Genomic DNA, 54901 nt, shown 5'->3' on the forward strand with positions numbered 1-54901 from the left:
CGTGCTCAGCACCGACACCCACGTGGCCTTCCGGGCGTACTCCCGGCACGATCTGGAGTCGGCATTCTCGATCGGCTACTCGGCCCCCGAGTAGGCCGGGCAGCGCGCGGCCGAGCGGATAGCGCCCGCCGGCCTGGATCAGTGATCCGGGTCCGAACGCAGCCGCCGGCTCAGCTCGACCCAGTTCCGCAACAGTGCCGCGGCGGACCCGTCATCGACCGAGGCCGCGGCGATCGGCAGGCCGTGTGCCACGGCTGCGCGTGCCGAATCCAGCACCCCGTCGAAGGCGGCAATCGCCGCGGCCGCGTTGAGCAGCACCGCATCACGCACCGGCCCCGGCTCACCGGCCAGCAGGCGCCGGACCACGTCGGCGTTGAACGGTGCCGAGCCGCCCTTCAACGCCTGCGGATCGGCCGTGTCGATGCCCACCGACGCCGGCTCCAGGACATCGGGGCAGACCATGCCCTCGGACACCAGCCACACCTGCGAGGTCGTGGTCGTGGTCAGCTCGTCGAGCCCGTCGTCGCCGCGGAACACCATGCCCCGGTCGCCCCGGTCGGCCAGCACCTGCGCCATCACCGGCGCCATCTGCCGGTCATAGACCCCGATCGCGACCGCTGCCGGACGGGCCGGGTTGGTCAGCGGGCCGAGATAGTTGAACGCGGTCGGCACGCCGAGTTCCCGCCGCGGTCCGCTGGCGTGCCGCATGCCGGCGTGAAAGACCGGCGCGAAGCAGAAACCGATGCCGACCTCGGTGAGGGTCCTCAGCACCCCGGCGGCCGGCAGATCGATGGCCACGCCGAGTTCTTCCAGCACATCGGCGGTACCGCACGCCGAGGACGCTGCCCGGTTGCCGTGTTTCACCACCGCCCGGCCCGACCCGGCTGTCACCAGCGCCGCCATCGTCGAGATGTTCACCGTCTGGGCCCGGTCTCCCCCGGTGCCCACGACGTCCACCGCGGGCTGGCTCAGCCGCACCGGAGCAGCCCGGGCGAGCATGGTGCGCACCAGGCCGGCCAGTTCCTCGGGGGTCTCACCCTTGGCCCGCAACAGCACCGCGAAGGCCGCCAGCTGCGCGGGCGTCGCCTCCCCGGCCATGATCTCGGCCATCGCCCAGCTGGTCGCCTCGCCCGGCAGCGGGTCACCGCGCATCAGGGTGGCGAGCAGGTCGGGCCAGCTGTGCTGGCCGGCCGGACCCTGGCGTGGCGCGGTCACGAGACGGGTGCGGGGCTCGGCAGTGCCACCACGACGGCTGCCGGCTCAGCGCACAACGGGGATGGCCGAGTTGCGGGCCCGCAGGATCTGGGCGACGGTACTGGCCGCCAGCACCGGGTCGATCGGGCGCACGATGGTGGCATCGGCCTGCGACCAGGCCGCCAGCCAGCGGTCCTGCGAGCGGGCCAGCAGCACGATGATCGGCGGGCAGTCCTCGAGCTCGTTCTTGAACTGGCGGCACAGGCCGATGCCGCCGCTGGGCTGGGCGTCGCCGTCCAGGATCACCAGATCGATGTCGCCGGAGTCCAACTGGTTCCTCAGCTGGCTGTAGTTCGCGCACTCGACCCAGTCGATCCGGCCCAGGTCCGGAGCTGCCCGCCGTCCCACCGCGGTGCGGACCTTCGCCCGCAGGTCGGCGAGCTGGCTGTAGACCACAACGGTGAGGGAGCGGGGCGAGGTCATCAGCTGTGAACTTCCTTCTTTCCGGAGCTGGCCGTGCCGGCACTAGCCGTACCGGTCGGCCGGGCGTCGTCGAGCGCCATCGTATCCACCGGTAGCGGGCCCATCGCCTCGCGCCCGGTCGCCTCGCGCCGCATCGCCATGGCCTCGGCGGCCTCCAAGCGGTCCAGCCGGCGGTCCTCACGGGCCGCCTCGCGCTCGGAGGCCTTGATCCACTGCGCGGTCACCACGCCGAGCATGATCAACCCGACCAGCTCGCCGGAGGTCCACAGCAGGCCTCCGCCGACCCGCTGGTCGGCCATCGGATCCAGCCAGCCGAGCTTGAGCGCCTGGTAGTGCTCGGCTGCGATCAACGTCGTCTGGGTGTAGATCGACAGCCCCAGGATCGCGTGGAACGGCAGCGTCGAGACCAGGATCAGGAACCGGAACGGATGGGACTGCCGCCCCGGGATCGGGTCGATGCCGACCATCGGCCAGAAGAACAGCGAGCCCACCAGGAGGAAGTGCAGGTGCAGCAGCTCGTGCAGCACCTGGTGGTCCAGGGTCGCTGGGTACCAGGCCGTGAAGTACAGCGCGAAGGGGCTGGCGACATAGATCGCCCAGCCGATCAGCGGAAAGGTCAGCAGCCTCGCGAACCGGCTGTGCAGCACCGCCAGGAGTACCGAGCGCACCTGGCGTGGCGTGGTGCGCAGGGCCAGCGTGACCGGCGCGCCCAGCGCCAGGAAGATCGGCGCCACCATCGCCAACAGCATGTGCTGGATCATGTGCAGCGAGAACATCGTCTCGTCGTAGGCGCCCAGGCCACTCATTCCGGCGAAGGCGATGACGCCGATCCCGCCGGCCAGGAAGGCCACCGTCCGGCCCGCCGGCCAGTGGTCCCCGCGCGCCCGCAGCCGCCAGACGCCCCACAGGTAGAGACCGGTCACGATCAGCAGCGGCCCGACGAACCACCAGTCCAGTTCGACCTCGGTGAACAGCCTTACCGGGGTGAATCGGGGCAGGCTCGACGGGGGCGTCCCGGCCTCGGAATCGCCGCCATGGGCGAGCACCTGAGCGAGGTCGTACGCGGCACGCAGCACCCTTTCAGCGTAGTTACCGAGAACACGTGTCGCAGCACATACCCCGTGCCTGACACTCTCTCGCGGATAAGGCAATAATGCAGAGGTGACCTCGACTGCACAGGCTGCACCGGCCGGGCGCTTCCCTTCGTCCCAGGTTCATTCGCTGACCCGGCCGAACCTGGTCAGTGTCGGGACCATCGTGTGGCTCTCCAGCGAGCTGATGTTCTTCGCGGGGCTGTTCGCGATGTACTTCACGGTGCGGGCCAACAACCTCGACAACTGGCCGGGCGCGCCGGCCCTGGACGGCAACCCGGCGTACGCGGTGCATCTCGCGGTGCCCTACGCCACCGTCTTCACGGTGATCCTGGTCCTGTCCTCGGTGACCTGCCAGTGGGGCGTCTTCGCCGCCGAGCGCGGCGATGTCTACGGCCTGCGCCGGTGGTTCTTCCTGACCTTCGTGATGGGGCTGGTGTTCGTCCTCGGGCAGGCGAACGAGTACCGCAACCAGGTGATGGAGTACCGCCACCTGGTCGACGGGGTGCACGAGGCCGGCATGACCCTGTCGTCCTCGGGCTACGGCTCGGTCTTCTACCTCACCACCGGCTTCCACGGCCTGCACGTCACCGGCGGCCTGATCGCGTTCCTGTTCTTCCTTGCCCGCACCGCCCTGGGCCGGTTCACCCCGGCGCAGGCGACCGCGGCAATCGTGGTGTCCTACTACTGGCACTTCGTCGACGTCGTCTGGATCGGGTTGTTCGCCACGATCTACCTGATCCATTGAGTTATCCGTTGAGAGTTACCCCCTTGGGAGTTCCGGTGAGCAGCGCAACCGGGTCCGATCGGCACCTCGGCCGACCAGCGAAAGGACGTCCATGACCGACGAGGAACACCTCGACGCGGACGGCGACCTCGGTTTCACGCCGGCTGTCGTGGACGACACCGGCCGGCCTGCCCCGTCACGGACCGCAACGCCCCGGCGCCGCGCCCTGCGCCGCCGGATCACCAGCCTGGCGGTGCTGGTCGGCGCGCTGACCGTGGTCGGCGGCGGCTACGCCATGCTCGCCCCGGCCTCCGGCGCCGATGACACCGCGGCCACCAGCCAGGACGTCGAAGCGGGCCGCCAGCTCTACAACAACAGCTGCATCACCTGCCATGGCGCCAACCTCGAAGGAGTGACCGGCCGCGGTCCGACGATCGTGGGGACCGGCTCGGCCGACGTCTACTTCCAGGTGAGCACCGGCCGGATGCCGGCACCGGTGCAGGGCGCCTGGGAGCTGCGCAAGGTGCCCAAGTTCAACGAGCAGGAGATCCTGCAGCTCGGCGCGTTCGTGCAGTCCAAGGGCGGCGGGCCGGAGGTGCCGGCCGCCGACGCCGACCTGCGGGCCGACGCTGACAAGCTCGGTGACGGGGGCGAGCTGTTCCGGCTGAACTGCGCCTCCTGCCACGGGGCCACCGGGCACGGCGCGCCGCTGTCGGCGGGCAAGATCGCGCCGGACCTGTACCGGGCCACCGACCGCCAGCTCTACACGGCCATGCAGGTCGGGCCGGAGAACATGCCGGTCTTCGGCAACAACCAGATCACTCCCGAGCAGAAGCGCGCCATCATCGGTTACGTGCAGGCCATGAAGGAGTCCAACGACCCGGGTGGCGCCGGCCTCGGCCGGATCGGTCCGGTCGCCGAAGGCCTGGTGATCTGGACCGCCGGCCTCGGCGTCCTGATGGTGTCGATCCTGTGGATCGGAGCCCGCTTGTGAGTACCACGCACGGGGCCGCCCCCGGTGAGCAGCTCACGGCCGAGGAAGCCGCGCAGCTGAGCCCGGAAGAGGCGATGATGGCCGGCGCCGAGGCCGACGGCGTCTACATCGTCCACCGGCGCGATCGCTTCCCCATTGCCGGCACCAAGGCCGAGAAGCGCGCCGAGCGCACCATCGCGATCATCTTTCTGATCGGTTTCCTGGCAGCCGTCGCCTTCATCGTGGTCTTCTGCGGCGCGGTGCCCTTCGAGTGGCGGTTGCCGGGCACCGGCAACCAGAACTACCGGTACTTCACGCCGCTGATCGGCGGCCTGCTCGGGCTGTCGCTGGCCTGCATCGGCATCGGCGTGGTGCTCTGGGCCAAGTGGCTGCTGCCCGAGGAGGAGGCCGTACAGGACCGGCACGACGGCGCCTCGGACATGACCGCCCAGATCCTGGGCGCCGGCACCCTGGTGTCGGGTTTCGAAGATCTCGGCATCGCGCGCCGCTCGATGCTCAAGAGCACCCTGGGACTGGCCGGTGGCGCGCTCGCCGCGGTCCCGCTGGTCGCGCTGATCGGCGCCATGATCAAGAAGCCGAACCGCGGGCCTCGCCAGAGCCTGTTCCACACCCCGTTCGAGGCCGGCGTGCCGCTGGTCTACTACGACGGCCGCCGGGTCAGCCCCGACGATCTGCTGCCCGGTGGTCTGGCGACGGTGTTCCCCGGCGTCGAAGGTGGCACCAAGGACGCGGACTCCCCCACGCTGCTGATCCGGCTGCGCCCGGGCCAGGCGGTCAAGGCGCGCAAGGGCCAGGCCGACTTCGGCTGGGGCGACTACGTGGCCTTCTCCAAGATCTGCACGCACGCCGGCTGCCCGGCATCGCTGTACGAGCAGAAGACCGGACGCCTGCTCTGCCCGTGCCACCAGTCGCAGTTCGACGTGCTGCAGGACGCCAAGCCGGTGTTCGGCCCGGCAACCCGCAGCCTCCCCAAGCTGCCGCTGAACGTCGAGATGGTCGACGGACGGCAGTACTTCATAGCCCGGGACGACTATCCTGAGGCGATCGGCCCATCGTTCTGGGAGCGGCCATGACGACCACCAACCCCGCGGACCACACCATGTCCGGCACCGGCCCGACGGGCCCCACCGGCCCCACTGTCAAGGGCCCGAAGCGCTTCGACAAGCCGAGGACGCCGCAGGGCAAGGCAGCCCGCTGGGGCGAGGACCGGCTGGGCATAGCCGGCGGCATGCGCAAGCAGCTCAACAAGGTCTTCCCGGACCACTGGTCGTTCATGATGGGCGAGATCGCGCTGTACTCGTTCATCATCCTGATCCTGTCCGGCACCTTCCTGACCTTCTTCTTCGACGCCTCGATGGCAGAGGTGCGCTACGACGGCGCCTACGTGCCGCTGGACGGCGTGCAGATGTCGCGGGCCTACGCCTCGACCCTCGACATCTCCTTCGAGGTCCGCGGCGGCCTGGTGATGCGCCAGATCCACCACTGGGCGGCGCTGCTGTTCATGGCCGCGATGCTGGTGCACATGTTCCGGGTCTTCTTCACCGGAGCGTTCCGCAAGCCGCGCGAGCTCAACTGGCTGATCGGCCTGGGCCTGATCACGCTCGGCCTGGTCGAGGGCTTCGCCGGTTACTCGCTGCCCGATGACCTGCTCTCGGGCACCGGCCTGCGGATCGCCGCCGCGATCATGCAGTCCATCCCGGTGATCGGCAGCTGGGCGGAGTTCCTGGTCTTCGGTGGCAAGTTCCCGGGCACCGTGATCATCGGCCGGCTCTACATCGTGCACGTCCTGCTGGTTCCGGGCATCCTGGCGGGTCTGATCGGCGCCCACATGGCCCTGCTGGTCAAGCAGAAGCACACCGAGTTCCCCGGCCCGGGCAAGACCGAGCAGACCGTCAGCGGCGAGCGGATGTACCCGACCTACGGCATGAAGGCCGGTGGCTTCTTCTTCATCGTGTTCGCCGTCTGCGCCGCGCTCGGCGGCCTCGCCCAGATCAACCCGGTCTGGCTGTTCGGCCCGTACAACCCCGGGCAGGTGTCCTCGGGTTCCCAGCCGGACTGGTACATCGGCTTCCTCGACGGCTCGACCCGGCTCTTCCCCTCGTGGGAGATCAGGCTGTTCGACCACACGATCCCGCCGCTGTTCTGGCCGACGCTGGTGCTGCCGGGAATCATGTTCAGCCTTGCCGGGGCGTACCCGTTCCTGGAAGCGAAGTTCACCCACGACAAGTCCGCGCACAACCTGCTGCAGCGACCGCGGGACGTGCCGGTCCGCACCGGCCTGGGCGCGATGGCGATCACGTTCTACGGCGTGCTGCTGGTCTCCGGCGGCAACGACCTGATCGCCAAGGCCTTCGACATCTCGCTGAACGCGATGACCTGGGCCGGCCGGATCAGCCTGCTGGTGCTGCCTCCGCTCGTGTACGCCGCGACCTACAAGATCTGCCTGGGCCTGCAACGGCATGACCGTGAGGTGCTCGAGCACGGCATCGAGACCGGCATCATCAAGCTGTTGCCGCACGGGGAGTTCATCGAGATCCATCAGCCATTGGGCGCGGTGGACGCCCACGGCCATGGGCAGCTGGGCTACGCTGGAACGCCGGTGCCCAAGAAGATGAACCAGCTCGGGACGCCGCGCAGGCCCAGCATCCGGGGCTTCTTCTACCCGGTCCGTGAGAAGGCCGACATCCAGGCCGAACTCGACGCGCTGGCCGCGGCCGAGTCCTCCCGCGAGGAGCACCGCGAGCGGGAACTCACCGACTGAGCGACTGACCAGCGACCGGGCGACGGCACGCCGCCCGGTCGCCAGGTAGTCGCTAGGTGGCGGTAGCAGCGGCAGAGAGCATGTTGTCCGAACGCGCGGCGAACCAGGTCAGCAGCTCACGGCTCGGTTGCACGCCCAGCTCCTCACGCAGGATGGTGCGATAGGCGAACAACCGGCGTTGTGCCTCGACCCAGTTGCCCTCGGCAAGGTGGACCTCGATCAGCAACCGGTGCGCGCTCTCACGCAGCGGGTCGGCGTCGATGGCGATCATCGCTGCCTCCACGGCATCGGCATGCCGGCCGCGCCGGCTGAGCTCCCGGCTGAGCGCTTCGAAGGCGTGCAGCACCCGCTGCCGGATCCGCTCCCGCTCCATGATCGCCCAGTCGTCGTACCAACCCGGCAGCAGGTCCAGCGCATCCAGCCGGCCGCGGGCCAGTTGCAGATCGGCCGTCTCGGCCGCGCCGTTGATCAGCCGGTTCGCCCAGCCACACAGCTGATCGACGTCGACCACGACGCCAGGAGCCAGCGACAGCGACCACTTGTCGGCGACCAGCACCTCGATACCGGCGCCACGCAGCCGCCATAACGACGAGCGCAGGTTCCCGGCAGCCCGGCCGTCACCGCCGGTCGGCCAGAGCATCCCGGCAGCATGCCGTCGCTCCACTCGACCGTGCCGCAACGCGACGAAGGCAAGCAACCGTTTGCTGCCTTCTGGAACCTCTTGGCGCATCCCCTGCGTTGAAACGTATGGCCCCCCGACAAGGTGCACCACGCAACGTGCCGTTGAGTCAGCGGGAAGCAGGCCCATGGCATCCTCCCCACTAAAGCAACTGGCCTGCGACGCTAGCCGATCAGCGTCACCGGTATGTCACATCAGGAGGCAGTCGCCGCGGAATCCGGACACGAGCGTCAAGATCGCTCGCTCAGGGGCAGTTGACGTTTGACCTGCAGTGAATCCAGAAACCTAGCCACCTCGGCCAGGGTGGCCTCCCTGTCCACAAATCGGTGGGTCTCATCGGGTTGGGCCGACTGCAGGCTCCGGCTGATGTTGCGGTTCACGGTTACCGTGATGACCGTATGGTCGGCTGACACCTCGACCCGAATGACGCACACCCCGACCCGAGGCAGCCGCACCGCTGTCATGAGCTCGACCCCTGCTAGTTGATCGGCGCGGTGTCGTGCACGACGATGATCGCTTCCTCGGCCGCTTCACCCGATGCGTACTGATGAATCGGGATTGCGCCGAGGCCGACCAGCGGCGAGGCCAGGAACTGCTTGACCCGCTTCGAGGCCAGCGGCAACCGGTCCGCGGACCGCACCACGGCTATTGCGGCGGCGGGCGCATCCTGATGCACCATTCCGGCAACCAGCCCGGACGGATCCTGCCATTCCCCCTTCTGATAGCGCAGCACGCCGACCCGGGACGTCTGGTCCGGCAACCGGCCGGCTTCGGCATCTGCCTGCACCTGCGCCAACGCTGCGCTCACCTCGAACACCGCGACCTCATCGCTGTCCGCCTGATCAGGTCTGTCGTGCACGATGATGATTGCTTCCGCCGGTACCTGCGCCACAGCTGATGCGTGAACGGGCACCGGATCCAGCCCCTCGTCCAGCGAGGCGACGAACAGCGTCGCGCGTAGCGCGCCCAGCGGACGGCGGGCTTCGCTGGATACCACCGCCAGCGCGGCCAGCCGTCGCCGGCCGTCCAGGGTCAGCTTCAGTGCCACGTCGCCGCCCGGGTATTCCCAGGAGCCGCGCGGGTAGGTCAGCTCACCAACCCTGGACTCATCCGAGGGCAGCCGCCCGGCCTGTGCCTGCCTGCGCACCTCGGCGAGCTGTCCGGTCACCTCGTACACCACCACCGGCTCCGACTCGGGAGTCTCCGGATCCTGATCGGTGGACCGCCGGCGGACAAAGGCCACCCAGCCGTAGGCCTGCGTCTTCAGCGCCGCCAGGTCCGCCGGCCGGGCTGGCACCAGAATGTCCACCCGTGGCAGCGGATCCTCGGCCAGCAGTGGGATCCGGTCGGTGCTGCGCGCCTGCTCGAACAAGGCCGGCACCTCGTCTGCCCGGACCGCCCGGGTGCGCAGTTCGAGGTGCGCACCGTCGAAGTAACCCGCGATCGCCGTCTGGATTCCCTTGGGATCGTCGGGCACCTGCAGGTACCCGGCCGGTGGAAGCTCGAGAAACCCCTGCTGCAAGAGCGATCCCGCCATCACGGACATTGAGTGTGCGGCCTCGGTCGACCAGTAGTCGGCGAGGAACTCCTTCACATCGGTCCACCGGGAGATGGGTTTGTCCTTGATGGACTCGGCAAACTTCGTCGTCACCGCATCCCGGGGGTTCACCAGTTCACGCCGGCGCACCCGTGGCGAGCGGTCACTGGCCTGGGCCAGCTGGTCCTGGAACTGAAGCAGCTGGGCCAGGAACACGTTCCACGGCCGGAAGGCCAGGTGCCCCAGCCAGCCGGTGCTCTCCGGCGCCCCGCCGATCTCCCGGCGAGCGGCCCAGACATCCAGCAGGTAGCTGCCCTGGTAGCGCTGCAGCAAGGCCAACGGCACGACCGCGGAGCCGGGGGCGGCCAGCGCGCCGGTCCATTCCTCGGCGGACAGCCCGGTGGCCACCCCGGGCGGGGTCAGCCACGGCTCACCGGTCTCGCGCTCGTGCTCGAAGTAGCCTGAGGCCAGCACGTTGCGCCGCTGCTCCGGCGTCGCCTCGGCCAGCCCGGTAAGGCTGGCCGGCACCAGCGAGACGGTGATGCCCTCCTCGGTCCACGGCTGGATCGCAGAACCGGAACACGGATCCTCACAGAGGCTGCCGTACACCTTCTCGCTGCCTTCGCTCCATTCGGCGGGCGAGATCACCACGATCCAGTAACCGGTCTGCTCGCTGGTCAGCGGCGGCGCATCGGCGAAGTCGAACTGCGCGGTGGCCTGCGAGCGCAGCAGCCGGCCGGTCGGGTCCAGCGCAGCACCTGGCCCGACCTGCAGACCCCGCCCATCCTGGCTGATCCGGGTCTGGAAGCCGTACACGATGCCGGTGCCGCGGGCTTGCCCGGCAGCCCGGGCCAGCGCCGCGGCGTAGGTCTCGATGGCCAGCAGGTGCTCGGCCCGGAGGAACAATCCGTCCACCGGCTGCAACCGCCGCAGATCACCGGCGACGGTCGCCCCATCCGGGCCGGCTACCTGCGCATCCTTGCTGATCATGCCGACTCCCCTTCCTCGGTAAGCCGCGGATTGCGGAACGTCAGCACCGCGTCGTGCCCGTCGCTGGTGCCGACGGGCGGTCCGTCCACCAGCCCGGCAAGGGGCACCAGCGGATCGCTGCCGAACACCGGCGCCGGGCCGGTGCCGCGCACGATCACCCGAACCAGGTCGTTGATGGGACGGTCGGCCAGATCCACCTCGATGCGCGGCTGGTCTCCGCCGGAATACCGGATCGCGTCGATGTCCTCGTCCACCCACCCCCGTTCGGACAGTGAGGTGATCTCGATCGCCCGGCGGATCGAGCCGGGAACGAGGGGCCCGGTGACCGGGATGATCAATCGGCGCAGATCCTCCGACCACTCCAGCGGCGGGCGCACCCTCGGCCCGCCGGCGTCGGGCTGCGGCATCATCGCCAGCAGCGGTGCCAGCGCGCAGACCAGCTCCTGTATCGACGCGGTCGGCAGCAGGGTCGTCCGGACGCACTCGTCCACCCGCATCTCGATGATCGCGAGGCAGTCCTCGGTCTCCTGCACGGTGATGTCGATGCAGGCGAGCACGATCGCGGCGGCGTCCTCGTCGGCCGGGAAGAGCGACGGGTAGCACTCACCCGGCTCCCGCGCCGGCCAGCGGTCGCCGGCGTCCGCGGCGCTGAAGCAGCGGAAGTAGTGCGACAGCAGTTCGGCCCGCTCGCCGACCGGGGCGCTCGCGATCCTCCGGCGGGCATCGAGCACCTCGCCGTCGCCGTCGCGAGGCTGGTCCAGCCCGAGCAGCACCCGGACGCGGTGGTACGGATCGGGCCGCCGGCCGCAGCAACCCGGCCGCAGCCTGAGCGTGGCGCGCTCGACGACCCGGGAATAGTCGTCGTGCTTGCGGGTGACATCGCACGGGCTGGCTAGGGTCGGCACCGCGGCCGTCCGGCAGCAGTCGAAGTCGACCACCAGGCAGCCGTGCAGCACCCGCCGGCCGGACTCGTCCCGCTCTGAGCGTTGATGCCGGCACTCGCAGCGCTCGTCGGTGCAGTCCGGCGCCTGGGCCAGCTCGGTGAGGCTGTCGCGGACGTCCAGGCAGGTGGTCACATCCAGGAGCACCTCGCGGCCGAGGCAATCGATGCCCAGGCCGGGGGCGACCTTGAGATCGCGCACTCCGCTGGTCTGGACGCGGTAGCCCCAGACCACACCGCTGCCGTGCAGCCAGGACGAGTGCAGCATCTGCTTGCCGCGCGGATTTCCCATCAGGACCCGGAAATCGTCCTCGCCGAGCAGCATGCCGTAGGTCGCGCGCAGGTCCAGGAAGGGGTTCGCCGGCAGGTCGGCCGCGCAGCAGGACTCGCAGCCGCAGTCCTGCAGAGCGCTCGCGTCGACGGTGTCGTCACACTTGGTCATGTCGCCTCCTCGGAGGTTCGCCTGGGAACGGCATCGCCGCTTTGGCATATTCGCGGCGCATCGCCGCGCTCAGGTGCTCCGGGCGCACCCGATCGCCCGCCGCGGCGGCGCTGAACGCCGCTGCCACGGCCACGTTGCGCACCCAGCCGCCGGGCACCGGGTAGAGCCGGGCCAGGCCTTCGATGTCGACGTCCTCGCAGCGTGTTCCGGCCGGCAGGTGCAACCGCCACAGCGCGGCGCGGGAAGCCAGATCCGGCAGCGAGAACTCCACCACGAAGTCCATCCGGCGGATGAACGCGGCGTCGATGTTCTGCCGCAGGTTGGTGGCCAGCACCGCCACCCCACCGAAGGCGTCGAGCCGCTGCAGCAGGTAGGCGGTCTCCAGGTTGGCGTACCGGTCGTGCGCGTCGGAGATCTCGGTGCGGCTGCCGAACAGCGCGTCCGCCTCGTCCAGCAGCAGCACCGCCTGGGTCTGCTCGGCGGCGTCGAACGCCGAAGCCAGGTTCTTCTCCGTCTCACCGAGCCATTTCGACACCACCCGGGACACGTCCACCACGAGCAGGTCGGTGCGCGCCGCGGTGGCGATCGCGCCCGCGGCCAGTGACTTGCCGGTGCCGGGCGGCCCGGTGAACAGCAGCCGGACGCCGCGGGTGGCATGAGCGCGCGATCCCATCTGCCAGTCCTCGAGCACCTCGGCCTGGTGGTCGAGCCGGGCGACCGCCTCGCGCAACTGGCAGGCGCTGTCCAGTGGCAACACCAGTTCATGCCAGGCCACCGCCGGCCTCAGCAGTTCCAGCCCGGCCGGCAGGCCGGCCGTGGCCCGGGCCCGGATCAGCGCCGAGATCCCGGCGAGGGCCGGTGGACCCGGCTGCTCGCGCAGGTCCAGCGCGATCTGCGCGGTCAGTGCCGGATCCAACGGATGCCGTGCGGCCAGCCGGGCCTCGTCGAGCTCCGGCACGGCCTGCCGCCAGGCGGTCCGGACGTCGCTGTGCGGCACCGGCTGCACCGGCAGCACCGCGACCGCCCGGCCGGCCGGATGCCGTACCGTGCCGGTCGGGGCCAGCTCCAGCACCGGACCCGGCAGTCCGTCCACCGCCAGGGTGACCGGCTGATCGCTGGCAATGGCCAGCAGCGGCAGGCAATCGCGTGCCGCCGCGTGCGCGCACAGCAGCTCGATCCCGCGCCGATCCGCCGCGGCCACCCGGCCGGCGACCACCGCGAGGCCGGCTTGCTCGGCGGCCAGCACGCATCGGCTCAGGCCTACCGTCTCGTCCGCGCTGTGCACCAGCACGGTGACGTCCGCGTGGCCGGCCAGCGCGCCGACCGCCGCGGCCACAGCCGGATCGCCCAGCCAGCCGGCCAGCCCGGGCAGTGCCGATGCCGGCCGGAGCCGGGGCAGCTCGGCCGGCCAGCCGTCCCAGCCCCGCAGTGCCGGCCACAGTTCGGCGGCAAGCTCCAGCGACCGCTCGAACAGCGTGCCGCTTCCGGTCAACCGGAGCAGCCCGTGCCGGAACGCCGTCCCGGTGCCCACCACCGCGCCGAGATCGGCCCGTTCACGATTGAGCGCCAGCGCGGCCAGCCCGAGCGATGGATGCGGCTCACCCTGCGGATGCAGGCTGCGCAGGGTAGCGGCGATTCCCTCGTGTTCCTCGGGCAATCCGGCCAGCAGGATCAGATCGAGCTCGACCGGGGTGAGCCGGTACCGGATGCCCAGCCGGCTCAGCTGGGCATCCGTCGGCTCGACGGCTGCGGTGTCCTGCTCCTGCGCCTTTGCCCACTCGTACAGGAACTCCGCGGCCTCCCGGCCAGCGGGCTGGTCCGGGCAGCGCAGCAACAGCACGTCGGCGATGGCGCGAGCCACCCGGGCCGCGCCGGCAATCAGCTCGCCGGCCGGCCGGTCCAAGGCGATGGTCTGCTCAGGGATGGACTGCTCAGAGATCAACTTTTCAGAGATAGACATAGCGCACCACCGCCCCCAGCCACGGCACCCAACCCGGATCCAGATCCAGGCCGGTCCGGCGCACGTCCAGGTCGACCTCGTCGGCGCGCATCCGCAGCTCGATCCAGCCCGGTTCGGCAATCACCAGCGCGGATCGGCGCAATCGCGGCCGGAACTCAGCCACCGGCTCATCCAGCAGTTCGGCGGTGACCGCGAGCCAGCGGTCGGCAAAGCCGGTCAGGCAATTTCGCTCGGAATCCTCGGGCACCCCACCCGGTGGCGGCTGGTCGCCGGCCAGCCCGCAGCAGGCGAGCACCGCCGGATCATCGGCCGGCGCCGGGACCAGCAGCAGGCCGAGCTGATGCAGCAACCACCGCAGGGATCGGGTGGCGAGCGCCGGATCGGCGCGCAGCTCGCCGGGAATGCCGGCTGCCTGCGCGGTGGCGAGCAGGAACAGCAGGCCGCCCCACTCGGTCGGCCTGCCGGTCCGGTCGTCCGGTTCGGTGGCCGCAGCAGCGTGCGGTTCGCCACCATCGGCCGGCTCAGGAACGGCGGGTTGAGCCGTTTGACCCGCCTTGGACAGGGCATTCTCGACCAGCGGAGCAGGCTCGGCTGCCGACCGTGGCGGTACCGGTGCTGTCGTGCCGCGTGCGGCCGGCCGGTCGACCGGTCCGACCGTGGACGCCAGCAGGCCCGGCCCGGCGAGATCCGCAACGAGCAGCCGGGCCACCTCGGCCAGTAGCACGCCTGCTCGAGGGTGCTGCAGGCTGGCCGGATCCGCCTCCGCGATTGCCAGCACGGCCCAGGCGTGTGCCGTATCGGGGTCGGGGCGAAGCCCGCTGGCCCGCGCCGCTCGGGCGATGGCCGAGCCGGCTGCCAGCGTCCGGGCGAGTTGCCGGTCGGCGATCGGCGCGGGTGACCCGGTCCGGTCCGGGGTCTGGCTGGGCGACTGGTGGGCCGGCTCGCGCGCCGCCTCCTCCGCCGGGTTGCCGGCGGGCGCCGGGTGATCTCGCCGTCGCCGCGGTGTCGCCGCGTCCTCCCCGGCGCCGTGGACGGCCGTCGGGGACACCCCGGCCGCCGACACGACGAGGTCAGCGACCGCGCACCAGCCACCTCGACCGAGCAGCCGATGCACGGCGGCGAACCCGGCTGCCGCGATCGTCCGGCCGAGGGCAACCAGCGCATCAGAAGGCAGGGCAGCCAGCGCCGCGACTGCCGCATCGGCCGGCCGCTGCGCCGGATCCGGCCCCTGGTCGAGCACCAGCCCCAGCCGCCGCCAGGCCCACAGCCGATCGGAGTTCCGGTGGCACAGCGAGACGAGCAGGTCGCTCAGCACGTCAGCTTCCCGCTGGTAGTGCAGCACGTCGGGTGAGCCGGCTCGCAGCGCGCCGAGCAGTGCGTCCACCAGGGACTGCGCCCACTGCTGCTGCAGGCCGGCGTCGCCGGACTCGGCCCGCAGTTCGAGCCGGACCCGCAACTGGCGCACGCACCAGTGGCCCGGTGGTACCGCCACCGAGTGCCAGGCGCGCTCGAGTGAGTCGGCGGCCACCCGGCGCAGCAAGGTGGCCGCCCGGTCGGCCTGCTCGGCGTGCACCGTCGCGGTCAGCTGATGGATCGCCAGCCCGGTCATCCGACCAGCACCCGTCCGGTCGCCGAGTTCTGGCCGAGCCGGGAGCCGACCGCGGCGACGCCCAGCGAGCCGTCGGTGCCGAGCCGTTGCTCACCGAGCACGGCGGGCTCGATCTGCGCACCCGGACCGATGAACGAGGTCAGCGCTACCCGGAGCCGGCTGCCCACCCGCATACCGCTGCCCAACTCGCACAGGTCGACCAGGGTGTGCGCCGGTCGCTGGCTGTCCAGCAGGTCCTGCACCACCTCGCGCTGCTCGGCGGTCAAGGTTCCCGGTATCAGCACGGTGAACCGGTGCGCGCTGGCACGGAAGGAGTCGTCGTGGGGCAGCCGGCCGCCGATGGTGAACCGGCCCAGAGTGCCGGTGTCGAGGTTGGCGCCGACCCGGGGCGCGGGCTCCGGCTCGGCCACCCCGAGCACGGTGCCGCCCAGCCCGCGCAGCTGCCAGCGTTCGACCAGTACCGGATCGCGGCCGAGGTAGATGCCCAGGGTGCGCACCAGCGCCTGCTTGGTACCGCGCCGGGCGAACAGCGAATAGGCCTCGGCGACCAAGGTCCGCCGGGCCGGCTCCGGCCAGCGCTGATCCAGCACCAGGCCTGCGAACGAGGCGAGCCAGGGCAGCGCCTCGGCCGGGGTGGCGCGCGGGTCGAGCAGGACGCTGCGCTGCGCGGCCTGCCAGTCCAGCTCGTCGAGCATGCCCTCGGCCGGCGCCAGGAACTGCTGCAGCCAGGCGGCATCCTGCTCCTGCCGTGACCAGGCCCGCGGCAGCGAGGACAGCAGCCGGTGGCCCGGACGCTCGATCCGCAGACCGCGGACCCGGGGCGTCACGCCGGCCGTGCCGGTCAGCTGCAACTGCAGCCAGAGGTACCGGCCCGGTGGTGCGGCGACCGGCGCCTCGTAGCTGGCGAACCCGTCCGGACCCGGCTGCCAGGGGTCCTCCGCGCCGCGCCGGTACAGCGGGGCGCCGTCGGCGGGCAGCGCGGCCAGCAACGTGGCCGGCGGCAGCGGTGGGGTCTGCTCCGGATGCGGCACCGAGCGCGCGCCCCGCGACGGCGGGCTGGCCGGGATCGGATCCGGCACCTCGTCCTCGTCGCTGGTAAGCCACCGCACCCGGACGCTGGTGTGCACCGGCAGGCAGGCCTGCAGGAACATCCGGCCCCACCGGGTGCGGTAGCTGCCGCTGTCCAGCCGGTAGCTGGTGACCGTGCCCTCGCTCTGATGCCGAGCCACCGAGCCGGTGCTCGACTGCCAGCCGCCCGACGTGGTGTAGGCGATCCGGCCGTCCGGTGCGAAGGTCAGTGCGCCACCGTCGTAGCCGGGTGCGCCGACCGGCTCCAGCTCGGTCCACCCCGACGTGGCGTCGCGCTGGAACCGGCGCAGCGACCGGCCCGGCCCGCGTGCCACCACCAGCAGACCCGACCGGTCGACTTCCAGGTCGGTGGCGCCGTCCACCTCGAGTTCGACGGTGCCGTCCGGCCGGGCGATCACGCCGGTCCGGCCGTCGGACCACAGCACCAGCCAGCCGACGGTGACCCGTCGCGGTGGCAGCCCGGCGGCGCACCTGGGCCGGACCAGCACCGGGCCGGGACGCGGGCCGCGCCGGCCGTCCAGGCAGTACAGCGCGTCCGGCCGGCGGCACAGCAGCAGCGCCCGGCCGCACTCGGCAACCAGGTCGACCGGCCGATGCCTGCCCAGCGCGATCCGGCGCAGCACCCGCCGGCCGATCAGGTCTACCACCAGCACCGAGCCGGTACCGGCCTCGATCACATACAGCCGCTGCCCGGAGTCCACGGCCAGCGCGGTCGGCCGGTCCAGCGGGCCGGGGCAGTCGGCGCGCATCGGGACCGTCCGGGCTTCGGCCACCTCCACCGCGCCGGTGCCGGTGCGGGACCGGTAACTGCGGCACCATCGATCGAAGGCCAGCCCCGACACCGCGGCCGGACGGGCGGGCGCCGGGTCGCAGCGCTCGGACGGATCGGAGTCGGCCCAGTCCAGCTCCACGCCGCCGCCGGCCAGCAGCGCGGTGTTCTGGTGCGCGCACCGCGCCCACTGATCCGGTTGGACGAGCAGGCTGAAACTCCGGTCGCCGTACATCAGCACACATCCAGCGGCAGCGGCACCGGCGGCTTGGCCGGCGGGTCCGGTTCGTAGGCCTCACCAGGCGCCAGCGGCGGCCCGGACACCACGCTCAGGTCGAGCACCTTGGGTGACTGCCAGCGCTGCAACTCGATGGTCTCGCGGGGCACCGGCTCGGAGGATCCCACCGTGGCCAGCTTCAGGTCGTGCAGGTACTCCACGCCCTCGACCTGCACGGCCACCGCGGCCAGCTCGGCCCGCCGGACGGTCCGGCCGAGCGGCCAGCCGTCACCGTCCGGGCCGAAAGGCGGCAACGGGGACAGGTACTGCCGCAGGATCTGCTCGACCCACCGGCGCACCGCGTCCACCTGGTAGCCGGTGCGTACCGCGACTCCCACCGATACCGCGATCGGGACGTAGGTCGGCGGGATCACGTACAGCTCGGTCGTGATGAGGCGGGCCGCGTCCAGGTGACCTGCCACCTGCCGCAACAGCCCCAGGTCCGGCGTCGGTGCCGCTGGATCGCGTTGGTCCTCGGCCGGGAACACCACCACGCTGACCACCCCGGCGGCGGGCTCCGCCGGGCTGTCGGGGTAGAGCAGTGGCAGCGCCTCGGCGCGGGCCACGCCGGTGATCTGCCGGGCGAGCGCCGTGAAGTCCTCAGCGATCACCGCCCGGTCGTGCCGGTGTACGTGGGCCGGGATCTGCTCCAGCGCCTCCGGCACGCTGGCCGGATCGGCGCCGCCGGTGGCAGGCAGCGGGTTGGTGGCCTTGACCCCCGCCGTGCCGACCAGGCCGCTGACCGCCTTGGCCGCCACGTTGCCGACCAGCCCGCCGCCGTACTGGTAGCCGACCACCCGGATCCGCTCGCCGAGCTGTGGAACCCGGCGCCGGCCGAACTGCACCGCGCCCTGGTTGTAATCAACCGTGAAATGCCGATCGGTCATGCCACTGGCCGCGAAGTTGTCGACCTCCAGCCAGGGCTGCCAGCCGTCCGGCTCCTCCACCTGCAGCTCGATGGTCTTCGGCAGCACCGGGTGCTGGTTGAGCGGATAGCGCTGGTCCGCGTCGCCGGTGCCGGTGCCCAGCAGCTCCACCGGCGCCGTCCGGGACTGCACCGCGGAAACCGCGTTGGCACCCACCCAGCGCACCCGCTTGATGGTGTCACCGATGTCGGCGGTCTTGGGCCGGCTGACCCGCAGCCACCCGATCACCTGTCGCGCCAGCTTGTCATCGGCAAGCGGGGGCGGGCTGTCCGCGCCGCCGGCGCTCACCGCGCCGGTGAGGTTCGGCATCGGCTGCGGCAACTGCAGTTCCAGCACGCCGGTACGGACCATCCCGCCGGTGGTGTCGCCGAGCACCGGCACGTTCGACAGGCCGCCGACCGGATCCCAGATCTGCCACACCATCGGCGGCGCGGCCGGCTGCAGGCCGTCCGCCCGGAACTGCCCGGCGTCCAGGGATTCCAGTGCTTCCGGTGGATCGAAGGTCTCCTCGAATGCCACGCCGACGAACAGCGACCGGCCGGCGAGTTCCGTGATCGGGCTGCCGTCAGCGTGCAGTACGGCCACCCAGAGGCTCTTGTCGACCTGCGCGCTGACGTCCACCAGCACCGCGTCCGGTGCCATCGGGTCCGCGGGCAGGATCGCCGTCCGGTAGAACTGGGCAGCTGCCGGGTCCACCAAGCCGGCGCGGGCCAGCGCGTCGGCGCTGCTTTCCCGGCCGGCCTTGGTGTTCTCCGGGGCCTGCGGGGTCTTGCCGGCTCCGAGCAGCTGGACCGGCCAGGCGTACAGCTCGGCCTCGGTCTGGAAGCTCACCGAACCGGCGCTGGCGACCGTTCCCTTCCCGACTCGGGAGCCGGCCGGGATGTCGGTGCTGGCAGCGATCAGCAGCCGGGCCGGCCGGGCCGGCCGGGGTGCCACGCCGAGCAACCGCAGGAACTCGATCCGGGCGGTCTCGGGGATCTGGTTGAAGCGGTAGAGCAGCGCCTCGCCGAGGTAGGCGAACAGTTCCAGCAGGGCGATGCCGGGGTCGCTGGTGTTGTGGTCGGTCCAGTTCGGTGCGTACACCGGGATGCGCGCGATCAGCTCGTCCCGCAGCTGGCTGAACGAGCGGTCGTCGAGGATCGGAGAGGTCAGCGCCATGGTGGCGCTACTTCAGGTAGAACGGGTAGACGAGATTGTCCGGCCGCAGGTCGGCGCGGCGCAGGTAGGCGATCTCGATCCACACCAGTGAAGGATCCTCACCCGGCGTCACCGCAACGTTGGTCAACCGGATCCTCGGCTCCCAACGCTCCAGCGCGGCGGTGATGTCCTGGGTCATCGCGGTCCGGGTGGTCAGGGTGTTCGGCTCCATCAGATATCGCTGCAATCCACAGCCGAAATCCGGTCGCATGATGCGCTCACCGGGCTCGGTGTCGAGCACGGCGGCCACCGACTGCCGGATCAGGTCCATGCCCTCCAGCCAGCCGAGAGCGCCATTCTCATCCGGCCGCAAGGGGAACCGCGGTCCTTGACCGACCCAGCTGTCGACGATGTCAGGCATCTGGTGATGGTCGCTGCCGGGCCGTCACCACTGCGTTCTCACCTGAGCTTGAAGAAGGAGATCTTGACCTTGCCGCCGCGGTAGTTCTTGGCCAGGTCGATGATCACCTCGCGCACCGAGGACGGGGTGGATTGCGGATAGTTCAGCAGTACCTCGTCGATCTCGATCCGCTGGCCCGTCACCTCCAACCCGCGCCGGCGGACGTAGCTGCTGCCGGCGTACTTGTCCAGTGCCTCGTCCAGATCGGGGTGCACCGTCCGTTCCAGTTCGGCGCGGGACATCCCGCCCAGCGAGCGCTCCTTGCTGGACACCGCGGTATAGCCGCGCTGCCCCTTCCAGACGAAGTCCGGGTACACCACCTCGCCGCGGCCAGGGTTGGGTATCCGGCTGATTCCCAGGTTCTGTGCCACCTGCCCGCCGCCGGGCAGGTCGGCGATCGCGTTGCCGATGGTGCCTTGGGCGAGCCGGCCGCGCACCGCCTTGATCAGCTCGGGGTTGGCGGTGTAGGTCTCGCGGAAGGCCTCGAACGTCCACGGCAGGTTCTTGGTGGTCTGGCCCTTGTTCAGCAAGTCGGTGCGCATGCTCGCCAGCCGCTCGGCCCAGTACTCGTTGTAGAGCTCCCACATCGACAGGTCCGCGGGCGTCCGCACCGACGTCGGCGGCCGGTCGATCCGCGGCTGCAACGGGACCAGGACCCTGTCGACGTCCGCTGCCGAGGTGATGATCTGCTTGGTCTGCGCGTCGGCGGCGAAGCCCGGCACGCAGATCCGGCCATCGGAGAATCGGCACCAGCCACCGCCGGGGCCTTCCACCCGGCGCCAGACATGCTGGTTGGGCAGTTCCACCTCGGCCACGTAACCGTCCTGCTTGATCGGTTTGGCCTCGCTGCGCCGGACGATCACCAGCTCGCCCTCCAGCTGGTCCGGCGTCGGCACCGCCGATCCCTTGCTGGAATCGAGCAACCGGGCCTCGTTGGCGTCGGCAGCCACCGCCGAGCCCGGCTTGGTCGGCCCGCCGAACTCGGGCTCACCGGCTCGAGCCGTGTTTTTCGGGGCATTCTCCGGCGGGTGCGGTTCTGGCCGGCCGGCCGGCAGGTGCGGTTCCTCGGCGAAGGACGGCCGGACGGCGCGGATCTCCTTGGCCAGCGCCCCCAGATCGGCTGCGGTCAGGGCGGCTGCCACCGCGAACATCGTCCACTCGAAGGTGCTCGGCGCGTTCACTCCGAGCAGGCTGCCGTCCGGGCTGGTGGAGGCCGCGGCCAGCGTCTGCCGATCCAGCATGTCCTTCAACTGCCCGCCGAGCTGGGCGACCCCGACACCTGCGGTGACCACCCCGGTCGCGGTTGCGGCGGCGGCGAAGCCGATGCCGGCCAGCCCGCCGGTGACTCCGGTCAGCACTGCGATACCCAGTGCCAGCGCCATCTCGGTCGCGAACTTGACCGCTTCGTGATGCGTCTTCAGGCGATCGAGATCCGGACGCAACGACTCGGGCAAGCCGGCCCGGGTGGCGGCCAGCGCACCCGGCAGGTCCAGCGGATGGATGCCGCCGGAGCCGACTTTGACGATCGCCTCATCGGTATTGTTCAGAAGCCGGTCGAAGGACGCGCCAACCTCGGCCAGCAGGCTCTCATCGGTAGGTGGCGCGGCCTTCTTGTACACCTCGTGCGCCACGTAGGCCGCATACGGCAGCAGCACCGGCACCACCAGCGAGAGCAGGCCCAGACCGAACGCGGTGGCCTTGCCCGACGTTCCGGCGTGTTGCTTGCCCTGCAGGATGTAGGAGGGCTTCAGGTCGGCCAGGAAAGGGAACGAGTCGTAGGTCAGGGCCAACGCCAGGTCGATGCCACTGATCTGAGTCGACCGCAGCGTGGCCAGGTCGTTACGCAGATCCATCAGCACGACCTTCTTCGAACCCCACGACAGCCCGCCGTGATCGAGCGTGGAACGGGTCTCGAGCAGCCGCTGCAGGGCGAATGCGGTGGAATCGGCTTCGGCTGCGGTCCACAGCGTCTGGTATTCCTCTGGGATCGCTTCCGCGCCGGCGTTCACCCGCACCGCGGCCTCGATCGTCTCGCGCAGGCTGACGAGCTTGTCCCGCTCGGCGCGCAGGTCGGTCGTAGTCTGAGCGGCCGCCCGGATCGCCTTGGCCAGATCCGCTGCCCGCGGGTTGTCGGTCGCGCCGGCGCCGGCCTGCTGGTTCGGTGGCGCCTTGGCCATCGCCTCGAACTCCTGCTTGCGGCGCAGCAGTTCCGCACGGTGCCGGCCTACCATCCGGATCGCGTTCAGCCGGGTGAGGGTAAGCGCCATCGCCTCGAACGAGGCGCGTTCCTCATCGGTCTGCGGCGCAGCGGTGGCCGCCAGCTTCGCCTGCGCGGCTTGCGCAGCCGGCGTCGCCGCGGTCACCGTGTCCAGGAAGCCGTCCCGGTCCCGGTGCGCCTTGGTGTCATACCAGTTCCACGCGCCCTGATTGGCCGGGTCCAGTGCGTCGCGCGGATCGCGGTGCAGCGTAAGCGGATCCTGCTGGAGCACGTGCGTCAACTCATGCGCCAGCAGCCGCCGGCCCGGGCCGGTGTCGGGCGAGTACTTGCCGCTGGCGAAGGCGATGTCGGAGCCGACGGTGAACGCGTTCGCGCCGACCTGGCCGGCGATCCGGTCGGCTCGCGAGCCGGTGTGGATCCGGACTGCGGACAGGTCGGTGCCGAACCGCGGCTCCATGAACGCGCGGGTCGTGGAGTCCAGCGGCTGGCCGCCGCGGCCGGGCAGCATGCTCGAATGCCCGGCGGGGGCGACGGCACCGGGCCTACCTGACACCACCAGGTTCGAGGCACGCACCGCCTGCTGTTCGGCGGCATCGCGCGGATCTGAGATCCGGTGCGGCGAGCCGGTTGCCAGCGACAGGTACAGCGGGCTGGGTGCCCGCACCGGCGCGATCAGCTCCGCGGCCACCGGCGGCACCTCGGCCCGGGCCGCCTGCCGCGGTACCGGGGGCGCGAGGGTAACGCTCATCTGCACAGCGGGTCCGCCGGCTTCGTCTCGACCGGCGGCGGATCCGGCGGAGCCACCGCCAGGTTCGGATCGGCCGCGGCGACCAGGTCGTCCAGCCGGTCGGGATGGGCAACGAAATCCGCCTGGTTCTTCAACAGGAGCGCACCGCCGGGAGTGCCCGCGGCCGGGTCGCCGGGCAGTCCGGTGATCTCATCCAGCGCGGCGGTGGCGTCTTCGAAGCCGGGCATTCCGATATCGGCCATCACCCCGCCGGCGGCGAAGAAGTTGGCCAGCACCGTGAACGAGGCCGAGGGCGGGATGCAGAACCGCAGCGCCAGCAGCCACCACAGCTGGAAGGCGAACACGATGATCGGCAGGAACAGCAGGAACAGGAACAGCGCCACCAGAAAGAAGAGCTCGAAGGCGAACATGCAGATGCTGTCGCCGCCGGGTGTTCGCGAGCGGGCGTTCGGAATCGACTTGAAAGGCACCGGGCCGAGGCCGGACTTGGGTGGTGTGCTGATCTGCAAGCCGCCGGACTGCCGTTGACCGGCCCGGGCCGCCAGCCGGCGCAGGTCCGGCGCGGTGACGGAGATGGTGCGGTTCTTGGTGCCGTCCGGGTCATAGGCGGCCGCCAGCCGGAACGGCTCACTGGGCTGGGACCACCAGATCTTCGGCGGGCAGTGCTCGTGACCGGCCGGTGGCGGCTGCCGGACGAAGCACTGAACCTCATAGATCCCATGCTCGTCCAGCTTGGCGGAGGATCGCCCGAGAGCATCGACCGAATGGTCGGCGGAGTACGTCGGAACCAGGCCGAACCAGAGCGAGCGGGTGCGGGCCGCCGCGCAATCCTCGTCGCGCGGGGGCAGTCGCCACATCGGGTAGTCCTGCTCGGAGTCCGGCGGGCGGCCAGGTTCCGGCTCGGTGTCGACCGCCCGCCACTGGCCACCGGCCGCCCCCACCATCCAGGCCTCGACATCGGTGTGCGGGGCCAGCTCGTCGATCAGCTCGGCGTTGTCCTCGGCGAACCGGCGCTGCCAGGCGGCGTCGGCCCAGTACACATCGCGCACGTCCGGATCCGAGCCCGCCGGCAGGTCGAGGTTGTGCTGCTGCTTGGCCAGCTCCACCAGCAGGTTGCGTGCCAGCCGCCGGGTCGGCCGCTTCGCGCCGGAGGTACTCAGGTGCTGGCGACGAAGTACCAGCCGCAGGTCGATGTCCTCGTGCGACCCGGCCCGGGGAAGTCCCGGCTCGTCGCAGAAGACCTCCACCACGACGGCATAGAATCGACTGTGGTTCGGCTGGTAGAGCTTGCGAATGTTGGTGTGCACCAGGGTGCTGGTCGCGAACAACAGCCGCCCGGTACGACCGGCCGGGTTGGCAACCGGCACCGGGTAGGACCACTGGTCATCGGTCCGGAACTTCAGCGAGTCGCGCGGGTCGGCCAGCAGCCGGCTGACGAACTGCGGGTCGTCATACATCTGGATCGACGGCCGCACCGACTTCGGGTCGCGCAGATCGATGCCGTCGCGCTCCCGCACGTACCACGGCGCGCGCACCACGAAGCCGGTCACAGCAGGTTCCCGACACCTGGGGTGTAGGCCGGTGAGACCACGAAGGCCTCGGCGACCACGCTCTGGCATTTCACGACCCCGGTGAAGGTGGAGATCGGCGCAGTGACGTTGACCATCGGCGCCTTGACCTCGACCGAGACGTTGGCCTGGATCTCGATGGACCCGGCCGCGGTGAGCCGGATGACCGAGCCGTTGACGTGCTGCACGGTGATCTGCATGCCGCCCTCGTCGAGCACCACCCGGTGCCCTTTCGACGTCGACACGGTGATCTTCGCGGCACCCGCGGTGTCGTCGAACTCCAGCCTGCTGCCGGCTCGGGTACGCAGCAGCCGGATGTTGTTCGCGGCGTCCGGCCGGTGCGGAAGTTTCTCCTTACCGTTCCAGGCTGAGCCCACCACGTACGGGCGGCGCAGGTTGCCGGCCTCGAACATCACCAGCACCTGGCTGTTGACCTCCGGCACGATGATCAGGCCCTGGTTGTCGTCGGCGTACGGGGTGCACAGCGTGGCCCAGGCCCGGACGTCGCGGTCGCCGTCGGTGCCCAGCCAGGGAAACCGCACCTCGATCCGGCCGAGGCTCTCCTTGTCCACCAGGTCGGTGACGATCGCGGGGTAGATGCCGTGGTACACCGGCCCCGATCCGTCGACCAGGTTGGCCCGGGGCATCAGGCGACCTCGTTCACGGTGGACCGCTCGGCTTCGAATCGGGTGCGCAGGCCTTGCTGCAGCTCGAAGGTGTGCTTGACCCGGGTCACGTAGTAGCCGTTGCCCTCGAAGGGTGGTCCCACCAGCTCCAGCCGCAACCGGCTGCCCACCACCATGTCGACCGTGCCGCGGGTGGTGCCGACCGCGGTGACGAATTGCCGGGCCCGGCGCAGCATTTCCGCCTTCGCCCAGGCACTTGCCTCACTGCCGGTCAGCGCTGCCTCACGCACCCGGATAGCGGTGGCCGCGCCGAGTGCGCTTGCGACCACCCGGGGACCGGTGCGGCCCGTACCGATCTCGGCATCGATGGTCTCGGGGCCGGCCTGCTCGTCGATCACGCTGCGCGAGCCGGCGTCGTAGCCGGTCACCCTGACCGCGCTGCGCTGGTGCGCCAGGTCGGCACGCATCTTCACGCTGAGCAGCTCGTTGCCCTGCACCAAGGTCACCGCGGTCGCGGTGCGCTGCGGGCGGGACCGGAAGTGCAGCGTGCGGCCGGTGCACCACAGCTCCGCCTGCAGCAGCCGGGCCCGCTCCCGCAGGAAGGCCAGGTCGCTTTGGTTGAGCTGCTGCACCACGTCATAGCGCGGACCGTCCACCCCGATATCGGTCTGCAGGCCGTGTTCGGCGGCTAGCTGGCCGGCGATGTCGGCATCGGTGACGGACAGGTAGCTGCGGTGCCGCCGGGTCATCCGCAGCCGCATCAGGGCATCCTCGGCCAGCACGATCACCCGCGGCGGCTGGCCGTCGGCGAAGAACACCTCGATGGCCGAGATCGTCCCGTCGAACACGGTGCGCTGGCCACCGTCCGGGCCGAGGCTGACCTGCACCGGCTTGCCGAAGTCGAGCACCTGCCCGTCCAGGTAGAGCATCGGATCCGGCGGCCCGGTGGCGCCCGCGCCGACCGCGACGAAATGCGCGCTGAGAGTTCGCAGGCCTTCGATGCCCTCGTCCACCTCGCAGAACACGCAGTCCCGGCCGAGGTCGCGGCTCAACTCGCCCCCGACCGTGAAGACCGGCGCGGACAGGCCGAGCAGGGGCTCAGTCATCGAACCCGGTCGCGGCGGTGCGACCGACCATCGTCTCGGCGCTGCCGCGCAACTCACGCCACTGCTGCTCCGCCGCGCCTATCGGGGTACCCGGCTTGCTCGCCGGAGCGGCAGCCGCACCGCCCGGCGCGACGTCCACGTGCAGGTTCTCGACCTCGACGGACACCGCTCACCTCCGCTGCGTGCTCCCGCATTCTCTGCAGCCAGGCGTCACCACTGCGTTGCCGGCTAGCTCCGGATCACCACGCTGCCGGTGACCGAACCGCTGATCCGGGGGCGCAAGGGAACTCCCGCGCCAAAGCTCTGGGTGCGCGGATCGAGGGCGACCGCAGTCCTGATCGCGCTGGTGCTGGACACCTGACCGGTGGCCGAGGCACTTCCGGCGCCCACGACCGAGCCCCCTGCCGTTGCGACGGCCACCGCTGTCACGCGTATGCCAGGCACGTCGAAGGCGCTCCGGCTGGACGCACTGGCCGCGGCGGCGGAGCTTGCCAGCACAAGCTGCTCCGACACGGCCACGCCACCGTTGGCAGACAGGGTGAATCCTGCGGCGAGCCCGGCCGAGGCGCCCGCACCGGCCGGAAATCCCGCCGAGCCGCCTGCCCCGGCGGACAACCCCGCACCGGCGGTGAAGCCGGCACCGGCCGAGACGCCGGCCCCGGCCGAGAACCCTGCCCCGGCCGAGAAGCCCGCCGAGAAACCGGCACGGGCCGAAACTCCCGCGGACATGCCGAGCGCGGCGGAGGCGGCGGCGCCGGCCGAGACGCCGGCCCCGGCGCTGAACCCGGCAGCCGCACCGAGCCCCACTCCTGCCGAGACCTGGGCGCCCAGTTGCACCTGCGCACCGGCCGCCAGCGACAGCGGCGAATCGAGGCCGGTCATGGCGGCGCGCCAGGTTGCCGGATCGGCATTCAGCCGGGTCAGCAGTTGCTGAAGGCTTTCGCCGAGCTGGGCGAGTGCTGCCGACACCGGCTTGCTGGTCGGGGCGGAGCCTGGCCCGCTGCCGGACGTGGCATCACCCGGCGCGGTCGAGGTGCTGCTGTCCAGCGAGCCGGACCCGATCAGCTTGGCCTCGAAGTCCGGGTTCTGTTCGGTGATGGTGACCGATACCTTCGCCCGCAGCGGCATTCCGGTGGAGGAGAAGTAATCGAGGTCCTCGGTGAGCTGGGTGAGGATGCCCTGGAACACGAAGTTGCCCCAGATGAACCGCACAGGTGGTGGCGGGCTCTTCGGCGTCTCCTTGCTGGGTTCGGCGAACTGCCGGACGATGAGTGTCCGAGTCCGGACGTCGACCGGCGAGCCGGACGGATCGCCTTCGGCGGTATCGAATTCCAGGTCGAAGCTGAGCGTGGCCGACTGCGCGGACGGGTTCTGCCGGCGCTGGGACTTGGTGGTGGCCGATCCCTGATCCACGTTGTTGCTGCGGCTGATCTTCAGCGAGGTCGGGTTGAACTGAACCGCGAACGCACCCTTCTCCGCCGGTCGGAACGTGGTCTTTGCATCCTTACCGCTCCCCTTGACCTCCTCCAGCCGCACCAGGATTGCCTTGGACAGTGGTGCGGTCATGACGTCCCCATCCGCAATCCCTCATGCACGATGTGCAATTCCTCGATGGCGATCTCACCCGTCTTGGCGTTGAGCGATGGCCCGGCCACCTTGGACGGCAGGCCGCGATCGAAGCTCCAGCTGGCCACGGTGCGGGTGCGCCGGGTGTCCAGCACCTCGATCAGGCCGTTGTAGCGAGGGATCGGCAGGGTGCCCTGCACCATGCCGATCAGCCACTGCCACAGCGCGGCGTCCGCGGTACCGCCCGGCGTGCTGACGAACATGCCGCGCTTCAGCACGATCGGTGCCAGTTTGACGCGGCCCACCCGGCGGATCACGCCGTCGTTGCGACCACCTTCCAGGTACTCCCGGACGTCGGTTTCCAGTTGCAGCCCACTGCATTCGGCGAACTGGCCGTCGCCCAGGGTGGCGTTGCCGGGATCACCGCCGGAGCTGTCGGTCATGGTCACCCGGAACCGGAAGGTCTGCACCAGCTGCGGATCAGCCACCGTTACTCACCACCGTTACCGAGCCGTCCACCTGCTGCGAGATGGTGAGGATGAGGTATTCCAGCGGTGCCGCGGGTGCTACCCCGACCTCGGCGACCAGCCGGCCCAGCGCCAGCGATGCGGGCGGGTTCACGCTGTCATCGCAGCGCACGAAGAAGGACTCGGTCTCAGTGGCGCCGGCGAACGCGCCACCGCGGAACAGCCCGCGCAGGAACTGGGTGAGGGTGTGGGTCAGCCGGGCACGCAGCAGCTCGGTGTTCGGCTCGAACACCAGCCACTGGGTCTGCCGCTCCAGGGTCAGGGCGATCATGGTCATCAACCGGCGCACCGACAGCTGCCGATAGTCCGGATCCGAGGACATGGTGCGCGCCGCGGTGAGCCGGAAGCCGTCCCGTTCGGCACGGTAGACGTTGATCCCGAGCAGGTGCAGCTGATCGGAGGTCGCGTCGGTCAGCTCAGCCGCAGCCAGCACTGCCGTCTGTGCTAGCTCGTTGGCCGGTCCCCATGGCAGGCCGCGCAGCCGCTCCCGGGCGGCGATGATGCCGGCTGCGAACGCCGACGGCGGCACGTGCACCGCTCGACGCTGCGGATCGCGCTCGCGCGGCACTCCGAGCCACGGGTGGTAGGCGGCGGCGTAGCTGCTGTCGAACGCGGTGCGCCAGTCGGTGATCCGCCGCGCCGGGAGCCCATCGGGTACGTCGAGCAGCACCACGAACCGCCGTCGCGCCTCGGCGAGGGCGACCAGTCGGACCTGCCGGCGCTCAAGCTCGGCGAGGTCGGCCGGAGCCTGCGGATCCAAACCGATGGGCGGTGGCAGCGGTTCGGGGGTGCGGTCGGGCTGCGGGCTCGGTGCTGAGCAGCCGGGGCAGCAGGCCGGGGCCGGTGCGGGCGGTGTGGTCTCAGCCGCGGTTGGCGCCGCAAAGGCGCGCCAGGTCAGATCAGGCAGGCACAGCAGGCCGATCCCGGTGTCGCGGGCCAGCAGGTCCGCCCCGTGATGCGGCAGCTCGTCGAGCGGGTCATCCCCGGCGTCCCCGGCGTCGAAGAAGCTTGGGTACCCGATCGCTTCCGGCCGGTCGGCACCGGGCCCGAGGCAGGTGCCGGGAACCGGTTCGAGCAGCGCGGACGGTGGGACGATCGGCGGCCAGGTGCCAGCCGGTTGTACCAGTGTTATCGGCGTGTTCGAGGCTCCAGCCAGCCAGCGCGGATGGTTCGGATGCAGGCCGGCGCCGGTCACGGACTGGACCGGCTGCAGCGGTGCTGAGGGATCGCTGACCGTGAGCGTGCCGGTGATCACGTCGAGCTGCAGCTGGTCGCTGGCGCCGTCTGGCAGGGGTTGCTGCAGCACGCCGTAGCGGACGGTCGGCGTGACCGGGGCGATGATGCCCGCGAGCCAGCCGAACCGCCCGACCGGTTCACCGCGTCGGCGGACCCGAAGCAGTGACCACGGCGGCGGGTCAAGGCCGGCAGCCAAGGTGAACCGATCGGGGGCGACCAGCTCGGCGGAGAACGTCTGGTTCACTTGGAAACTCAGCACGACGTTCAGGCTGTTCGCCCAGCTGCCCTCACTCTGCGCCCGCAGCTGCACCGTCCCAGCCGGTCCGAGGTCGAGCTGGTAGCGCGCGGTAGCCGCGTCGGCCTCGGCATCGTCGGTGTCGCCAGTCGATCGCGGCGCCACCCGCAGCACCACCGCCCGCTCGCCCCCCTGTGCGAAGAACGCCCTTACCGCGTAGGGCAACAACCGCTCGGGCGCGCCTGCCAGCTGCTCGAAGTCACCGAACACCTGCTGGTACTCCGTCCACCGGGTCACCGTGATCGGTTGGTCGGTCGGGCCGCGCAGCGCCACTCCGGCGAAGCCCGCTACGTCCAACCGGACCGGTTGCAGCCGCCGGTCGGGCGCCGGCGGCAGCGAGTACACCCCGGGTGCGCCCAGCCGCAGGCCGGCGGTCACCTGCGGCGCTCCTCCGATCACGGCTGCGCCTGCCTCAACCGAGTGAGACGAAGTCGATCCGCTCGGCGACCAGGTGCAGCTCTTCCATGGCCACCTCGCCGCCGCCCTTACCTGCGAGCGTCGCGCCGACATACTTCTGCGGCTGGGCGGCCCGGAGAATCCAGCTGCAGACCGCCGTCCGGCGCTCGTCGAGCAGCGTGATGGTGACCGTCTGCGGCCGGTACTCACCCTCGCGGGTCGCCTTGAGCCAGCTGAACAGTCGTAGGTCACCGATCAGCCCTCGTTTGAGCGTGACGTTGTCGGTGGTGTTGGTGTTCGCGATCTTTCGCACGTGGTTCTCCGGGTCGTTTCCGTTGCGGTACTCGGAGTACTTCACCTCGTTGCCCAGGCCGCTGACGTCGGAGAAGCCGCCGGTGATCTGATCCTCACCGCCCTGGTCACCGAGCTTCACCATGAAGTTGAAGGCGGAGTACGGGTTGTTACGGGTTGCCATGATTTCCCTCAGCTCTGTGACGCGTCAGCGGTCCACTGACCGATCCGGAAGATCACGAATTCGGCCGGGTAGGTGGGCGCGACCCCGATCTCGCAGATCAACCGGCCGTTGTCGAGGTCGTTCTGGGTCATGGTGGTCCGGTCGCAGCGGACGAAGTAGGCATCCTCGGGCCGGGTGCCCATCAGCGCACCGGTCCGCCAGACCACCAGCAGGAAGTCCTCGATACTCTGGCGGATCGAAGCCCACAACCGCTCGTTGTTCGGCTCGAACACCGCCCACTGGGTGGACTTGTCGATGGAATGCTCCAGGAAGATGAAAAGCCGCCGGACGTTGACGTAGCGCCATTCCGGATCCGAGCTCATGGTGCGGGCGCCCCACACCCGATTCGCACGTCCCTCGAAGAATCGCAACGCGTTGATCCCCTCGGGATTCAGCACCGATTGCCGGTCGTAGGTGACGTTCTGCCGGAACTTGGTGATGCCCAGTACGACCTCGTTGGCAGGTGCCTTGTGCACGCCCCGGGCCACGTCGCTGCGGGCGTAGATGCCGGCGGTGAAACCGCTGGGCGGCAGCTGCAAGGTGGCCGGCGCCGCCGCCGGATCGTTCTTCACGGTCGGATCGATGATCTCCATCCATGGGTAGTACAGCGCGGCATACGTGGTGTCGAACTGCGAGCGGAACCGGCGCACCTCGCTGATGGAGCTGTCCTTCGGCGGATCGACGATACCGATCCGGTAGGCCTTGCGTGCCTCGCAATGGGCGATCAGGTCGTCCACCGCGGTCTTGTGGCCGGTCTCGCCGAAGCGCACCGCATCCGGCGAGGACACGATGGCGATGTCGTCGATCTCGGCGAGCGCGGCCAGCCCGGTGGCGGCCCGCTTCTCATCGTCGGGGTCGGCGACCTCACCGGCGAGGGTGGCAGGTGAGGCCGGATCGCCGTCCGAGCCGCCGGACAGGAAGGTCGGCTTGTCCAGGCCGATCAGGTCGGTCAGCAAGGTGGTGGCGACGGGGTTGGCCCCGGGATCAAGCCAGATCAGGCCGAACTCGTCGGTGGGATCGACTGCCTGCAGGACGCTGGTGATCGAGCGGGGACTGGCACTGTCGATCTCCAGGCCGGGATAGACATCGCTGCGGTCAGCACCCCAGCGTACGGAGACGGTGAGTGTCACGTGCACCATGCCGGAGGTGCCGTCATCGACGATGGGATCGGTGCCCGGCCCAGCCGTCTTGCGCAGCGCCAGCTGGCCGGCGCCGTTCCGGTCGACGATCCGGATCTGACCGAGCGGGTCGGGCTTCTTGGTCGCCGGGTCGTAGTCACGGGGCAGCTTGGTGCGGTCGGCGACCAGCTCCACCGCCGCCCCCGGGCCGACTCCGCGCAGGGCGCCGCCCACCAGCAGGTTCTTGCTGCGGCTGAAGGTCACCCGCACCGCGATCTCGTTACCGGCCTCCCCCGGCCAGCGGGCCCGCCACATGGCCCCGTTGGCGCCGACCGGCAGCGTCGCGAAGCCCTTGGTCAGGTCGTCGGCACCGTTGGCCTGCACCCACGGGTAGACCCGGGAGATGTAGAGCCGCCGTCCGCCGTTGCCGAAGAACGCCCGGGCCGCGTACGCGAGGTAGTTCGTGTCCCCGGCGACTGGGCGAAGGTCGCCGAACGCCCTTTCGAACTCGGTGTAACTGGTGACCAGCACCGGGGTCGGTACCATCACCACGTCGCCGGTGGCCAGCGGCAGGATGTGCGGCACCGGTCCGTACCGGGTCAGGCCGGTCATGCCGAAGGTTGCGGTGGCGACCCCCTCGATGGAGCGCGACCTGAAGCTGGTCTCCTCGAGATAGACGCCGGGAGTCAGGTACTCGGGCATGTGGCCTCCTTGCATACGGACTTGCTGCGGAGCCGCGTCATGGCGCGACGAAGTCGAGATCGGTCGGCCAGTACAGCTCCGTACCGATCGGAACGGTGACGGCCACGGGCGGCAGGGTGGACACCGCGTAATTCGGCGGTCGCTGCCTGCCGCGCAGTTGCGGGTTGTCCAGGTACGGCGGCGGCGCCGGCGGTGCCGGGGCCGCAGACCTGGACTGGCCGGCCGGCGGCCGTGGTGACTGCGGCACCACTTCCGGCGCCAGGTCGGCGAGCCGGTCGAGCGGATCGGCCGGCAGCGCGGGTGCCGGCGCGTACACCACCAGCTCGAGCGTGACCGTGCTGAGTATCGGGTTCTGGTCGGGATCCTCCACCACGAGCAGGAACTCGCCCCGCTCGTCGGTATGTGCCCAGCCGGCCACCGTGTTGGTCGGGGTGAGCGCCTTGATCCGCGCCCACCGGATCGGCGTGCCCAGGTGTGCGACCCGGCCGCGCAGCACTGTGCTGCCGCGCGGAATCAGGTAGCCGGCGGCAGGGAGCAGCCAGCAGCGCAGAATCCGCGCGACCACCGCGACGAACGGGTCGTCCAGCTCGTCGGCTCGCCACGGGGTCAGTGAGAACACCCGCGGCAGATACCGGCGGCTCGGGTCATCGATCCGGAGGATCAGGGTGGTTGGCAGGTTCAGCTGTTGCCGCAACCGGAACCGGCCCGGCCCGGCCGGCTCGAGGTCCAGGCAGGGCCAGCCGGCCGTCGCCGGACGGGGCAGCAGCCGCCGGTGGGCGATGCGCCCGACCCGCAGCGGACGGGAGACCAGCTGGTCGGTCAGCGCGTCCCGGCACTCCACACCCAGGCTCAGCCGGTGCAGGACCGTCGGTGCGCCGGCGCCACGCCGCACGCCCGGGGTGGTCATCAGCCCGTCCCGGCGGCGACCGTGGCAACCGGCTCGGCCGGTGGCTCGTAGCGTCCCTCGATGCAGATCACCCTTGCCAGATAGGGCAAGGTGAGCCGGTACTCGGTGGTCAGGGCCTGGAACGCCTCGGTCATGGATTCCAGCGCCAGGTCGTCGGGGACGATCTCGACGGTGTCACCGGGCTGCCAGTCACCGGAGGGATCGAGGACCGGCCCGGCCAGGATGCTCTCACTCTCCAGGATCTGCGCGGCCAGCCCGAGCAGGCTCAGCTCCTTGCCGGTGTCACCGGCCCACGCCGAGACCAGGAGGTGCATGCACAGCGGGATCCGGGCGATGCCGTCAGCGTGCCCGACCGCTGACCAGCCCGGCCGGGTCGGCTTGTCCACCGTGATCCGGTAGCAGAACACCGACACGACCGGATGCACCTTCGGATCGCCGAAGACGCTCTGGATGTCCTTGAGGTCCTCGCTGCTGGCGAGATAGGCAGTCACGTTGCTGGCCGCGGGCACCTCACCTAACCGCCGATTGAGCAACGCGATGATGCTCAATCCGGCGGCGGCAAGTGCCTGGTATCCGGCCACCGGAACATTCTCAGCCGGTTCCCGTCACCGAAGCGTCGCCCGCACCGGCAACGGTGCGGTGACATCAAGCCCGCCAGACTGCCCCGGTGCGCTCGATGGAAGGGAGCTCCGATGAGCACAGAATCGCCGACCGACCGGGGATACCGGGAGTATCCCGATGACGACGAGCCGGAATCACGACCAACCGAGGACCAGTACTCGGAACCGCCCGAGCAGGGTTGCGATCCCAGGGTGATCGACGACCTGGCGTGCAACGCAAGGGGAATCGCCGCACGCGCCGCCTACAACCTGACCTACCAGGACAAGATCGTGCAGGCGCAGGCGTCCTACGACACGGCTCGCAAGGCCTACCGGCAAGCACGGCATGACGCCAGCCTGACCGTGCAGGATCTGCGCCACCAGGTGCGTCACCTGATCGAACGCATCAAGTGTCTGATCGAGCAGGACCGGGTGATCCGATGCATCGAGCGGGCCTACCGTGAGATCGTCACCGAACTCGACTCCTGCCCGGACCGCACCGGCTGCTGTGTCGACCCGGACTGCGATTTCGACACCGATTGCACCGACCTCGACCTTGCCGAGCTGACCCACCGGATCGCGCGGTACCAGAAGCAAGCTGACGACGATCAAGCTTGTTTCACCACGCTGATCGGCGAGCCGGCCGCGCTGACGGCCCGGGTGGCAGCGGCCAAGGCCGGCGTCGATGCGATCAACACGGCGCTGGCCGCCGACCCGGCGGTGACCGACCTGAAGAAGGTGCTTGCTCAAGCGTTGGTGGCCAACCGGGACATCGAGCGAATCTGGAACGGCTTCGCCGACAGCCAATCCTTCACCGAGTGCCTGTGCCAGGCGCTTACCTGCTGGACGAAGGCGAGCGTGGCTATCTCGATCCTCACGGGTGAGGCCGAGGTGCTCACCTGCAAGCAGGATGCGCGCGACGCGCACTGCCTGCACCTGCACACCAACACCGTCGATGAGATCCTGGCGACCTATGACCGGCTGTGCCCGCCGCATTGCGAGGATGAGTCCGGGCCGTCGCATGAGCACAACGGCGATCACGACCACGACCACCACGACCATCACGATCACGATCACGATCACGACCACGACCACGACCACGACCACGACCACGACCACGACCACGACCACGACCACGACCACGATGGTGACAACGGGTGCGGGTGCGGCAAGAAGCACGATCACGACAGGCCGTATCGGGCGACGACCTGATCACCGATAATGACAGGGAGCCCAGCGGTCAGCACCAGGCCGGCCGGCGGCAGCTCCGAGCTGCAAGCCGCCCGGTTCGCCGGCGAGCCGGCACCCGGCCCCGCCCGGCGACCCGGGTCACTCGCACCGCTGCTCAGTGGACCCAGCCGGCTGCCGTCCACCGGCCAGCCGCTGGCCGCGGAGCTCCGGGCCGGCGTAGAGCAACGCACCGGCCGGGATCTGTCGGCCGTTCGGGTGCATTCGCTGCCGTCGGCGTTGAGTGCCCGCCGTCCCGGGTTGTCCTTCAGTACCGGCGCGGACATCGTGGTCAGTTCCCCGCAGGCCCTGCATCGACCGGAGAACGGGCGGCTGCTCGCGCACGAGCTCGCGCACGTGGTACAGCATGGCGGTGGCGGCGGAGGGCTCAGCGACCTGTCCGGTGCCGGACCGTCGCTGGTGCAGGGCGATGGTGGTCTCGACGAGGCGGACCTGCAGCTGATCCGAGCGTGGCTGGCCTCGGGATCCGGTGGCTCGGGTGGATCGGGGCAGCCGGGTGGATCGGGTGGCTCGGGTGGATCGGGGCAGCCGGGTGGATCGGGGCAGCCGGTGACGGGCTTTCCGCTGCGGCCGTCCAACTCGCCGTTCTCCACCTCGGTCACGCCGCTGTCCGGTGCCACCCACGGCAGCATCTGCAACGTCAACTGTCACCAGACCGCAGCCGAGCAGCGGCAGGAGTCAGCCCGGCTGCGCGAGGAGAATCGGCGAGCCGCGGCCGAGCGGGCGGCGGCGGCACACCAGGCCGCGCTGGCGCAGGCCTGGCCCGGCTTGCACGCCTCCCAGAGCCGGGCCGAACTGGACCGGCAGGGCCGCACGGTGCAGGAGGACGTCGACCTCTCCAGGGTGGCCGAAGGCCAGCTCCGGGTGCGGATGTTCGACGCCGCGATCGCCGGGGCACCTCGCAGTGCGGGCGGCCGGGCGGAGCTCGATGTCCGGGTCCGGGATGCCTGGCTGGCCGCCGAGCAGGCTGCCTCGATGATCGATGCGGTGTACCGGGCCAGCGGCAACGATCCGGTGCCGGCCGTCGTCACCAACCCGCTCCGCCCGTCCTTCGTCGGCTTCTACGCCTCGATCAGCAGGCTGTTCCGCGACCTGGACCAGGACGAGCGAGCGCTCTCAGCGCGACTACGGTCCAGCCAGGGCACCGGTAGCCACCCGTGTCCGGGCGGGTGCCACCAGCCGAGTCCATCGACTCAACGCCCGTTCGACCTGCTCCCTCCCGACCCGCAGCCCGGCTTCGGCTCGCCGATCTTCGGGCCGCCGCGCGCGCCGCAGGTACTCATCGACACCTCGCCGGGACCGAGGGAAAATCGATTGCTACAGGCGGCGACAGCCGCTCAGGAAGCGAACTCCAAGCAGGCCTGGCGTACCGCTACCGACCACTACCAGTGGGCGACGGGCGAGCTGGACCGGTTGCTGCGGCAACGGCTGCAGGCGCTCGGCAACCAGGCAGACCTGCTGCAGAGCTTCGACTACGCGCAGGAGCTCAATCGCCGGCAGCGACAGTTCCTGCTGGCGAACCCGGCCGCTGTCAAGATCCAGGCGGTCTTCTTTCCGAAGGACGACGTCAGCGAGACGACCGAAGCAGGCCAGACCCGGCCGGTTGCCAAGGCAATCCCGTGGAACTTCTACCTGGTCCGGACGCCGGTGCCCAGCAACGATCCGGTTCCGGCCGGGTTCACCTGGGAACTGCACGACCTGACCGCGACCAAGGGCGGCGACCGGACGGTCCGAACCCGGCACCAGGTCACCATGCTCGAGGCGCTGGCCCGGGAACGGCTGGACCCCGGCCCCATCCTGGATCGGGACCCGCCGCAGGAGATGTTCGATCAGCTCGACCACAAGGACTTCTTCCCGAAGGGCATGCTGTACCTGCGCTCGCCGATCACCGGGCGCACCTACCCGATCGAGACGCACGCGAGCGCCTCGTTCTGGGACTGGGTGCGCTGGGTCGGCCTCGGCATCGCCATCCTCGGCAGCCTGATCTTCGCGCCGTTCAGCACGCCGGCGCTGGTCGCGTTCGGGGTCGGCACCGCGCTGAGCCTGGGCGCCGGCTACATGCGACTGCAGGAGCAGAAGGAGCATGGCGTCTGGACCCAGGCCGACACCAACGCGTTCTACTGGCAGGTGGCTCAGGACCTGCTGGCAGCGGTGACCATGGGATTCGGCCGGATCTCGGTCGTGGCTGCCGAGGTGGGCGACCTGAGCCGGGCCGCGAGCGCGGCACGGGTCTGGTTCACCCTGCGCCGGGTCGAGGCCGGCGTGCACATGGTGAACCTGGGCATCACCACCACGGATATCGTCAACCAGTACCGGGCCATCATGAGCGCCCATCTGACTCCGGCCCAACGGGACGAGGCGCTCAAGCAGCTCGCCATCCACGCTGCGACGACCGGGCTGCTCTCCGTCGTCCAGTTCGCTGGTGACATCGGCGCGCTGACCGGCCGGCCGATGCTGCGGATCGCCCCCGATCCGGCGAACCCGGGGCGCAACATCGCCTCGCTGTCGATCGTGCAGAGCCGCAACGTGCTTACCGAGACCGCCGGCCTGAGCAGTGCCCGGCTCAAGCAGCGACCGAACCTGCTGGACGAGGAGTTCCGGCTCAGCCAGTCACGGTCACCGCGCAGCCTGAGCGATGAGGTCTATGACCTGGAAGTGGTGCTGGAGAACGGCCACGCCTGGCGGCGGATGCGTGGGACGAACCGCTGGTGCCGGTTCTCCTCGGACCCACTGTGCTTCATCTTCGGCGGCCCGAGCGGCCACCACATCGAGGTGTTCCCGACCGAGCGCAAGGCCCGGCAGGGCTTCTGGAGCGGTACGCCGGGCAATTCCGAGTTCACGCCGAATGACCCGAACGTGCTCCGGATGATCGGCTTCCGGACGATCGTGTACCGCGACGGTTATCCGGACCTGGTCCCGTTCCAGCGGGGCCGGGTGCTGATGCCCCGCACCCTGCTGGCAGTACGCGATCGCGACCAGCACAACGCCTATGCCGACGCGGCATTCGCGCGCCAGCAGGGCTGGATCAACGCGGCCGGTGAGCCCGATGCGGCTCGGGTGGCCGCGCTGCGCGCCAACGCGGCCGACCCGCTGACCTGGCATCACGTGGAGTTCGACAACGTGATGCTGCTGGTGCCACGCCGGATCCACGAAGTGGCCCAGCACGCCGGCGGCTACGCCCGGCAGGGACCGTAGGCCTACGCCTACGGCCTACGGCAGGGGCCGTAGGCCGGGTGCGACAACTGGTACGGGGTGGCCACGATCTGATCGGCATCGGCGTACCGGATGACGCCCGGGTCGGCACTGCGTCGCTCGCGCCACGCCATCCCGTAGCGGTCCAGCAGGGCGAGGTAGCCGGGCACCCGGCAGAGCAGGTGCTCGGCGCTGTCCAGGAACCAGCAGGTCGCGCCGGGGTGCCGCGCCTTGTCGAACAGCGCCGGGTCGACGGTGGCGGGGTCGCGGTAGGCGCTGGTGAACCAGTCGTTGCCAGCCCGCCACCACGCCCAGTCCGCAGCGGAGAGCCGGCCGGAGCGGGCAAGGCCGTTGGCCAGGCCGAAGACACCCGGATGCGTGCCGCGGCTGTTCGGGACGGCCGACTCGTACCGCACATAGCGCATGGCGGCGATCCTGCCACCGCTCAACGCAGCGGGGAGTTCTCTCCGGTGTAGTACTCGAACAGCAGGCCGCCGCTGGTGATCAGGATGAAGATCACGCCGAGGCCCATCAGCCAGTACTGCACCGTCGCCGCGCCGACCGCGGTCATCATGGCGCCGAAGGCGATGGCCACCGGCCAGTAGCTGCCGGGCGAGAAGAAACCGAGCTCACCGGCGCCTTCGACGATCTCGGCGTCGTTGCGGTCCTCCGGGCGGGCATCGATACGCCGTGACACGAACCAGAAGAACGAGCCGCTGATGCCGAACAGGCCACCGGACAGGATCAGCGCCGCCGTGCCGGCGACCTCCATGCCGCCGCCGTTCCAGTTCGTCCAGCCGGCGTAGACGCCGGCCACCAGGAAGCAGAACAGTGCGATCCAGAGGAAGATCCGGGCTTCGAGTTTCACGGGTTACCGCCTAGCTGGTGCCGGCGCTACAGGGCTGCGCGCCGGGCTGCTCGGATGCCGACCGGTGCTGCCGGTTGGTCTCGAACGGGTAGGTGGTGGTGGCACACGGCGCCTCACCGATGGACTGCAGCGCCTTGCTCTGGCGCGCCGGGTCACCGGACGGGATCGCGGCCAGGTTGGTGAGGTACTTGGCATAGTTCTCGGCCGTGACCACCCGCACCTCGAAGTTCATCTGCGAGTGATAGGTGCCGCAGAGCTCCGCGCACCGGCCCACGTAATGCCCGGTCTGGGTGGCTACGAATTCGAACTGGTTGGGCTTGGGCATCGGGATCACGTCGCGCTTGAACAGGAACTCGGGCACCCAGAAGGAGTGGATGACGTCCTTGCTGACCTCGACCACCCGGACCCGCTTCTCCACCGGCACGACCAGCACCGGGATCTCGTCGGAGCTGCCGACCGTCGACAGCGACGTGCCGGCCGCCGGGTCACTGGACGGGTACTTGGTCTCCTGCGAGGCGCCGTTGACCGTGTTGGACTTGTACTCGAACTGCCAGTTCCACTTGAACGCGGTGACCTGGACGACGGTGTCCGGGTTCGGCGGCATGTTGTCGACGTAGTCCTCGGTGACGGCGGTGAAGAAGAACAGCACCGCGATGATGACGAACGGGGCGATCGAGTACGCGATCTCGATCGGCAGGTGGTACTTGGTCTGGGTGGGCAGCAGGTCATCGCTCTTGCGGTAGCGCCAGCAGCACCAGAAGATCAGGCCCCAGACGATCACGCCGACGACCAGCGCCGCGACCGAGGACCAGGTCCACAGGGTGCGCATCCGGTCGGCCTGGTGGGTCACGCCGGTGGGCCAGCCGAACCGGAGCTTCATCTCGATGTCGTGAGCGGTGCAACCGGTCAGCGTCATGGCAGACCCCGCGAGCAGACCGAGCCGCGAAATTCGGGACCGAAGACTGCGCTGCACTGGCGAAACCGCCTTCCTCGTCTGGCCGGGTCGAGGCCAGGTCCGCCTCGAACAATCCCCACCTCCTTGGAGACTATCCGAGAAGTGAGCACGACAGCGGTGAGGGGTGGCGCGCGGCGCCGGTACGGCTGCGGTACTACCGTCGGCAACCATGAACCAGCCGGGCGCGGGCTACTCCGGCTACTTCGACGCGGCCGCCGGCCTGCCGCCGCATCCGGTCGCGGCCGAGGCGATGCAGGCGGCCTGGCAGGACGGCTGGGCGGATCCGTCCCGGCTGACCGGCGCCGGGCGCCGCAGTGCGGTGCTGCTGGATGCCGCCCGGCAGGCCGCGGCGACCGAGCTGGGGGTACGCCCGGACGAGCTCAGCTTCCTGCCGTCCGGCGTGCACGCGCTGCAGCAGGCGGTGCTGGGCAGCCTGGCGGGCCGGCGGCGGGCCGGCACCGTGCTGCTGCATTCGGCGGTGGAGCACTCGGCGGTGTTCGGAGCCGCGGACTGGCACCGGCAGCACGGCGGCGAGGTGCTGGTGGCCGGCGTCGACCCGGCCGGCCGGGTGGACCTCGACGAGTTCGTGGAACTGGCCCGCCGGCCGGGGGTCGCCACGGCGGTGTTGCAGGCCGCCAACCACGAGGTCGGCACCCGGCAGCCGGTGGCCGAGGCGGCGCGGCAGTTGGCCGGAATAGGCGTGCCGCTGGTGGTCGACGCCGGCCACGAGCTGGTCTACGGCCAGGCCCCGGCCGGCGTGCCGATCTTCACCGCCGACGCCCGGCTGTGGGGCGGCCCGGCCGGGGTGGGGCTGCTGGTCACCCGGCAGGGCAGCCGGTGGCGGCCGCCCTTTCCGGTGGACGAGGCCGAGTCCGGACGGGCCACCGGAACACCGAACGTGCCGGCGATCGTGGCCGCGGTGGCCAGCCTGCGCGCGACCCGGGCCGACCGGGCGGCCGAGGGCCGGCGGCTGGCCGGCTTGATCGAGCAGATCCGGCAGCAGGTGCCGCGCACCGTCGCCGACACGGTGGTGCTGGGGCCGGACGACCCGGCCGGCCGGCTACCGCACCTGGTCACCTTCTCCTGCCTCTACCTCGACGGCGAAGCGCTGCTCACCGAGTTCGACCGGCGCGGCTTCGCGGTGTCGTCCGGGTCATCGTGCACCGCCGACACCCTGACCCCGTCCCATGTGCTGGTCGCGATGGGGGCGCTGACGTCGGGCAACGTCCGCATCTCGCTGCACCCAGGCGTCGGGCAGACCGACGTCGAGCGGTTCCTGGCGGTGCTGCCCGAGGCGGTGGCCATCGTCCGCGCGCAGGCACCCGGCTCGTCACCGGGCGTACTCCCGGGCGTACTTCCGGGCGATCTTGCGGCCGGTGCCGTCGGATCGTTGGGCGCCGGGCAGGCCGACGCGCCGAGTGGCACTCTGCCGCGCGGCCAACGATCAGCCCCGGACGGGCTGGCCGGCAGCGTCCTGGACAGCCGGGGCCGGCGCTGCCCGCTGCCGGTGCTCGACCTGGCCCGGGCGCTGCCGGGCGTCGACATCGGCTCCGAGCTGACGGTGCTGGCCGATGACCCGGCAGCCGCCAGCGACCTGGCCGCCTGGTGCCGGATGCGTGGCCAGCAGCTTGTCGACCAGACCGTGCTGGACTCCGGTGGGACCGCCTACCGGGTGCGGCGCCTGCGCTGATCCTGCCGCTCATGGAAGGATCAAGGCATGAGCGAGCATCGCAGCGAGGTACGAGCGAGGAGCGGAGCGAATGGACGCGATGAGCGCTCGCGCGAAGAGCCGATGAAGGCATGAGTGAGCATCGCAGCGAGGTACGAGCGAGGAGCGGAGCGAATGGACGCGATGAGCGCTCGCGCGAAGAGCCGGTGAAGGCATGAGCATGCAGATCACCGACATGCGCAGCAGCGAAACCAGCATCGAGGGGTTGCTCATCTTCACCCTGAAGCAGGTCAGCGACGAGCGCGGCACGGTCCGTGAGTTCTTCCGGGCCTCGGCGCACGCCGGTGCGCTCGGCGGTGAGTTACCGGAAGGCGGCTGGCGCCAGGTCAATGTCACCGAGTCCGGCTACGGAGCGATCCGCGGGCTGCACGGCGAGGCCACCACCAAGCTGGTCGGCTGCGTCTCGGGGGCGGCGTTCGGGGCCTACCTCGACGCCCGGCCGGGCTCGGCCAGCTTCGGCAAGCTGGTGACCGTCGACCTCTCCCCCGGCACCCAGGTGCTGGTCCCGGCCGGGGTGTGCAACGGCTTCCAGTCGGTCAGCCCGGAGGGCAGCCAGTACCTGTACTGCTTCACCGAGGAGTGGCGGCCCGGCATGCCGGGCTCGGCGTACTCACCGCTGGACGAGGGTCTCGGGCTCGACTGGCCGATTCCGGTGGACGCCGGCAACCCGGCCCAGATCTCGGCCAAGGACGCGGCCGCCCCGAAGTTCAGCGAGCAGATTGTGAGCGGCTAGCGATGTGCGGGCTGATCGGCTTCCTCGCCGCGGGCGCGGGCGACCCCACCGGCACCGGCGACCTCTCTGAGACTGACCTCTCTGTAACGAGGCAGGCGATCGCGGACTCGCTCGTCCAGATGCGCCACCGCGGCCCGGACGACGGCGACACCTGGTCCGACGACGAGGTGGTGATCGGCTTCCGCCGGCTGTCGCTGATCGACTGGGAGCACAGCCACCAGCCGCTGCCCTACCTGGACGGGCGCTATCACCTGATCTTCAACGGCGAGATCTACAACTACCTGGAGCTGCGCGAGCGGCTGCGCACCGAGTTCGGCGCCGAGTTCGCCACCCAGGGCGACGGCGAGGCGATCCTCGCGGGCTATCACTACCTGGGCGAGCGGATCGTGACCGAGCTGCGCGGCATGTTCACCTTCCTGATCTGGGACAGCCAGGAACGGGTGCTGTTCGGCGCCCGGGACTGGTTCGGCATCAAGCCGCTCTACACCTACACCGACGAGCGCGGCTCGTTCTTCGCCTCGGAGAAGAAGGCGCTGCTCTCGGTCGCGCCGGCCGAGGTGGCGGCCGACGTCAACACCGAGGCGCTGCAGCACTACCTCACCCTGCAGTACGTCCCGGAGCCCGCGTCCATGCACCGGCGGATCACCCGGATCGACTCGGGCACCAGCTTCACGCTGCGCCCGGGTGGCGAGGTCGTTCTCACGCGGTACTTCACGCCGGACTTCCCGATCCGGCCGGTGAGCGAGCCCGACAAGCTCTACCGCGAGATCGCCGACGCGCTGCGCGACTCGGTGGCCAAGCACATGCGTTCGGACTTCACGGTCGGGGCGTTCCTGTCCGGCGGCATCGACTCCACCGCGATCGCGGCGCTGGCCCGCGAGCACAACCCGAAGCTGCTGACCTTCACCACCGGCTTCGAGCGGGAGGGCTTCTCCGAGATCGACGTGGCCGCCGAATCGGCCGCGGCGATCGGCGTCCAGCACATCACCAAGGTGGTCAGCGCCCAGGAGATGATGGACACCCTGCCGCTGATCGTCTGGTACCTCGACGACCCGGTGGCCGACCCGGCGCTGGTGCCGCTGTACTTCATCGCCCGCGAAGCCCGCAAGCGCGTCAAGGTGGTGCTCTCCGGCGAGGGCGCCGACGAGCTGTTCGGCGGCTACACCATCTACCGGGAGCCGATCTCGCTGCGCCGCCTCAGCGCCGCGCCGGATCCGGTCAAGCGGCTGCTCGGTTCGCTGTCGACCCGGCTGCCGGAGGGGATGCGCGGCAAGGACCTGCTGCGGCGGGCGTCGATCGGGATCGAGGAGCGTTACTACGGCAACGCCCGGATCTTCCGGCCGGACGAGATGGCCGACCTGCTCAAGACCTACTCGCCGCAGGTCAGCTACACCGACGTCACAGCGCCGTACTACGCCGCTTCCAGGCACCTGGACGACTCCACCCGGATGCAGTACATCGACCTGTTCACCTGGCTGCGCGGCGACATCCTGGTCAAGGCCGACAAGATGACGATGGCCAACTCGCTGGAGCTGCGGGTGCCGTTCCTGGACACCGAGGTGTTCCGGGTGGCCTCGGCGATCCCGGTGGACCAGAAGATCACCCGCGAGACGACCAAGTACGCGCTGCGCCGGGCGCTGGCCGAGATCGTGCCGGCGCACGTGTTGAACCGGGCCAAGCTCGGCTTTCCGGTGCCGACCCGGCCGTGGCTGCAGGCCGAGATGTACGAGTGGGCGCGGGAGATAATTGTTTCGGCCGGCACCGGGCACCTGATCGACACTGCGGAGGCTTTGAAGCTGCTGGACGCGCACCGGGACGGCCCGCACGACTACTCGCGCAAGATCTGGACGCTGCTGGTGTTCATGGTGTGGCACGGCATCTTCGTCGAGGGCCGGATCAAGCCGGAGATCCCGCAGCCGGTGTACCCGGTGGCGATCTGATGATCTTCCGCTGGTTGCGCCGCGACCGGCAGGAGAGCAAGCGGCTTTCTGGCAGCGAGGCGGCTCTCGGCCGGGCTGGTGCTGAGGGCTATCCGGGCGATTTTGTTGGCGCTGTGGTTCCTCGCTACGAGCCGCATCCGGATGGTCTGGCCGATCCGGGCGAGGTGGTGTGGGCCTGGGTGCCGTACGAGGAGGACCACAACCGGGGCAAGGACCGGCCGGTGCTGATCATCGGCCAGGATGGTGACTACCTGCTCGGGCTGATGCTGACGTCGAAGGACCACGACCGGGATGTGGCGGACGAGGCTCGGCACGGCAGGCACTGGCTGGACGTCGGCGCCGGCGACTGGGACGGCCAGCGCCGGCCCAGTGAGGTCCGTCTGGACCGAGTGCTGCGGCTGCGTCCCGACGCCGTCCGGCGCGAGGGCGCCGCCTTGAGCCGATCGGTGTTCGACCAAGTCAGCCGCGCCTTCACTAAGCTGCGCCGCAACTAAACGGTATGGCGTGACCGCTCGTGTGGGTGGTTGCGGGCCGGGCCTCGCTCACGCAGATTCGTGGGTTGCCGGGCAGGGGCCGCCTGCTCGGCCTCTCCGACATGCGTGGGACGCCCCGGTGTTGTTCGAGCGTACGAGTGTTGGTTTGGATGTGCATGCCCGCTCGGTTGCTGCTGCGGCGATCGATGGTGTGACCGGTGAGCTGGTGCAGGCGCGGCTGAGTCCGTCGCCTGATCACATCCGGTCCTGGATCGCAGGGCTACCGGGATGGTCGCGGGTGACCTATGAGGCCGGTCTGACCGGGTTCGGTTGTATCGGGCGCTGACGGCGGCCGGGGTTCGGTGCGTCGTCGCGGCGCCGTCGAGGCTGCAACGACCCTCGGGGGACCGGGTCAAGACCGACGCCAAGGACGCGCTGCATCTGGCGCGGCTGCTGCGCCTGGGCGAGGTCACCGCGATTGGGGTGCCCAGCCTGGAGCAGGAGGCCGCGCGGGATCTGGCCCGGGCCCGGGAGGGCGCCCGGGGTGATCTAATGCGGGTCTGGCACGGTTGTCGAAGCTGCTGCTGCGCCAGGGCATCGTCTACTCCGGCGGGCAGGCCTGGACCGGTGCCCACGATGCATGGCTGCGCCTGCAACGTTTCCACAACCGGGCCACCCGGCTGGCGTTCGAGTCCGACTACGACACTGTGCTGTCAGTGGCCGCCCGCCGCGACCGGCTCGACGCCGCGATCAGCGAGCTGGCCGGCGACAGCGAGTTCACCCCGGTGGTGCGCCGGCTGGCTGCCTGCGCGGGGTGTCAACACTCACCGCGTTCGGCCTCGCCGTGGAGATCGGGAACTGGGACCGGTTCACCGACAACACCATCGGATCGTTCGTCGGCCTGGTGCCCACCGAGTACTCCTCCGGGACCTCGCGTATCCAAGGCTCGATCACCAAGACCGGCAACAGCCACGCCCGCCGGCTGCTCGTCGAAGCGGCGTGGCACCACCGCGCCCGCTATCGCCCCGGCAAGACCATGCGTGACCGGTGGGAACTGGCTCCGCCCGCAGCCCGGGCCCGCGGCGACGCCGGCAACCAGCTACTCCACGCCCGCTGGATCGCCTTCAACCTGCGCCGCAACGCGCCGTGATCGCCAACGTCGCCATCGCACGCCAACTCGCCGGCTGGTGCTGGTCCCTGGCCGTCATGAACTGGGCAACCCCGAGCCGCTTCGTCGATCGCTGTGCTGGGGCAGCAGCGCGTGGAGCGACCCGCGACACAGCTATGAGCAGCTCGTCCCTTCACGGCCACGCTCGACACTAGACCTGCGGTCCGCTCCTGCCGAACAACCCCGTCCTGCGGTAACCAACCCGCGCGTATCAGCCTGACCGCGCGTCGCCACCGACACGCTCACCACCACAGCACACCGACGAAGCGCAGGCGCCCGCGGGAAACCCATACCCCCGGCGCCTCACCCTGCCACTTGACACAACGGCACTACATATCAGCTGTAACCCTAACTTTCTCCGGCCCCCGGCAATCATTCTCGAAATGGCTACGACGAGCGCGCTCATTCACATATCGATTCGGTGATTTGCGCAATGATTGCGCGAGGCGCCAGCAAGCCGGTTTGAAGGTCATGCCCTTGCCGAAGAGGCTGGCTAGGAATCGCTGAGCGCGTAAGTCGGCGAGATCCAGACCACTTATGCGGCGGCCTGGGCCAGCACCCCGGTAATCCAGTCAAGGCGTTCGGGCTCGTCAAAATATCGATGGTACGTAAAATGCTTGATCCGCCAGGACTTGTAGCCGTTGTCATCCGATCCTAGTCCGCGACAGGCGATGAGCGATCGGACGAACATCGGCATGGTCGCGGCGGCTAGGGCGTTCTCTCGGCCGAGTCCTTGCGGGCCGGCCAGCCATGCGGACATGGCTTCTACCGCCGCGTCGTCCAGCGGGTTGAGCGCCAGGCAGGGCAGGTCCGCGGCGCGCGCCGAGGGCAGGTCGTACCCAGGTTTGAGCAGCGCGAGGTTGAGCCGGATGTGCACCAGCTGCCGTTGGAATCCGCGATCCATCTTCACCGGACGGCCATCCGGCCCCAGCACTTCGCTTTCGATGACCCGGTAGGCTCGGACGAACCTGCACAGAATATTCTCCTCCCACTGGTCCCAGGAGTCGTGCCCGGCCGGCCGGCGGCCCAGTTCCACCTCCATCGCCTGTCGGAGCACGAGCAGCAGCGACGCCGCTCGGGCGGTCATGATCCCTGGGTTCTGGAGGGCACTGTGCCGGGTGAGCCGGTGCTCGTCGATGTGATCGGCGAAACCGGGATCCTGCTTGATGCGTTCGCCGATGTCGATCGCCCGCTCGCCGACGGCAACACCGGCGGACAGGTCCCTAAACATCCGCTCGATCCAGCGCTGCTCCTCGGCGCGGGTCCGCTCCGGCTTCTCGGGATCTTCAAACTGTTCCGCCCAGCGGACAATGACCCGCTCGGCGGTGCGGCAGGCCGTTCCGATCTTGGCTAGCGCCAGCTGCAGGAACACCTCGTCCAAGGCCAAGATGGACTTCTTGCGGAGGCCCTCGTCACCCTGGCTGTCGCGGTACTCCCGGTACCTAGCCTGGGCTTCCTCGTGCAAGGTCCAAGCCGCGTCGTAGCCGGGTTCGGTGTCCCGCTTGGACTCGGCAAGGGCGAGCGCGCGCAGCGCGCCCAGCGCGCGCGGAGCGAACTCGGGCCAGGGGAGCTGGCGGGCGCTGTTGGCGAGCTGGTCGACCCGGGCCAACTCGGCCTCGCTCTGCCGGCGAGTGTCCGGATCGGCCGCATCCCGGTCGAAGGACGCGTCGACCCGCTGGACGCAGTCCCAGCTCGCCTCGTAGATCAACCAGCCCATCAGCGGCAGCAATTCGTCCAGCGGTGGCGGTGGTAACTGCGTGTTGTGACGTGACAGGAATCCGCGGTACCTCTCGACCTCGGCAACGACCCGCTCGACCAGTTCGTCGTCGGTCTGCCGCTCCTTCGCACGCAGCTGCTTGCTGATCTCACCTAATTCGTCAGGACTCATACCCTGGTCAGCCAAGGATGCGGCGAGGTCGGCAGCCCGCTGTACCAGAGCTCGATCAGCGCGGTTACGTAACTGGCGGGCGCCTTCGGTGCCGAGGGATGACCGTGCCAGTAGGCGCTCTACTGCGTCTGCTTCGGCTTCGCTCATCAGATGCCCCCTGCTCTGTGAGTGTTATGAGGATGTCCGACCCAATGCCGTTGTTCCCTTTTACGCCATCGGGCTAACACACCTTCGACCGCCTTAACACTTGTTTCGTTGAGTATCTCGACGACCTCTTCCTGGGTGTAACCGTCGAGGATGAGCTTAAGGATGCTGCGCTCTCTTTCCGTCGCTCGACTTAGGGCAGCGTCAACACTTGCGCGCGCTGGCACGGTAGTACCCGGGTCGAGAAGTAGCTCAGCGGCGTCACCATCAATCAACTCATTGGCGCTCGCCCGAGCGCTGCGATTTAAGCGTTGAAGCAAGGCGGTAAGTTCATCATTCTTGATGCGTGCGCGGAGTTCTTTCTTGCGTTCGTCGCGAAACTGATAGAGAGCTGCCCCCAAGAAGTAACTCTTAAGTAGGCTCCCGGCCTCTGGACGCCAGCCACCGTCAATAAGCGCATTTTGCTTGAATTTAATTATGGCGCGCCCGACGGACATCCAGGCCAATTCTTCACGCAAATCCTTGTCGCGAGCGAAGAGTTCAAGCTCCTCCGGACTGGGTGGTGACATAGACAACCCCTTGGCTGCGCAGATCCGAAAAATGACACCGGTGTACATCCAGGCTTGGAGGACTTCAACGGCGTAGGCGATCAGCTCAGCCTCGAAGCTGTGATACAGCAGACCGGTGAACCCCTGCTCTCGCATCGCCTGCACCAGTTGCGCATCGCCTTCCAGCCGTCGCAGCCGTTCTAGCGTATCCGGCGAGACCGCCTTGTTAATCTCGAAAGCGTCAGGCACTGGCAGATCATCGGCATAGGGTGGCAAACCACTCGCGGGCGCAGGCAGGGTGGGCGTCGCCGGGGCTTCCTCACATCCCTGCTCGTCGTCTGCCTGCTCCACCTCATACCCCGCACTTCTGCCCGGATCGTATATCGCATCAGTCCCGCGTGGGGGTTTTTCACTCCCCATTGCTTAGATCCAACGACGCTTGTAGAGCTTATAAGCGGCTGGCGTAGCTAACCCCTCGGCCGTTTTCAAAAGATCTTCGTCGCGTATCTCACATCATCAGGCTTCCTAGGGCCGTGGGGTCTCAACCGGTCGCCGCATATTACGTGTCAGCCCAAGACTCGAAAGGACATGACTATGACGAGCAGCCAGCCGCCGTTGATCAGCCCTAGGTCCGCTCTCATCATCCTGCTGGCTGTCCTGGTCGCAGCAACAGCTGGAGGCCTGACCTTCCTTGCCGATCGATCAGTTCCCGCAGCGCTACTTGCTTCTGGAAGTGCCTTCGCAGCAACTCTCATCCTCGCCAACACGCTGATCAGCCCGTAGACGTAGCCGTCGGCCAGCAGGGCCCTCGTTGTCATCGCTTACCGCAATATGGATGGGGACGGAACATGCCGCACGTGCCGAGGCTCGCCGACTGGAAGCCGAGGCAGCCAGCGAGGAGCCCTACCCCGCTGGCACGACCGTCAGTCGGCCGAACCAGACCACCAGCCGGATGTTCAACCTCCGCCTCACCGACGAACAGTTCGCCGCCATCCAGGACCTCGCCGCACAGCGGCATCTACCTATGTCAACGATGGCCCGCGCCTGGCTGCTGGACCGGCTCGAGAAGGAACGCCACGCATCCTGAATCTAGAAGCGTTGGCTTCCCGCCTCCAAGACGCATCGTTCAGACGTGACCGCTGAGCTGGGCCAAGCGCACCGCGAGCGCGTCGATCATCTCGTCGGCCCTCGCCGACCCGCCCGACTTGCGGTCCTCGCCCAGGCTGCACACCGGGAGGACATCGACCGAGAGCTTCGCACCCCCGGCCAGCGCCCGCAGCTCGTCGACCTTGTCACCGAACGGTGTTCCACTCCCGGGTGAGTAGTAGTGCACGACGTCGTCCACCTCGTCGGCATACAGGTCGGTCTTAGTCACCGCGATGACGAGCCAGACCGGCTTGTCCCGGCGTACGGCCATCGACGCGATCCGGTGCGACGTGATCGCCCAGTCCTCAAGCTCGGCTGCCAGTTGCTCCTCGCGGGTCGCCGTCGCCGTGCCGGTGGTGCCCGCCGTGCGCCGTGGCGTGGCGTAGCCGTTGGCCACCACATGGATCACCCCGTCGACCGGCTCGTCGTGGAACACCTCGTCCAGGGCACCGAGCCGGGTCGCCGCGTTGTCGCCCGGCACCACCAGGAAGCGGAATCCGTGCAACCGTGCGGAGTGGCGGGTACGACGTTCCATCACCGCCGAGCCGACGGCGACGCCGTCGCCGGTGCTACGGCCCGCGAGGCGGTCGGCAAGCTGGGTCTTGCCGACCCCGGTCATTCCGGTGACGGCCACGGTCGGGAACCGCCGCCGGAACAGCCGGTGCACCCGCTCGGGAGCCGACGCCAGGCCTGACAGCACGCCGCCGGCCACGGTCGCGCCGAGGGCAGCTCGCCCCCTGCTGGGCAGGAGAGTCCGGGGTACTGCGCGGGACACGGGGCTCCTCGTCGTGCGAATCGGAGACCGACTCGCACGCCCGAGCGCATGGAGGGCCGGTCACGGCTGGCGTCATTCTACGGTGCGGGCGACGCGGACGGACCGGGGAGCACGGTTCGGGGAGGGCTCAGCGGGTGAGCAGCGGCAGCACCTCGGCGGCCGCGTCGTCGCCGTAGGACTCGGCCAGCCGCTCGGCGAACTCGTGCGGCTTGACCACGTACTCCTGGGTACCGACCGTCTCCAGCACCAGCGTGGCGAGCAGGCTGCCGACCTGAGCCGAGCGCTCCCATGACAGGCCCCAGGTCCGCCCGGCCAGGAAACCAGCCCGGAAGCCGTCGCCGACCCCGGTCGGGTCCACCTTGGCGCGCTCCTTGGCAACCGGAACGTGCACCTTGTCCAGGCCCTTGCCGACGATGTCGACACCGTTCTTGCCGTGGGTGGTGACCTGAACGCCTACCCGGGCCAGCACGTCGGCCTCGCTCCAGCCGGTCTTGGACTCCAGCAGGCTCTTCTCGTAGTCGTTGGTGAACAGCAACTCCGCGCCCTCGACCAGGCAGCGCAGGTCATCCCCGCTCATCCGGGCGATCTGCTGGGACGGGTCGGCGGCGAACCGGTAGCCGCTCTGGCGCGCCTCCACGGAGTGCCGGACCATCCCCTGCGGGTCATCGGCGCTGATCACGATCAGCTCCGCCCCGGTCCGCTCGACGGCCGGGCGCAGCTCGATGTTGCGAGCCTCGCTCATCGCACCCGCGTAGAACGAGGCGATCTGGCACATGTCCTCATCGGTGGTGCACACGAACCGGGCGGTGTGGTGGGAGTCGGAGACATGCACCGAGTCGCAGTCCACGCCGTTGCGCTCCAGCCACGCGCGGTAGTCGGCGAAGTCCCGGCCGACCGCCCCGACCAGCACCGGCCGCTCACCTAGCTGCCCCATGCCGTAGGCGATGTTGGCGGCCACGCCACCGCGCCGGACCACCAGGTCATCGACCAGGAAGCTCAGCGACACCTGGTGCAGCTGGTCGGCCAGCAACTGCTCGGCGAACCGGCCTGGAAAGTGCATCAGGTGGTCGGTGGCGATCGAGCCGGAGAGGAGAACGGGCATGGTCAGCCACCTGTCTTCAGACAGAACGGGCGCCCCGAGCATTCGCTGCTGTAGCGAGTGCGGGTGACGCCCGTCCGTAGCGGTTTGGAGGTGTGAACTAGCCGCAGAAGGAGTTGCCGCAGGCGCAACCGCCGCCGGCGTTCGGGTTGTCGATCTCGAAACCCTGCTTCTCGATGGTGTCGGTGTAGCTGATGGTGGCGCCGGTGACCAGCGGGACGCTGGTCCGGTCGACCACCAGCGGAACGGTGCCCGCGCCCTGGATGGGCTGGTCGATCGCGACGTCGCCGTCGAGGGTCCGCTCGTCGAAGAACAGCTGGTACTGCATGCCCGCGCAGCCACCCGGCTGCACGGCGATGCGCAGCCGCAGGTCGTCGCGGCCTTCGGCATCGAGAAGTTCGCGAACCTTGAGGGCCGCGGCCTCTGACAGCATGACAGGCGCGGCGACGGTCTCCGCGGGGGTGAGCGTGATTTCGGTGGCAGTCATCGGGTCCCCAAACAGTCGCTGTGAGCGCGCCGCTCACAGTATGGTCTCAGCACTACATTCTGCCCGCGACAATCAGTCAATGCCAGGCAGCCATAGTGCAGCTGGTTCATAGTACGGCGCGCGTGCGCCGGTTCTCCCATGCTACCGAACCGGCGGGCCCGGCGTGGCGTGCTAGCGATCACCCGGGCCGGACGGCTCCACCGGACGCCGCGACTCTGCCGGGGACTGCTGGTCCGCCGAGGATTGCTGGTCCGGAGTCCGCCGGCCCTGGGTCCACAGCGAGTTGGGCTCGGGCTCCGGGTCGTCGCGGTACTCCTCGTCCTGCTGGCCGGGGCGGTACCCGGGTTGCGGCGCGGTCGGACGGTCGGCGGTCGAGCGGTCGGCGGCGGTCGGCCGGTCGGTGGTCGGCCGGTCGGTGGTCGGCCGGTCGGCGGTCGGCCGGTCGGCAGCTTGCCGGTCGGTGGCCGGCAGCTGGGCGGTGGCGGTCCCCGCACCGGATACCGGCTCCCGGGACACCGGCTCGCGGGAGCCGTCGCCGTAGCCCTGTGCGGGCTCACCCTGCAGCCGGCGGCGGGAGTCCTCGATCTCGGAGTCCCGGAAGCTGGGCTCGGCGTCGTCGCGGGCCCGCTGGCGCTCCCGGGCCCGGATGAACAGGTTGTCCAGCGCGAACGGCCCGGCGCCGCCGAGCAGGAACACCGACAGGGCGGCGATCAGGGCAAGCTCGACGGAGGTGAACCAGCCGCTGGAGCCGGTGTACTCCTTGACGCCGTTCCAGTTGATGCTCAGCACGATCATGGCGGTCAGGATCATGCCGCCCAGGGCCGCGAGCCGGGTCAGCAGTCCGACCAGCAGGCCCAGCCCGATCGCGATCTCGGCAACGGCGGTGAGATGGCCGAACAGCGACGCGTGGTCGGCCAGCGGGCCCATCACGTCGCTCAGCGGGGTGTGCCCATTCTTGGCCGCCTCCACGGCGGACCTGAAGCCGTTGGGCGAGTCGGGCTCGAAGAAGCGCGGATAGCTGAACTTGGCGTAACCGGCGAAACAGAACAGGGCGGCCAGGAACAGCCGCAACGGCAGCACCGGCCACCCGTTGGCACGGATCCGGCGACGGTCGGTGAGATCGGTCCGGTCCGCCGGCTCGTCGGCTGACCGCGTTCGGGGTCTGCGCATCTCGTCCTGCTTTCGGGTTGGCGGCCGGGCCGTGGACGGCCGGTTCGCGGCCGATCAGAGCCCGGCCGGGCCAGCTGCCGCCCGTCCCGCATGTGCTGATCCTCATGCCGACGGATCGACGTTCAGCAGGCAGACTGTCAGCTGTGACCAGCATGGATGTGTATAAGGATGCATACGCAGCAACCGGGGCGCGAGGTTCAACACACGTCGCGACAGTTCCGGCTGACCGGGCAGGCTCCTCCGCCCGGGCCCTGCTGCTGCTCGGGCGGGGCAGCGACCCCGAGTCCGAGCGGGGGGTCGACTGCCCAGGCGAGTTGCCGGCGGCCTCCGATCCCGACCTGGTCGAGCGGGCCCGGGCGGCCAAGGCGGCCCTGGGCGACAAGGTGTTCATCCTCGGCCACCACTACCAGCGCGATGAGGTCATCCAGTTCGCCGACGTGACCGGCGACTCCTTCAAGCTGGCGCGCGATGCCGCGGCCCGCCCGGAAGCCGACTACATCGTCTTCTGCGGGGTGCACTTCATGGCCGAGTCGGCCGACATCCTGACCGCGCCGAACCAGCGGGTGCTGCTGCCCGACCTGGCGGCCGGTTGCTCGATGGCCGACATGGCCCGCGACTTCCAGGTGCTGGACTGCTGGGACGCACTCACCGACGCCGGCATCGCCGAGCAGACCGTGCCGGTCACTTACATGAACTCCTCGGCCGCCATCAAGGCCTTCACCGGCGAGCACGGCGGGCTGGTCTGCACCTCCTCCAACGCCGAGCGCGCGCTGCGCTGGGCGTTCGACCAGCGGGAGCCCGGCGGTGGTGGGCCCGGTTCAGGCGACTCCAGCACCAAGGTGCTGTTCCTGCCCGACCAGCACCTCGGGCGCAACACCGCGGTCCGCCAACTCGGCCTGAGCCTGGAGGACTGCGTGGTCTACAACCCGTACAAGCCGAACGGCGGGTTGACGGTGGAGCAGCTGCGGCAGGCCAGGATGATCCTGTGGCGCGGCCATTGCTCGGTGCACGGCCGGTTCACCCCGGCCCAGGTGGCACAGGTCCGCGAGCGGGTGCCCGGGGTGCGGGTGCTGGTGCATCCCGAGTGCAGCTACGAGGTGGTCAGCGCGGCCGACCTGGTCGGTTCCACCGAATACATCATCAGGAC

45 protein-coding genes and 2 pseudogenes are annotated in these 54901 nt (G+C 69.8%); 15 read left to right on the top strand and 32 right to left on the bottom strand.

The features are described 5' to 3' along the window. Positions 1-94, top strand: a pseudogene (locus VF542_RS04180) (Lrp/AsnC family transcriptional regulator); the annotation flags it as partial. Between the two features lie 44 nt (positions 95-138). Here the strand turns inward: VF542_RS04180 and trpD are convergent. From trpD to VF542_RS04195, 3 genes are read right to left on the bottom strand one after another with little or no spacing between them, the layout of a single operon-like run. Continuing rightward, positions 139-1215, bottom strand: a complete 1077-nt coding sequence (gene trpD / locus VF542_RS04185) for an anthranilate phosphoribosyltransferase (protein WP_408650450.1) — start codon at positions 1213-1215, stop codon at positions 139-141. Between the two features lie 45 nt (positions 1216-1260). Next, positions 1261-1677: a hypothetical protein gene (locus VF542_RS04190; protein WP_408650451.1), complete on the bottom strand. Its 417-nt coding sequence runs from the start codon at positions 1675-1677 to the stop codon at positions 1261-1263. Continuing rightward, positions 1677-2753: a cytochrome c oxidase assembly protein gene (locus tag VF542_RS04195; RefSeq protein WP_408650452.1), complete on the bottom strand. Its 1077-nt coding sequence runs from the start codon at positions 2751-2753 to the stop codon at positions 1677-1679. The genes VF542_RS04190 and VF542_RS04195 overlap by 1 nt, the downstream gene beginning before the upstream one ends. A gap of 85 nt (positions 2754-2838) precedes the next feature. Between VF542_RS04195 and VF542_RS04200 the strand changes: the two genes are divergently transcribed. The 4 genes from VF542_RS04200 to VF542_RS04215 all read left to right on the top strand — a co-directional run bounded on the left by VF542_RS04200 (position 2839) and on the right by VF542_RS04215 (position 7250). Further along, a complete protein-coding gene (locus tag VF542_RS04200; protein ID WP_408650453.1) occupies positions 2839-3516 on the top strand; it encodes a cytochrome c oxidase subunit 3 in 678 nt (225 codons plus the stop codon). Between the two features lie 91 nt (positions 3517-3607). Further along, complete coding sequence (locus VF542_RS04205) at positions 3608-4489, top strand: c-type cytochrome (RefSeq protein ID WP_408650454.1); 882 nt, start codon at positions 3608-3610, stop codon at positions 4487-4489. After that, entirely contained in the window at positions 4486-5562 is a 1077-nt protein-coding gene (locus VF542_RS04210) for a ubiquinol-cytochrome c reductase iron-sulfur subunit (protein ID WP_408650455.1), read from the top strand. Before VF542_RS04205 ends, VF542_RS04210 begins: the two co-directional genes overlap by 4 nt. 26 nt (positions 5563-5588) lie before the next feature. Further along, the gene (locus VF542_RS04215; protein WP_408650494.1) at positions 5589-7250 is read left to right on the top strand and encodes a cytochrome b; all 1662 of its coding nucleotides are present in this window, start codon (positions 5589-5591) and stop codon (positions 7248-7250) included. A 52-nt stretch (positions 7251-7302) separates the two neighbouring features. Here the strand turns inward: VF542_RS04215 and VF542_RS04220 are convergent, their stop codons facing one another. From VF542_RS04220 to VF542_RS04315, 20 genes are all read right to left on the bottom strand, one after another. Further along, positions 7303-7890 (bottom strand): AfsR/SARP family transcriptional regulator, encoded by a 588-nt coding sequence (locus tag VF542_RS04220; RefSeq protein ID WP_408650456.1) that lies wholly within the window; start codon positions 7888-7890, stop codon positions 7303-7305. 517 nt (positions 7891-8407) lie between these two features. Then, positions 8408-10456, bottom strand: coding sequence for a hypothetical protein (locus tag VF542_RS04225; RefSeq protein ID WP_408650457.1), 2049 nt, complete (start codon positions 10454-10456; stop codon positions 8408-8410). After that, on the bottom strand, positions 10453-11838 hold the full coding sequence (locus VF542_RS04230) for a hypothetical protein (protein WP_408650458.1): 1386 nt from the start codon (positions 11836-11838) through the stop codon (positions 10453-10455). The genes VF542_RS04225 and VF542_RS04230 overlap by 4 nt, the downstream gene beginning before the upstream one ends. Further along, positions 11825-13798 carry an ATP-binding protein gene (locus tag VF542_RS04235; RefSeq protein ID WP_408650459.1) on the bottom strand — a complete coding sequence of 658 codons (1974 nt, stop codon included), beginning with the start codon at positions 13796-13798 and terminating at the stop codon, positions 11825-11827. Before VF542_RS04235 ends, VF542_RS04230 begins: the two co-directional genes overlap by 14 nt. Continuing rightward, positions 13785-15407 (bottom strand): hypothetical protein, encoded by a 1623-nt coding sequence (locus VF542_RS04240; protein ID WP_408650460.1) that lies wholly within the window; start codon positions 15405-15407, stop codon positions 13785-13787. Before VF542_RS04240 ends, VF542_RS04235 begins: the two co-directional genes overlap by 14 nt. Continuing rightward, positions 15404-17500, bottom strand: a complete 2097-nt coding sequence (locus VF542_RS04245) for a phage tail protein (RefSeq protein ID WP_408650461.1) — start codon at positions 17498-17500, stop codon at positions 15404-15406. The genes VF542_RS04240 and VF542_RS04245 overlap by 4 nt, the downstream gene beginning before the upstream one ends. Next, entirely contained in the window at positions 17500-19626 is a 2127-nt protein-coding gene (locus VF542_RS04250) for a putative baseplate assembly protein (RefSeq protein ID WP_408650462.1), read from the bottom strand. The genes VF542_RS04245 and VF542_RS04250 overlap by 1 nt, the downstream gene beginning before the upstream one ends. A 7-nt stretch (positions 19627-19633) precedes the next feature. After that, the gene (locus tag VF542_RS04255; RefSeq protein ID WP_408650463.1) at positions 19634-20026 is read right to left on the bottom strand and encodes a GPW/gp25 family protein; all 393 of its coding nucleotides are present in this window, start codon (positions 20024-20026) and stop codon (positions 19634-19636) included. A 38-nt stretch (positions 20027-20064) separates the two neighbouring features. Further along, complete coding sequence (locus tag VF542_RS04260; protein WP_408650464.1) at positions 20065-23031, bottom strand: DUF4157 domain-containing protein; 2967 nt, start codon at positions 23029-23031, stop codon at positions 20065-20067. Continuing rightward, positions 23028-24581: a hypothetical protein gene (locus VF542_RS04265; protein ID WP_408650465.1), complete on the bottom strand. Its 1554-nt coding sequence runs from the start codon at positions 24579-24581 to the stop codon at positions 23028-23030. Before VF542_RS04265 ends, VF542_RS04260 begins: the two co-directional genes overlap by 4 nt. Continuing rightward, positions 24578-25246, bottom strand: a complete 669-nt coding sequence (locus VF542_RS04270; RefSeq protein ID WP_408650466.1) for a phage baseplate assembly protein V — start codon at positions 25244-25246, stop codon at positions 24578-24580. The genes VF542_RS04265 and VF542_RS04270 overlap by 4 nt, the downstream gene beginning before the upstream one ends. Beyond that, the gene (locus VF542_RS04275) at positions 25246-26331 is read right to left on the bottom strand and encodes a phage late control D family protein (RefSeq protein WP_408650467.1); all 1086 of its coding nucleotides are present in this window, start codon (positions 26329-26331) and stop codon (positions 25246-25248) included. Before VF542_RS04275 ends, VF542_RS04270 begins: the two co-directional genes overlap by 1 nt. After that, positions 26324-26497, bottom strand: coding sequence for a hypothetical protein (locus VF542_RS04280; protein WP_408650468.1), 174 nt, complete (start codon positions 26495-26497; stop codon positions 26324-26326). The genes VF542_RS04275 and VF542_RS04280 overlap by 8 nt, the downstream gene beginning before the upstream one ends. 62 nt (positions 26498-26559) lie before the next feature. Further along, positions 26560-27897 (bottom strand): hypothetical protein, encoded by a 1338-nt coding sequence (locus VF542_RS04285; protein ID WP_408650469.1) that lies wholly within the window; start codon positions 27895-27897, stop codon positions 26560-26562. Then, positions 27894-28385 carry a phage tail protein gene (locus VF542_RS04290; protein ID WP_408650470.1) on the bottom strand — a complete coding sequence of 164 codons (492 nt, stop codon included), beginning with the start codon at positions 28383-28385 and terminating at the stop codon, positions 27894-27896. The genes VF542_RS04285 and VF542_RS04290 overlap by 4 nt, the downstream gene beginning before the upstream one ends. After that, on the bottom strand, positions 28378-30333 hold the full coding sequence (locus tag VF542_RS04295) for a phage tail sheath family protein (RefSeq protein ID WP_408650471.1): 1956 nt from the start codon (positions 30331-30333) through the stop codon (positions 28378-28380). Before VF542_RS04295 ends, VF542_RS04290 begins: the two co-directional genes overlap by 8 nt. Positions 30334-30367: 34 nt before the next feature. Then, entirely contained in the window at positions 30368-30826 is a 459-nt protein-coding gene (locus VF542_RS04300) for a phage tail protein (protein WP_408650472.1), read from the bottom strand. An 8-nt stretch (positions 30827-30834) separates the two neighbouring features. Continuing rightward, complete coding sequence (locus VF542_RS04305) at positions 30835-32685, bottom strand: phage tail sheath family protein (protein ID WP_408650473.1); 1851 nt, start codon at positions 32683-32685, stop codon at positions 30835-30837. 37 nt (positions 32686-32722) lie between these two features. Beyond that, positions 32723-33592, bottom strand: a complete 870-nt coding sequence (locus tag VF542_RS04310; protein WP_408650474.1) for a hypothetical protein — start codon at positions 33590-33592, stop codon at positions 32723-32725. Then, on the bottom strand, positions 33592-34173 hold the full coding sequence (locus VF542_RS04315; RefSeq protein ID WP_408650475.1) for a DUF4255 domain-containing protein: 582 nt from the start codon (positions 34171-34173) through the stop codon (positions 33592-33594). Before VF542_RS04315 ends, VF542_RS04310 begins: the two co-directional genes overlap by 1 nt. Positions 34174-34284: 111 nt before the next feature. Here VF542_RS04315 and VF542_RS04320 point away from each other — a divergent pair, with 111 nt between their 5' ends. Further along, complete coding sequence (locus tag VF542_RS04320) at positions 34285-35403, top strand: hypothetical protein (protein WP_408650476.1); 1119 nt, start codon at positions 34285-34287, stop codon at positions 35401-35403. A 9-nt stretch (positions 35404-35412) separates the two neighbouring features. After that, positions 35413-38634 carry an eCIS core domain-containing protein gene (locus VF542_RS04325; protein ID WP_408650477.1) on the top strand — a complete coding sequence of 1074 codons (3222 nt, stop codon included), beginning with the start codon at positions 35413-35415 and terminating at the stop codon, positions 38632-38634. Between the two features lie 8 nt (positions 38635-38642). On the opposite strand, the gene VF542_RS04330 is transcribed toward VF542_RS04325, so the two are convergent. From VF542_RS04330 to coxB, 3 genes are read right to left on the bottom strand one after another with little or no spacing between them, the layout of a single operon-like run. Further along, positions 38643-39056: a hypothetical protein gene (locus VF542_RS04330; RefSeq protein WP_408650478.1), complete on the bottom strand. Its 414-nt coding sequence runs from the start codon at positions 39054-39056 to the stop codon at positions 38643-38645. A gap of 20 nt (positions 39057-39076) precedes the next feature. Continuing rightward, entirely contained in the window at positions 39077-39499 is a 423-nt protein-coding gene (locus VF542_RS04335; protein ID WP_408650479.1) for a cytochrome c oxidase subunit 4, read from the bottom strand. Between the two features lie 10 nt (positions 39500-39509). Then, entirely contained in the window at positions 39510-40415 is a 906-nt protein-coding gene (coxB, locus tag VF542_RS04340; RefSeq protein ID WP_408650480.1) for a cytochrome c oxidase subunit II, read from the bottom strand. Between the two features lie 208 nt (positions 40416-40623). Between coxB and VF542_RS04345 the strand changes: the two genes are divergently transcribed. From VF542_RS04345 to VF542_RS04365, 5 genes and pseudogenes are all read left to right on the top strand, one after another. Next, a complete protein-coding gene (locus VF542_RS04345; protein ID WP_408650481.1) occupies positions 40624-42144 on the top strand; it encodes a cysteine desulfurase/sulfurtransferase TusA family protein in 1521 nt (506 codons plus the stop codon). A gap of 193 nt (positions 42145-42337) precedes the next feature. After that, complete coding sequence (locus VF542_RS04350; RefSeq protein ID WP_408650482.1) at positions 42338-42916, top strand: dTDP-4-dehydrorhamnose 3,5-epimerase family protein; 579 nt, start codon at positions 42338-42340, stop codon at positions 42914-42916. A 2-nt stretch (positions 42917-42918) separates the two neighbouring features. Next, a complete protein-coding gene (gene asnB / locus VF542_RS04355; RefSeq protein WP_408650483.1) occupies positions 42919-44856 on the top strand; it encodes an asparagine synthase (glutamine-hydrolyzing) in 1938 nt (645 codons plus the stop codon). Beyond that, complete coding sequence (locus VF542_RS04360; protein WP_408650484.1) at positions 44856-45350, top strand: type II toxin-antitoxin system PemK/MazF family toxin; 495 nt, start codon at positions 44856-44858, stop codon at positions 45348-45350. The genes asnB and VF542_RS04360 overlap by 1 nt, the downstream gene beginning before the upstream one ends. A gap of 121 nt (positions 45351-45471) precedes the next feature. Then, positions 45472-46541 (top strand): annotated as a pseudogene (locus VF542_RS04365) (IS110 family transposase); the annotation flags it as partial. Positions 46542-47032: 491 nt separating this feature from the next. On the opposite strand, the gene VF542_RS04370 reads toward VF542_RS04365, so the two are convergent. Together VF542_RS04370 and VF542_RS04375 are read right to left on the bottom strand one after the other, a co-directional pair. After that, positions 47033-48532 (bottom strand): hypothetical protein, encoded by a 1500-nt coding sequence (locus VF542_RS04370; RefSeq protein WP_408650485.1) that lies wholly within the window; start codon positions 48530-48532, stop codon positions 47033-47035. Further along, a complete protein-coding gene (locus VF542_RS04375) occupies positions 48532-49428 on the bottom strand; it encodes a hypothetical protein (RefSeq protein ID WP_408650486.1) in 897 nt (298 codons plus the stop codon). Before VF542_RS04375 ends, VF542_RS04370 begins: the two co-directional genes overlap by 1 nt. Positions 49429-49671: 243 nt before the next feature. On the opposite strand from VF542_RS04375, the gene VF542_RS04380 reads away from it, so the two are divergent. After that, positions 49672-49860: a hypothetical protein gene (locus VF542_RS04380; RefSeq protein ID WP_408650487.1), complete on the top strand. Its 189-nt coding sequence runs from the start codon at positions 49672-49674 to the stop codon at positions 49858-49860. A gap of 52 nt (positions 49861-49912) precedes the next feature. Next, on the top strand, positions 49913-50164 hold the full coding sequence (locus tag VF542_RS04385) for a CopG family transcriptional regulator (protein WP_408650488.1): 252 nt from the start codon (positions 49913-49915) through the stop codon (positions 50162-50164). A 39-nt stretch (positions 50165-50203) separates the two neighbouring features. Here VF542_RS04385 and VF542_RS04390 read toward each other — a convergent pair whose 3' ends face one another. The 4 genes from VF542_RS04390 to VF542_RS04405 form a co-directional block, all read right to left on the bottom strand. Then, positions 50204-50998, bottom strand: a complete 795-nt coding sequence (locus VF542_RS04390) for a hypothetical protein (protein WP_408650489.1) — start codon at positions 50996-50998, stop codon at positions 50204-50206. A gap of 127 nt (positions 50999-51125) precedes the next feature. After that, on the bottom strand, positions 51126-52100 hold the full coding sequence (locus VF542_RS04395) for a carbohydrate kinase family protein (RefSeq protein ID WP_408650490.1): 975 nt from the start codon (positions 52098-52100) through the stop codon (positions 51126-51128). Positions 52101-52197: 97 nt separating this feature from the next. Further along, on the bottom strand, positions 52198-52584 hold the full coding sequence (locus tag VF542_RS04400) for a HesB/IscA family protein (protein ID WP_408650491.1): 387 nt from the start codon (positions 52582-52584) through the stop codon (positions 52198-52200). Between the two features lie 171 nt (positions 52585-52755). Continuing rightward, positions 52756-53754: a DoxX family membrane protein gene (locus VF542_RS04405; RefSeq protein ID WP_408650492.1), complete on the bottom strand. Its 999-nt coding sequence runs from the start codon at positions 53752-53754 to the stop codon at positions 52756-52758. Positions 53755-53897: 143 nt separating this feature from the next. Here VF542_RS04405 and nadA point away from each other — a divergent pair. After that, positions 53898-54901: quinolinate synthase NadA (gene nadA / locus VF542_RS04410; RefSeq protein ID WP_408650493.1), on the top strand; the 1004-nt coding region annotated here is incomplete at its 3' end.

Source organism: Jatrophihabitans sp., from assembly GCF_036389215.1.
In the GTDB taxonomy this organism is placed as follows: Bacteria; Actinomycetota; Actinomycetes; order Mycobacteriales; family Jatrophihabitantaceae; genus Jatrophihabitans_A.

Excerpts from the sequence above, each read along its gene's own strand:
- VF542_RS04190 (WP_408650451.1), bottom strand. The coding sequence starts at position 1,677 with ATGACCTCGCCCCGCTCCCTCACCGTTGTGGTCTACAGCCAGCTCGCC.
- VF542_RS04205 (WP_408650454.1), top strand. The coding sequence starts at position 3,608 with ATGACCGACGAGGAACACCTCGACGCGGACGGCGACCTCGGTTTCACG.
- VF542_RS04215 (WP_408650494.1), top strand. The coding sequence starts at position 5,589 with ATGTCCGGCACCGGCCCGACGGGCCCCACCGGCCCCACTGTCAAGGGC.
- VF542_RS04220 (WP_408650456.1), bottom strand. The coding sequence starts at position 7,890 with ATGCTCTGGCCGACCGGCGGTGACGGCCGGGCTGCCGGGAACCTGCGC.
- VF542_RS04225 (WP_408650457.1), bottom strand. The coding sequence starts at position 10,456 with ATGATCAGCAAGGATGCGCAGGTAGCCGGCCCGGATGGGGCGACCGTC.
- VF542_RS04230 (WP_408650458.1), bottom strand. The coding sequence starts at position 11,838 with ATGACCAAGTGTGACGACACCGTCGACGCGAGCGCTCTGCAGGACTGC.
- VF542_RS04235 (WP_408650459.1), bottom strand. The coding sequence starts at position 13,798 with ATGTCTATCTCTGAAAAGTTGATCTCTGAGCAGTCCATCCCTGAGCAG.
- VF542_RS04240 (WP_408650460.1), bottom strand. The coding sequence starts at position 15,407 with ATGACCGGGCTGGCGATCCATCAGCTGACCGCGACGGTGCACGCCGAG.
- VF542_RS04245 (WP_408650461.1), bottom strand. The coding sequence starts at position 17,500 with ATGTACGGCGACCGGAGTTTCAGCCTGCTCGTCCAACCGGATCAGTGG.
- VF542_RS04250 (WP_408650462.1), bottom strand. The coding sequence starts at position 19,626 with ATGGCGCTGACCTCTCCGATCCTCGACGACCGCTCGTTCAGCCAGCTG.
- VF542_RS04255 (WP_408650463.1), bottom strand. The coding sequence starts at position 20,026 with ATGCCTGACATCGTCGACAGCTGGGTCGGTCAAGGACCGCGGTTCCCC.
- VF542_RS04260 (WP_408650464.1), bottom strand. The coding sequence starts at position 23,031 with ATGAGCGTTACCCTCGCGCCCCCGGTACCGCGGCAGGCGGCCCGGGCC.
- VF542_RS04270 (WP_408650466.1), bottom strand. The coding sequence starts at position 25,246 with ATGCCCCGGGCCAACCTGGTCGACGGATCGGGGCCGGTGTACCACGGC.
- VF542_RS04275 (WP_408650467.1), bottom strand. The coding sequence starts at position 26,331 with ATGACTGAGCCCCTGCTCGGCCTGTCCGCGCCGGTCTTCACGGTCGGG.
- VF542_RS04285 (WP_408650469.1), bottom strand. The coding sequence starts at position 27,897 with ATGACCGCACCACTGTCCAAGGCAATCCTGGTGCGGCTGGAGGAGGTC.
- VF542_RS04300 (WP_408650472.1), bottom strand. The coding sequence starts at position 30,826 with ATGGCAACCCGTAACAACCCGTACTCCGCCTTCAACTTCATGGTGAAG.
- VF542_RS04305 (WP_408650473.1), bottom strand. The coding sequence starts at position 32,685 with ATGCCCGAGTACCTGACTCCCGGCGTCTATCTCGAGGAGACCAGCTTC.
- VF542_RS04310 (WP_408650474.1), bottom strand. The coding sequence starts at position 33,592 with ATGACCACCCCGGGCGTGCGGCGTGGCGCCGGCGCACCGACGGTCCTG.
- VF542_RS04320 (WP_408650476.1), top strand. The coding sequence starts at position 34,285 with ATGAGCACAGAATCGCCGACCGACCGGGGATACCGGGAGTATCCCGAT.
- VF542_RS04325 (WP_408650477.1), top strand. The coding sequence starts at position 35,413 with ATGACAGGGAGCCCAGCGGTCAGCACCAGGCCGGCCGGCGGCAGCTCC.
- VF542_RS04330 (WP_408650478.1), bottom strand. The coding sequence starts at position 39,056 with ATGCGCTATGTGCGGTACGAGTCGGCCGTCCCGAACAGCCGCGGCACG.
- coxB (WP_408650480.1), bottom strand. The coding sequence starts at position 40,415 with ATGACGCTGACCGGTTGCACCGCTCACGACATCGAGATGAAGCTCCGG.
- VF542_RS04345 (WP_408650481.1), top strand. The coding sequence starts at position 40,624 with ATGAACCAGCCGGGCGCGGGCTACTCCGGCTACTTCGACGCGGCCGCC.
- VF542_RS04350 (WP_408650482.1), top strand. The coding sequence starts at position 42,338 with ATGAGCATGCAGATCACCGACATGCGCAGCAGCGAAACCAGCATCGAG.
- asnB (WP_408650483.1), top strand. The coding sequence starts at position 42,919 with ATGTGCGGGCTGATCGGCTTCCTCGCCGCGGGCGCGGGCGACCCCACC.
- VF542_RS04360 (WP_408650484.1), top strand. The coding sequence starts at position 44,856 with ATGATCTTCCGCTGGTTGCGCCGCGACCGGCAGGAGAGCAAGCGGCTT.
- VF542_RS04370 (WP_408650485.1), bottom strand. The coding sequence starts at position 48,532 with ATGAGCGAAGCCGAAGCAGACGCAGTAGAGCGCCTACTGGCACGGTCA.
- VF542_RS04380 (WP_408650487.1), top strand. The coding sequence starts at position 49,672 with ATGACGAGCAGCCAGCCGCCGTTGATCAGCCCTAGGTCCGCTCTCATC.
- VF542_RS04385 (WP_408650488.1), top strand. The coding sequence starts at position 49,913 with ATGGGGACGGAACATGCCGCACGTGCCGAGGCTCGCCGACTGGAAGCC.
- VF542_RS04395 (WP_408650490.1), bottom strand. The coding sequence starts at position 52,100 with ATGCCCGTTCTCCTCTCCGGCTCGATCGCCACCGACCACCTGATGCAC.
- VF542_RS04400 (WP_408650491.1), bottom strand. The coding sequence starts at position 52,584 with ATGACTGCCACCGAAATCACGCTCACCCCCGCGGAGACCGTCGCCGCG.
- VF542_RS04405 (WP_408650492.1), bottom strand. The coding sequence starts at position 53,754 with ATGCGCAGACCCCGAACGCGGTCAGCCGACGAGCCGGCGGACCGGACC.